The 56093-nt window shown below is 67.5% G+C and carries 50 protein-coding genes (1 of these 50 only partly in view); 15 read left to right on the forward strand and 35 right to left on the reverse strand.

Translation table 11 applies throughout. From position 1 onward, the window contains the following. Window positions 1-18: 18 nt before the first annotated feature. Window positions 19-1557: a Fic family protein gene (locus HTY53_RS25040; RefSeq protein WP_238512090.1), complete on the reverse strand. Its 1539-nt coding sequence runs from the start codon at window positions 1555-1557 to the stop codon at window positions 19-21. A gap of 587 nt (window positions 1558-2144) precedes the next feature. Between HTY53_RS25040 and HTY53_RS12965 the strand changes: the two genes are divergently transcribed. Continuing rightward, window positions 2145-3236, forward strand: coding sequence for a porin (locus HTY53_RS12965; RefSeq protein ID WP_174106934.1), 1092 nt, complete (start codon window positions 2145-2147; stop codon window positions 3234-3236). On the opposite strand, the gene HTY53_RS12970 is transcribed toward HTY53_RS12965, so the two are convergent. Continuing rightward, window positions 3227-4774, reverse strand: coding sequence for an ABC transporter permease/substrate-binding protein (locus HTY53_RS12970; protein ID WP_254599942.1), 1548 nt, complete (start codon window positions 4772-4774; stop codon window positions 3227-3229). The genes HTY53_RS12965 and HTY53_RS12970 overlap by 10 nt on opposite strands. Window positions 4775-5108: 334 nt before the next feature. Here HTY53_RS12970 and HTY53_RS12975 point away from each other — a divergent pair, with 334 nt between their 5' ends. Genes HTY53_RS12975 through HTY53_RS12985 form a run of 3 tightly spaced genes read left to right on the forward strand, consistent with a single transcriptional unit; the run spans window position 5109 to window position 8863 of the window. Beyond that, window positions 5109-6158, forward strand: coding sequence for a LysR family transcriptional regulator (locus tag HTY53_RS12975; RefSeq protein WP_174106996.1), 1050 nt, complete (start codon window positions 5109-5111; stop codon window positions 6156-6158). Between the two features lie 20 nt (window positions 6159-6178). Continuing rightward, window positions 6179-7648 carry an NAD(P)-binding domain-containing protein gene (locus HTY53_RS12980; RefSeq protein WP_174106935.1) on the forward strand — a complete coding sequence of 490 codons (1470 nt, stop codon included), beginning with the start codon at window positions 6179-6181 and terminating at the stop codon, window positions 7646-7648. 45 nt (window positions 7649-7693) lie between these two features. Then, the gene (locus tag HTY53_RS12985; RefSeq protein ID WP_174106936.1) at window positions 7694-8863 is read left to right on the forward strand and encodes a CMD domain protein; all 1170 of its coding nucleotides are present in this window, start codon (window positions 7694-7696) and stop codon (window positions 8861-8863) included. Window positions 8864-9018: 155 nt separating this feature from the next. On the opposite strand, the gene HTY53_RS12990 is transcribed toward HTY53_RS12985, so the two are convergent. The 3 genes from HTY53_RS12990 to HTY53_RS13000 all read right to left on the reverse strand — a co-directional run bounded on the left by HTY53_RS12990 (window position 9019) and on the right by HTY53_RS13000 (window position 13926). Then, window positions 9019-12180 (reverse strand): DNA translocase FtsK, encoded by a 3162-nt coding sequence (locus HTY53_RS12990; RefSeq protein WP_174106937.1) that lies wholly within the window; start codon window positions 12178-12180, stop codon window positions 9019-9021. 96 nt (window positions 12181-12276) lie between these two features. Further along, complete coding sequence (locus tag HTY53_RS12995; protein ID WP_174106938.1) at window positions 12277-12690, reverse strand: DoxX family protein; 414 nt, start codon at window positions 12688-12690, stop codon at window positions 12277-12279. A gap of 270 nt (window positions 12691-12960) precedes the next feature. Continuing rightward, window positions 12961-13926, reverse strand: coding sequence for a LysR substrate-binding domain-containing protein (locus tag HTY53_RS13000; RefSeq protein WP_174106939.1), 966 nt, complete (start codon window positions 13924-13926; stop codon window positions 12961-12963). Window positions 13927-14076: 150 nt separating this feature from the next. Between HTY53_RS13000 and HTY53_RS13005 the strand changes: the two genes are divergently transcribed. Beyond that, entirely contained in the window at window positions 14077-14700 is a 624-nt protein-coding gene (locus HTY53_RS13005) for an FMN-dependent NADH-azoreductase (RefSeq protein ID WP_174106940.1), read from the forward strand. A 223-nt stretch (window positions 14701-14923) separates the two neighbouring features. Then, entirely contained in the window at window positions 14924-16225 is a 1302-nt protein-coding gene (gene egtB / locus HTY53_RS13010; protein WP_174106941.1) for an ergothioneine biosynthesis protein EgtB, read from the forward strand. Between the two features lie 12 nt (window positions 16226-16237). Here the strand turns inward: egtB and HTY53_RS13015 are convergent, their stop codons facing one another. The 6 genes from HTY53_RS13015 to mltG form a co-directional block, all read right to left on the reverse strand. Further along, window positions 16238-16963: an ankyrin repeat domain-containing protein gene (locus HTY53_RS13015; protein WP_174106942.1), complete on the reverse strand. Its 726-nt coding sequence runs from the start codon at window positions 16961-16963 to the stop codon at window positions 16238-16240. Further along, window positions 16956-17753 (reverse strand): TatD family hydrolase, encoded by a 798-nt coding sequence (locus HTY53_RS13020; protein WP_174106943.1) that lies wholly within the window; start codon window positions 17751-17753, stop codon window positions 16956-16958. Before HTY53_RS13020 ends, HTY53_RS13015 begins: the two co-directional genes overlap by 8 nt. Before the next feature lie 14 nt (window positions 17754-17767). Continuing rightward, window positions 17768-18304: a GNAT family N-acetyltransferase gene (locus HTY53_RS13025; RefSeq protein WP_174106944.1), complete on the reverse strand. Its 537-nt coding sequence runs from the start codon at window positions 18302-18304 to the stop codon at window positions 17768-17770. A gap of 83 nt (window positions 18305-18387) precedes the next feature. Beyond that, a complete protein-coding gene (locus HTY53_RS13030) occupies window positions 18388-19425 on the reverse strand; it encodes a DNA polymerase III subunit delta' (RefSeq protein ID WP_174106997.1) in 1038 nt (345 codons plus the stop codon). A 117-nt stretch (window positions 19426-19542) separates the two neighbouring features. Then, window positions 19543-20157, reverse strand: a complete 615-nt coding sequence (tmk, locus tag HTY53_RS13035; protein ID WP_174106945.1) for a dTMP kinase — start codon at window positions 20155-20157, stop codon at window positions 19543-19545. A gap of 17 nt (window positions 20158-20174) precedes the next feature. Further along, window positions 20175-21170, reverse strand: a complete 996-nt coding sequence (gene mltG / locus HTY53_RS13040; RefSeq protein WP_174106946.1) for an endolytic transglycosylase MltG — start codon at window positions 21168-21170, stop codon at window positions 20175-20177. A 291-nt stretch (window positions 21171-21461) separates the two neighbouring features. Between mltG and ygfZ the strand changes: the two genes are divergently transcribed. From ygfZ to HTY53_RS13055, 3 genes are all read left to right on the forward strand, one after another. Beyond that, window positions 21462-22469 carry a CAF17-like 4Fe-4S cluster assembly/insertion protein YgfZ gene (ygfZ, locus tag HTY53_RS13045; protein ID WP_174106947.1) on the forward strand — a complete coding sequence of 336 codons (1008 nt, stop codon included), beginning with the start codon at window positions 21462-21464 and terminating at the stop codon, window positions 22467-22469. A 113-nt stretch (window positions 22470-22582) separates the two neighbouring features. Beyond that, complete coding sequence (locus tag HTY53_RS13050) at window positions 22583-22873, forward strand: DUF4936 family protein (RefSeq protein WP_174106948.1); 291 nt, start codon at window positions 22583-22585, stop codon at window positions 22871-22873. Window positions 22874-22921: 48 nt separating this feature from the next. After that, entirely contained in the window at window positions 22922-23764 is an 843-nt protein-coding gene (locus HTY53_RS13055) for an NRDE family protein (RefSeq protein WP_174106949.1), read from the forward strand. An 8-nt stretch (window positions 23765-23772) separates the two neighbouring features. On the opposite strand, the gene HTY53_RS13060 is transcribed toward HTY53_RS13055, so the two are convergent. The 6 genes from HTY53_RS13060 to HTY53_RS13085 all read right to left on the reverse strand — a co-directional run bounded on the left by HTY53_RS13060 (window position 23773) and on the right by HTY53_RS13085 (window position 29941). Next, window positions 23773-24885: an MFS transporter gene (locus HTY53_RS13060; protein ID WP_174106998.1), complete on the reverse strand. Its 1113-nt coding sequence runs from the start codon at window positions 24883-24885 to the stop codon at window positions 23773-23775. Window positions 24886-25182: 297 nt separating this feature from the next. Beyond that, window positions 25183-25623 (reverse strand): GNAT family N-acetyltransferase, encoded by a 441-nt coding sequence (locus HTY53_RS13065; RefSeq protein WP_174106950.1) that lies wholly within the window; start codon window positions 25621-25623, stop codon window positions 25183-25185. Between the two features lie 318 nt (window positions 25624-25941). After that, entirely contained in the window at window positions 25942-27102 is a 1161-nt protein-coding gene (locus tag HTY53_RS13070) for a hypothetical protein (RefSeq protein WP_174106951.1), read from the reverse strand. Between the two features lie 181 nt (window positions 27103-27283). Then, window positions 27284-27721, reverse strand: coding sequence for a YbgC/FadM family acyl-CoA thioesterase (locus HTY53_RS13075; RefSeq protein ID WP_174106952.1), 438 nt, complete (start codon window positions 27719-27721; stop codon window positions 27284-27286). A gap of 153 nt (window positions 27722-27874) precedes the next feature. Continuing rightward, window positions 27875-28861, reverse strand: a complete 987-nt coding sequence (locus HTY53_RS13080) for a tripartite tricarboxylate transporter substrate binding protein (RefSeq protein WP_064573510.1) — start codon at window positions 28859-28861, stop codon at window positions 27875-27877. A 102-nt stretch (window positions 28862-28963) separates the two neighbouring features. Next, entirely contained in the window at window positions 28964-29941 is a 978-nt protein-coding gene (locus HTY53_RS13085; RefSeq protein ID WP_438820953.1) for an alpha/beta hydrolase, read from the reverse strand. A 325-nt stretch (window positions 29942-30266) separates the two neighbouring features. Between HTY53_RS13085 and HTY53_RS13090 the strand changes: the two genes are divergently transcribed. Next, the gene (locus HTY53_RS13090) at window positions 30267-31415 is read left to right on the forward strand and encodes an iron-containing alcohol dehydrogenase (RefSeq protein WP_174106954.1); all 1149 of its coding nucleotides are present in this window, start codon (window positions 30267-30269) and stop codon (window positions 31413-31415) included. Between the two features lie 58 nt (window positions 31416-31473). After that, window positions 31474-32010: an O-acetyl-ADP-ribose deacetylase gene (locus HTY53_RS13095; protein ID WP_174106955.1), complete on the forward strand. Its 537-nt coding sequence runs from the start codon at window positions 31474-31476 to the stop codon at window positions 32008-32010. A gap of 49 nt (window positions 32011-32059) precedes the next feature. Here HTY53_RS13095 and HTY53_RS13100 read toward each other — a convergent pair whose 3' ends face one another. From HTY53_RS13100 to HTY53_RS13155, 12 genes are all read right to left on the reverse strand, one after another. Further along, window positions 32060-32977, reverse strand: coding sequence for an alpha/beta fold hydrolase (locus HTY53_RS13100; protein ID WP_174106956.1), 918 nt, complete (start codon window positions 32975-32977; stop codon window positions 32060-32062). A gap of 93 nt (window positions 32978-33070) precedes the next feature. Continuing rightward, complete coding sequence (locus tag HTY53_RS13105) at window positions 33071-33973, reverse strand: SDR family oxidoreductase (RefSeq protein ID WP_174106957.1); 903 nt, start codon at window positions 33971-33973, stop codon at window positions 33071-33073. A gap of 105 nt (window positions 33974-34078) precedes the next feature. Then, window positions 34079-34933, reverse strand: coding sequence for a class II aldolase/adducin family protein (locus HTY53_RS13110; protein WP_174106958.1), 855 nt, complete (start codon window positions 34931-34933; stop codon window positions 34079-34081). 64 nt (window positions 34934-34997) lie between these two features. Beyond that, complete coding sequence (locus tag HTY53_RS13115; protein ID WP_174106959.1) at window positions 34998-36008, reverse strand: NADP-dependent oxidoreductase; 1011 nt, start codon at window positions 36006-36008, stop codon at window positions 34998-35000. Window positions 36009-36102: 94 nt separating this feature from the next. Next, complete coding sequence (locus tag HTY53_RS13120) at window positions 36103-37368, reverse strand: serine hydrolase domain-containing protein (protein ID WP_254599943.1); 1266 nt, start codon at window positions 37366-37368, stop codon at window positions 36103-36105. 175 nt (window positions 37369-37543) lie between these two features. Beyond that, on the reverse strand, window positions 37544-37990 hold the full coding sequence (locus HTY53_RS13125) for a PaaI family thioesterase (protein ID WP_006577666.1): 447 nt from the start codon (window positions 37988-37990) through the stop codon (window positions 37544-37546). Window positions 37991-38247: 257 nt separating this feature from the next. Continuing rightward, entirely contained in the window at window positions 38248-39030 is a 783-nt protein-coding gene (locus HTY53_RS13130; RefSeq protein WP_174106960.1) for an SDR family oxidoreductase, read from the reverse strand. A 42-nt stretch (window positions 39031-39072) separates the two neighbouring features. Beyond that, complete coding sequence (locus HTY53_RS13135) at window positions 39073-40938, reverse strand: acyl-CoA dehydrogenase (RefSeq protein ID WP_174106961.1); 1866 nt, start codon at window positions 40936-40938, stop codon at window positions 39073-39075. 134 nt (window positions 40939-41072) lie between these two features. Beyond that, the gene (locus HTY53_RS13140; protein ID WP_338019000.1) at window positions 41073-41498 is read right to left on the reverse strand and encodes a PaaI family thioesterase; all 426 of its coding nucleotides are present in this window, start codon (window positions 41496-41498) and stop codon (window positions 41073-41075) included. A 121-nt stretch (window positions 41499-41619) separates the two neighbouring features. Then, window positions 41620-42798 (reverse strand): acetyl-CoA C-acyltransferase, encoded by a 1179-nt coding sequence (locus HTY53_RS13145; RefSeq protein WP_174106962.1) that lies wholly within the window; start codon window positions 42796-42798, stop codon window positions 41620-41622. Between the two features lie 83 nt (window positions 42799-42881). After that, a complete protein-coding gene (gene pncA / locus HTY53_RS13150; protein ID WP_174106963.1) occupies window positions 42882-43517 on the reverse strand; it encodes a bifunctional nicotinamidase/pyrazinamidase in 636 nt (211 codons plus the stop codon). 38 nt (window positions 43518-43555) lie between these two features. After that, the gene (locus tag HTY53_RS13155) at window positions 43556-45637 is read right to left on the reverse strand and encodes a 3-hydroxyacyl-CoA dehydrogenase NAD-binding domain-containing protein (protein WP_174106964.1); all 2082 of its coding nucleotides are present in this window, start codon (window positions 45635-45637) and stop codon (window positions 43556-43558) included. Between the two features lie 339 nt (window positions 45638-45976). Between HTY53_RS13155 and HTY53_RS13160 the strand changes: the two genes are divergently transcribed. Next, window positions 45977-46258 carry a type II toxin-antitoxin system Phd/YefM family antitoxin gene (locus tag HTY53_RS13160; RefSeq protein ID WP_174106965.1) on the forward strand — a complete coding sequence of 94 codons (282 nt, stop codon included), beginning with the start codon at window positions 45977-45979 and terminating at the stop codon, window positions 46256-46258. Continuing rightward, window positions 46255-46587: a type II toxin-antitoxin system RelE/ParE family toxin gene (locus tag HTY53_RS13165; RefSeq protein ID WP_174106966.1), complete on the forward strand. Its 333-nt coding sequence runs from the start codon at window positions 46255-46257 to the stop codon at window positions 46585-46587. The genes HTY53_RS13160 and HTY53_RS13165 overlap by 4 nt, the downstream gene beginning before the upstream one ends. An 18-nt stretch (window positions 46588-46605) precedes the next feature. On the opposite strand, the gene HTY53_RS13170 is transcribed toward HTY53_RS13165, so the two are convergent. The 6 genes from HTY53_RS13170 to HTY53_RS13195 all read right to left on the reverse strand — a co-directional run bounded on the left by HTY53_RS13170 (window position 46606) and on the right by HTY53_RS13195 (window position 53565). Next, window positions 46606-47319, reverse strand: coding sequence for an ABC transporter ATP-binding protein (locus HTY53_RS13170; protein WP_174106967.1), 714 nt, complete (start codon window positions 47317-47319; stop codon window positions 46606-46608). Next, on the reverse strand, window positions 47319-48098 hold the full coding sequence (locus HTY53_RS13175; RefSeq protein WP_174106968.1) for an ABC transporter ATP-binding protein: 780 nt from the start codon (window positions 48096-48098) through the stop codon (window positions 47319-47321). Before HTY53_RS13175 ends, HTY53_RS13170 begins: the two co-directional genes overlap by 1 nt. Then, a complete protein-coding gene (locus tag HTY53_RS13180; protein WP_174106969.1) occupies window positions 48095-49408 on the reverse strand; it encodes a branched-chain amino acid ABC transporter permease in 1314 nt (437 codons plus the stop codon). The genes HTY53_RS13175 and HTY53_RS13180 overlap by 4 nt, the downstream gene beginning before the upstream one ends. Before the next feature lie 4 nt (window positions 49409-49412). Then, entirely contained in the window at window positions 49413-50360 is a 948-nt protein-coding gene (locus HTY53_RS13185) for a branched-chain amino acid ABC transporter permease (protein WP_174107001.1), read from the reverse strand. Between the two features lie 168 nt (window positions 50361-50528). Then, window positions 50529-51767: a branched-chain amino acid ABC transporter substrate-binding protein gene (locus HTY53_RS13190; RefSeq protein WP_174106970.1), complete on the reverse strand. Its 1239-nt coding sequence runs from the start codon at window positions 51765-51767 to the stop codon at window positions 50529-50531. Window positions 51768-51939: 172 nt separating this feature from the next. After that, window positions 51940-53565 carry a 3-(methylthio)propionyl-CoA ligase gene (locus HTY53_RS13195; RefSeq protein WP_174106971.1) on the reverse strand — a complete coding sequence of 542 codons (1626 nt, stop codon included), beginning with the start codon at window positions 53563-53565 and terminating at the stop codon, window positions 51940-51942. A 462-nt stretch (window positions 53566-54027) separates the two neighbouring features. On the opposite strand from HTY53_RS13195, the gene HTY53_RS13200 reads away from it, so the two are divergent. Both HTY53_RS13200 and msrB read left to right on the forward strand, forming a co-directional pair. Further along, entirely contained in the window at window positions 54028-55629 is a 1602-nt protein-coding gene (locus tag HTY53_RS13200) for a protein adenylyltransferase SelO (protein WP_174106972.1), read from the forward strand. 65 nt (window positions 55630-55694) lie between these two features. Further along, a protein-coding gene (gene msrB, locus HTY53_RS13205) for a peptide-methionine (R)-S-oxide reductase MsrB (protein ID WP_174106973.1) crosses the window boundary here: on the forward strand, window positions 55695-56093 show its 5' portion. It continues 42 nt past the right edge of the window; the window shows 399 of its 441 coding nt (coding positions 1-399); it begins with the start codon at window positions 55695-55697; the stop codon falls past the right edge of the window.

Consider the following 56093-nt stretch of genomic DNA (forward strand, 5'->3'; position numbering starts at 1 on the left):
GGGAATCCCGGCGCAAGCCTATTCCTCTGCGTCCGGATTGTCTTGCAGCGTGCCCGTACCCCCAAAGTCCTTGAAGGCGTTTCTCAACGCCATCGCAAGATCTTCGACGATCTGCGGGTCCTGCAATACCGGAAATTCCTTGCGCAGCTTGTTTGACAGCACGCCACGGTTGTCACGTACCGAGCGAATGATTCGATCGATATCGGCGTCGGGCCCGTCGATGATGTCCTTGACCATGCGCCGGGCAAAGGTCCATTCGCGCAACACGTCGGCTTCCCTGCGCATCTCCCGATGGATTGTCCGGTCAATGACCCAGGCCATGTATTCCGCTTGCGCGGTCAGATCGGGGAAACGCCAGGCATGTAGCGCATCGTCATATGCATGGAATTCGAAATTCGATTCGATGCCGTCCTCGTACTTCCGACGAACATCCTTGAAGGCATACCGGTCGCTATAGCGCGCCATCAGCGGCGCGGAGAACGCTTCGAGGACTTCGTCATACCGGACCACGTTCTGTGGCTTCTCGGTAATGACAGCGGAAATCGGCAGGACGAAGGGCTTGGGCACGGCACCGTCGCGCCGTAGAACGTCATTGACCAGGAAGCGATGGATACGGCCATTGCCATCGGCCAACGGGTGGATGAACACGAAACCAAACGCTGCCGCACCCGCTCGGACGACGGGAGACTTGCCAATCGTCTTTTCCAGAAACGCGTCCACTCCCGCAAGCATGCCCGGCACCCGTTCCCAATGGGGCGCAACGTAATGAACGATCTGTTCATACTGGTGCGTTTCGCCGACGAAGACCGGCGAGCTGCGCAAGCCAAAGCGCAATAGCGTGCTCCGGTCGCTGATGATTTCCTGTTGCAGTTCAGCAAGCGTTGCGGGACTCAGCAGCTGAGGGTATTGGCCGATGCGGCGCTCCATGACCGCCGCAAAACGACGAATGCGATCCCGCTGATCCTGTTCGTGTTCGATGGCGAAGCTGGCACGGCTTTCCTTGATCGTCAGCCAGACCGCGCTGCGCATCAGCACGTCGTGGCCGAATTCGGCATTCAGTTCCTCCAGCTGGGCGGCACAGTCGTATTGCTCAGCGGCCCGGATGGTGTCGGTGCGCCGTACGAGCGGGCAAAACTCTCGGGTGCCCGGCAAGTTGTCGCGAACGCGCCAGCGTGGATTGTTGATCGGACGGGCGGCGGCGAAGTAGTCGTCCGAACCGATCGCGTCCACGTAGTTGCCTGCGGTGGCCACGCACGCATCCGGAAGCTTCCGTCCGGTCAGCCATTCGTAAAGAAATCCGGCCCGTCGTGCATACTGGCCGGTGCGTTCCTGCGCCAACCACGCAGACAGCTCTTCGACGGGCAAGACCTCGAAGAGCCGGGACAGGAATTCCAGGTGCACCCCTTCGTGCCGAAGCGCATACGAAAGTTGTCCGCGAAGGGTCAGAGGCTGAGCCGCCGTTGCCGGGTATATTTCCTGCACCCGGCCGTCCGCGACGACGGTACGCCGGGCGGGGCCAAACGCGCTGGTGATCTGGAAATGCTGGACCGGGGTCACTCCATAGTGATCCGATAGCCACTTATATCCTAATGACTGGGCTGCCACTCGCGCTCCTAGCGTTTAAACGCACCTGTTTACCGATTAAATATAGCCCACTTTTAGAAAAAGTATTTAAACATCACATTTCAATGATCCCACGGCGTTCACCGGGTCAGTTTTCGCCCGCCGACGACGCGCGTCATGCGGTCCTCAGAACGGCGTTTTTCGGGTGGGCTCGGCAAAGCAGGTAAACTACCGCCCGTTCGCCGCACCGCGGTCGACCCGGAACATGCCTTCACCGTCCGCCCTGCCATAGCGGGAACGACGCGCGAGGTGGGCGCCGGCGAACCCAGCCCCCGGGCCTTCGGGCCCACTCTCGCGGCGCCGGACCGTCCGGCACCGCACAGGCTTGCCCGGCTCCACTGCCGGCATTCGCCGCCAGCAAGGCAACGTCGCCCACTTCGACCTTCGCCCGGGACGCGCGCCACCGCGCCGATCCCGATGACGACCCGCGTGCCCGCGCGGGACTGGTACCGCAGGCCATCGGCCTGACGGATTCGCCGGCGCGCCACGCGCCGGGCGGGTCCGACCTCGGAGGACAATCCATGAAGAAGACAGCCAGCCCCTGGCTGCTGGCGGCCGGGCTGTTGCCCGTCGCCGCTTTCCCCGCCGCCGCACAAGCCGAGCCCGGCGTCACGCTGTACGGCATCGTCAGCTCGGCGGTGCGCTACACCTCGAATCTCGACGGCCATCACAACGACCAGGCCGCGCTGGTCTCCGGCGGCATGGTCGGCAGCCGCTTCGGCCTGAAGGGTGACGAAGACCTCGGCGGCGGCAACCACGCGATCTTTCAGCTCGAAGCCGGCGTCGGCAGCGACGACGGCCGCCTCGGCTACAACGCGTTCTTCGGGCGGCAAGCCTATGTCGGCCTCAAGGGCCACTGGGGCAGCCTGACCTTCGGGCGCCAGTACAACGCGCTGAACAATATCGGCTGGGCCTTCAATCCGCTCGACCAGGGCTGGGGCAATTTCTGGTCGGACCCGCTGTACCTGGGCGGCGACATCTTCATCCAGGATTACCGCATCAACAACAGCGTGGTCTACCAGCACACGATTGGCCCGCTGACCGTGCAGCTCGACTACGGAGCGGGCGAGCAGCCAGGCAGCATGGTCCGCGGCACCACGCTCGGCGGCGGCGCGCTGTACCAGCAAGGCGCGATCGCGTTCGGCGTAGCGTACGACCAGCGCAAGAATGACGATGGCACCGGCACGGTGCGCAACTACACGGTCGGCGGCTCGTATGCATTCGGCAAGGCCAAGGCGTTCGTCGGGCATATGGGCCGGCGCGAATCCGCCAACGATGCGCGCCATGCGATCGCCTTCGCGGGCCTGGGCTACCAGCTGACGCCGGCGCTGCATCTGTCGGGCGCCTACTACCGTTACTGGCAGAACGGCAACGTCGCCACGCAGTTCCAGGACGTGCCGGTGCCGCTGGGCAGCGGCAACGCCGACAGCATCGCGGTGGTCGCCGATTACGCGCTCTCGAAGCGCACCCATGTCTACGTCGAGGCCGATGCCGCGCGCGCACGCGGGGGCGCGGTCGGTCGCGAGACCGAGTACTGGGCCGGCACGCCCGCGCTCGATGTCGACAGCACCACGCGCATCGGCGTGATGGTCGGCATGCGCCATCACTTCTGAGGGCTCTGGGCGCCGCGCTGGCCGCGGAACAGCAGCCAGCGCTCGATGCCCTCGAAGACGCCCTGCGCCAGCAGGGCAAGCAAGGCCGAGGGGATCGCACCGGCCAGCAGCAGCGTGTCGTCGTTGAGCGCAAGGCCGGTGGCGATGCGTTCACCATAGCCGCCGGCGCCGACGAAGGCGGCGACGGTCGCCGTGCCTACGCTGATCACGACCGCGGTCTTGATGCCGGCCAGAATGACTGGCAGCGCCAGCGGCAATTCCACATGACGCAGGCACTGGCGGCCGGTCAGCCCCAGCGCACGGCCCGCATCGGACAGGCCGGCCGGCACCTGCTGCAGCCCCGTGCAGGTATTGCGCACGATCGGCAGCAAGGCGTAGAGAAACAGCGCGACCATCGCTGGCCACAGCCCGATGCGGCCAAGCAGCGGAATCAGCCCCGCCAGCAGCGCGAGCGACGGCACCGTCTGCAGCATGCCGGCGACGGCCAGCACCGCCTGCCCCAGCCGTCGACGGCGCGCCGCGACGACGCCCAGCGGCACGCCGACCACCACCGCGGCGCCGACCGCGCCGGCCACCAGCGCCAGATGCTGGCGCGTCAGCCGCCAGGTATCCGGCCCCAGCAAGGCCCCGAGCAGCCCCGCCCGCTTGTCGGCCGAGTCGTCCGCGGCGGCGCCATCGCCCGCCAGAAAGCGCCGCGCCACCGAGGCAAAGCTGGCACCGTCCAGTTCCGCCTGCGCGTTCATCGCAATCATCCGCTCGCCGTCGATGCGGCCCTCGAGGCCGGCGATCGCGCGCCATGCTGCCGGATGGCGCCGGGGCACATCGAGCCGGTACAGCACGATGGCGTCGTAGCGCGGAAACACCTGGCGATCGTCTTCCAGCACGCGCAGCCGATAGGCGCGGATCTTGGCGTCGGTCGAATAGATGTCGATCGCATCGACCTGTCCGGCCGCCAGGGCTTCGTAGGCGATGCCGTGGTCGAGTCCGACCGGCTGCTGCGGCAAACCGTACCGGCTGGCCAGCGTGGGCCAGCCGTCGGCGCGGCCGAGAAATTCATGCGACAGGCCCAGCCGCAGCGCTGGCGCCTGCGCCAGGTCGGACAGCGTGCGCAAATTGGCAGGCGCCGCGGTGGCTTGCGGCCCCTTGCCGCTCTCGCCGCGCACCGCAATCGCATAGGCGTTCTGGAACCCCAACGGCACCGCTGCGCCCAGGCCCAGCGGCGCCAGCGCGGCGTGGATCTGCGCCAGCGTGGCGGTGGCCGGCAGCCGGAGCAGCTCGGCGGCGACCGTGCCGGTGTAGTCGGGATACAGGTCGATGCTGCCGGCACGCAGCGCGGCGAAGACGATCGCGGTATTGCCCAGGCCGGCGAGATGCCGGGCGGGACCGGCCGTCGCCGCGGTCTGCATCAAAACCTCGCCGAGGATGTAGGACTCGGTGAAACGCTTCGAGCCGATCTTCAACGGGGTGTTGCCCGCCGACGGATCGCCCTGCGCCCAGCCAAGGGGCGGCACGCCGCAGATCAGCAGCAGCGCCGCCATCAAGCCCCACAGCGGCCCCGACCTCAGACCCGACCTCAGACCCGACCTCAGACCCGACAGGCGGCCGAACAGCGGGCCGAAGAACCGGCCGCATGACTCCCTCATCCCTTCTCTCCAGGCGCACGATCGGCCCATGATAGCGACCCGCCGCCCGCGCGCGCCCTCGGGCAAGCCATGTATCCAGGCGCGGGCGTAGAAGCGTATGCCGAAATAGTATTTGCCTTTGGCATCATAAGCGCGCAAGAATGCGATATATGCATAGTCCCCGGGCAGCCCGTCCGCGCCCTTGCAGCTCGACCGCCACTGGATGGCCATCCGATCCTTCATCAAGCCCATGGAAATCCGCCAGCTCGAAGCCTTCGCCGCAGTAATGTCGACCGGCAGCATGACTGCCGCCGGCCGTCTGCTCGGCCGTTCGCAGCCGGCGATCACGCGCGCGATTCAGGAACTGGAAAGCGAACTCGGCTTTGCGCTGTTCGCCCGTAGCGGACCGCGCGTCAGTCCGACCGAGCGCGGTTTTCTGCTGTACGAGGAAGTCGAACCGGTGCTGCTCGGCATGCAGCAGATCCGCGCCAGCGCCGCGGTCATCGGCCGCGAAGGTAGCCGCTCGCTCAATGTGGTAGCGACGCCGGCCTTGGCCGCCGGGCTCGTGCCGGCCGCGCTGGCCGCCGATCCGGCGCTGCCGGCGCAGATTCATCTGCACAGCGCCTCGCCGGAGAAGGTCGTGCACGCGGTATTGACGGGCGCGGCCGAAGTGGGCGTCACCAGTCTGCCGCTGGAGCATCGCGGCGTGGCGGTGCACTGGATCGGCGAGGTGCAATGCGTGGCGGCGCTGGCGGCCGACGATCCGCTGGCGGCCGCCGATACCGTGCCGCTGGCCGCCTGCGCCGAGCGGCCACTGGTCACGATGCAGAACCCCTACCGGCTGCGCCAGCTGCTAGACCGCGCGCTCGAGCGCGCCGGCATCACCGTGCCGCGCCGGATCGATACCAACACCTCGCTGAACGCGCTGGCGCTGGTGCGCGCCGGGCTCGGGCTCGCCGTGCTGGAACCAGTCACGGCCTATGGCTTCCCGGTCGACGGCGTGGCCGTGCGGACGATCGACGTGCCGATCCCTTTCCACTTCTGCGTGATCACGCCGCAGGGACGGCCGCCGACGCCGGCGGTGCAGAGCCTGACCGAACAACTGGCGCTGGCCGCGGCGCGCCTGCTGCCCGGCTTCACGCGGCGCGACGCGCGCGATGGCGACACCTTGGCGATGCAGTACCAGGCGGGCCCTGACAGCGGCCACGACAGTCACCACGACCGTCGCGTCCCGTCCGAATCCGGCGCCCAGGGTGCACGCGCGCGCCGGCAGCCCGCCCTGTCCCGACAGAACGATTGAATTCTCTAGACGTGCCATCGATGTCCACGACCCAATCCGCCCTTCCCCCTGCTCCCCCCGGCCTGCCCGCGCTGGAAGCCCGTCTGCGCCAGGACCTCGTCTGGCTGGACCTGCCCGCCAAGCCGTGGGTACCGCCGCGCGAGTTCGACGGTGCGGCAGTGCTCGACGTCGCCATCATCGGCGGCGGCATGGCCGGCCTCGCCGCCAGCGCGACGCTAAAGCATCTCGGTATCCGCGCCCGCATCTTCGACCGTGCGCCAGCGGGTTTCGAAGGCCCTTGGGCCACCACCGCGCGCATGGAAACGCTGCGCTCGCCCAAGCAGCTGACCGGCCCCGCGCTGGGCCTGCCGGCGCTGACCTTCCGCGCCTGGTACGAGGCGCAGTTCGGCACGGCGGCATGGGACGCGCTCGACAAGATTCCGCGGCTGCAATGGATGGACTATCTGCGCTGGTATCGGCAGGTGCTCGGCCTCGACGTGGCCAACGAGCACACCGTCGACACCGTGCTGCCGCGCACGGACGGCCTGGTCGAACTGCAGATGACGACGCCCGCCGGTCCGCAGCGCGTGATGGCACGGCGCGTGGTGCTGGCCACCGGCCGCGACGGGCTCGGCGGCGCGCAGGTGCCCGCCTTCGCGCAACACCTGCCGCGTCATCTGTGGGCGCATTCGTCCGATCCGATGGATTACCGCGTGCTGCGCGGCAAGCGCGTCGGCGTGGTCGGTGCCGGCGCGTCGGCGATGGACAGCGCGGCCACCGCGCTCGAAGCGGGCGCGTCCAGCGTCGACCTGCTGATCCGCCGCGCCGAGATCCCGCGCATCAACAAGAGCAAGGGTTCGGGCAATCCCGGGCTGACGCACGGCCACTACGGCCTGCCCGACCAGTGGAAATGGCGGCTGCGCCATTACATCAACAGAGAACAGGTGCCGCCGCCGCGCGGCAGCACGCTGCGCGTCTCGCGCCACGACAATGCGCGCTTCCATGTCGGCTGCCCGATCGAGGCCATCGAAGTTCGCGACGACACGCTGCGCGTGCGCACCGCCAAGGGCGTGTTCGAGCTCGACTTCCTGCTGCTGTCGACGGGCTTCCGCGTCGATTTCGGCGCGCGGCCGGAGTTCTCCGCGATTGCCTCTCACATCCGGCTGTGGCGCGACCGCTTCCAGCCGCCCGCCGGCCAGGACGACCAGGAACTGAGCGATTCGCCCGACCTGGGCCCGGCATTCGAATTCCAGGAGAAGACGCCCGGCGCCTGCCCCGGCCTGTCGCGCGTGCATTGCTTCTGCTATCCCGCCGCGCTGTCGCACGGCACGATCTCCGGCGATATCCCGGCCATCAGCGACGGCGCCCGCCGGCTCGGCCAGGGCATCGCCGCGCTGCTGTACCAGGAAGACGTCGAGACGCATTTTGCCGCGCTTCAGGCCTATGCCGAGCCGGAGCTCTACGGCGACGAATGGACGCCCGCGCCGCCCCCTTCGCAGCCGAGCGAATGAACGCCGCTTTCTTCCGCTGACCGCTTACCTTTCCAGCCTGACACCATGACTGCTTCTTCGACTCAAGCCAACGCCACCGCCGAACTGGACCTGATCGACCGCCTCGCCGGCCTTGCCGCCGGCAGCGACACGCATGCGCTGCGCCATCGGCGCGACAAGGTCGCCGTCGCCACCGAGGGCAGCTATCGGGCGCTGTTCGATCCGGCCTTGCCGGGTCTGACGCTGACCGAACGGCTCGCGGTTGCGCTGTACGCATCGCGCCTGACGCCGTCGGCCGAACTGGCTGCGCACTATCTGGATCGTCTGCAGCAGGCCGGCGCCGATGCGGCGACGGTAGCCGCGCTCGACGGTACCCGTCTCGATGGCGTCGCCAATGCGCGGCTGCGCGCGATGCTCGCCTTCACGCAGAAGCTGATCGAGAAACCGGTCGAGGGCGATCGCGCCGCGCTGCTGAGCCTGCCGGCCGCCGGCCTGTCGACGCCAGAGGTGGTGACGCTGGCGCAGCTGATCGCCTTCCTGTCGTATCAGGCGCGGCTGGTAGCGGGCCTGCGCGCGTTGAGCGGCGCCTCGCAAGGGCTGGCACTGCCCAGCGACCAGGCGCCCGCCGCAGCGGCCACGACCAGGCCCGGCGACACCATCCGCATCAACGGCTTCACCAACGAAGTGCTGGACTGGAAGGCGTGGCTCGACGTGGTGCCGGTCGATCGCGCGACGCCCGAGCAGATCGCGGTGCTGGAGGAAAGCCATCCGAAGGCGAAGGTGTCGGACTATTACCTGTTCCTGGTGCACCAGCCGGAAATCCTGCGGCAGCGTTCGGCGGCGTTCAACGCGATCATGTACGCGCCCGGCGGCATGGCGCGCGCCGAGCGCGAACTGGCGAGCACCGTGGTGTCGTGCGTCAATGGCTGCGTCTACTGTGCGTCGGTCCATGCGCAGCGCTTCGAACAGCTGGCCAAGCGCAACGACGCGATCGCCCAGGTCTTCGACAATCCGCGCACGGCGGGCACCTCTGCACGCGAACGGGCGATCGCGCGCTTCTCGGTGGCGCTGACCGAGCACCCGGACCGCGTCGGCGCGGCCTCGCTGGCGGCACTGCGCGAGGCGGGCCTGAGCGACGCCGAGATCCTCGACGGCATTCACGCCATCGCGATCTTCGCGTGGGCGAACCGGTTGATGCTCAATCTGGGCGAGCCGGTGGTGGCAGTGCAGGCGTAAGGGGTCGCTGGGCAACTCCTGCCCTCTCCCCGACCCTCTCCCGCAAGCGGGAGAGGGAGAAGACCGACGGTACTTTTTTGCTCCCGTCGCCCGCTTGCGGGAGAGGGGCCGGGGGAGAGGGCAAGCGGCGCCTGCCGACCTCCACCGCCAGCGCCCTACTCCTGCCCCCCAGGCGCCAGCACGTCGCGTGCGCCATTGCGCCCCATCGGCGAAACCAGTCCCGCGACTTCCATCTGTTCGATCAAACGCGCCGCGCGGTTGTAGCCGATGCGCAGATGGCGCTGCACCGCCGAGATCGACGCGCGGCGCGACGTCAGCACGAAGGCCGCAGCCTCGTCGTACAGCGGGTCCGCCTCGGCATCGCCGCCGGGTCCGTCGCCGAACAGATCGCCGCCACCGGCCTCGGCCGGATCGGGCGCCAGAATCGCATCGTCGTAATCGGGCTCGCCGAACTGCTTCCAGTGCTCCACCACCCGGTGCACTTCGTCGTCGCCGGCGAAGGCGCCGTGCACCCGTTGCGGATAACCCGTGCCCGGCGGCAGGAACAGCATGTCGCCCTGCCCCAGCAGGCTCTCGGCGCCCATCTGGTCCAGGATCGTGCGCGAGTCGATCTTCGACGAGACCTGGAACGCAACGCGCGTCGGGATATTGGCCTTGATCAGGCCGGTGATCACGTCGACCGACGGCCGCTGCGTGGCCAGAATCAGATGGATGCCAGCCGCGCGCGCCTTCTGCGCCAGCCGCGCGATCAGTTCCTCGATCTTCTTGCCGGCCACCATCATCAGGTCGGCCAGCTCGTCGATGACCACCACGATCAGCGGCAGCGTCGACAACGGCTCGGGCGCATCCGGCGTCAGCGAGAAGGGATTGCGGACCTTGTCGCCGGCCGCCTCGGCGGCGCGGATCTTCTGGTTGTAGCCGGCCAGATTCCGCACGCCGAGCGCCGACATCAGGCGATAGCGTTTCTCCATCTCGCCGACGCACCAGTTCAGCGCGTGCGCGGCCTGCTTCATGTCGGTGACCACCGGCGCCAGCAGATGCGGAATGCCCTCGTAGACGGATAGCTCCAGCATCTTCGGGTCGATCATGATCAGCCGCACATCGTCCGGCGTGGCCTTGTACAGCATCGACAGGATCATCGCGTTGATCGCCACGGACTTGCCCGAGCCGGTGGTGCCGGCCACCAGCAGGTGGGGCGCGCGCGCCAGATCGGTGACCACCGGATTGCCGGTAATGTCCTTGCCCATCGCCAGCACCAGCCGCGAGGCATGGGCCTGGAACGACGAGGCGGCGACGATCTCGGACAGGCGGATCATCTCGCGGCGGGCATTGGGCAACTCCAGCCCCATGCAGGTCTTGCCGGGAATCGTCTCCACCACGCGGATCGAGCTGACGCCGAGCGCGCGCGCCAGATCCTTCATCAGGCCGACCACCTGCGCGCCGCGCACGCCCATCGCCGGCTCGACCTCGAAGCGCGTGATCACCGGACCGGCCGACGCGCCGACGACCGACACCGGCACCTTGAACTCGGCCAGGCGCTGCGCGATCAATTCGCCGGTTTCGGCCAGATGCTGCTCGGAGACCTGCTCGGCGTGTTCGACCGCCGGCTCCAAAAGGTCGATGCCCGGCAAACGGTAGTCGACGATGCGCGGCGGCGGCGGTGGGGCAATCGGGGGAGCCGTGACGACGACTGCGGCGGGTTTCGCCGCGGCATTGGCGGCGGCGGACTGTGCGGGGACTTCGATCGGCACGGCGCGGCCGACCACGGCCGGCACCACGATCCGGGGCTTTTGCGCCGGCGCCGGCGCCGGGGCCGGCTCGGGTTCGGGTTCGGATTCCGGTTTGGGTTCCGGCTCCGGTTCGGGTTCGGGCTCCGGTTCGGATTCGGGTTCGGCATCATGCCGGGCCGCGGGCTCCGGCAGCGGATCGTCCGCCGGCACGTCGATGGCGTGCGGCACGGCCTCGACCTCGACCTCGACCTGGGCCTCAGCCTCAGCCTCAGCCTCAGCCTCAGCCTCAGCCTCAGCCTCAGCCTCAGCCTCAGCCTCAGCCTCAGCGTCGGCGTCGGCGTCGGCGTCCCGATTCGGTTGCGCGATACTCGCCGCCTCTTCCACCCCGCCCAGCGCGCGCAATTCCGCGAGCAAGGCCTGCGCCTCGGCGCGGATCGCCTCGTACGCGGCGGCTTGTTGCGCGTCGTCGGCCGCATTGCTTTGTTGCAGGTCGACCGGCGCGGCCAGGTGTTCCGTTTCGACCGTGACATCGGACAGCGCAGCAACGCCCTGCTCCGCGACCGGCGCGGGTGCGGAAGATTCGGCAGACGCGGCAGCCGCTGCCACGCCGCTGCGATTCATCGGCGCAGCGGTTGTCGCCGTTGGTTGCGATTGCGGTTGCGGCTGAGGTTGAGGTTGAGGCTGAGGTTGGGATTGAGGCCGGGGCTGTGCCGCTGGCAGCGTCGTGATCGCATTGCGCAACCCCAATTGCGGCTGATGGAAAGGGCTCGCAACGACGGTGGCGCGCAATTGCCCGCGCGAGGAAGCAGAGGCGGCAGCGGACGCGGTCGACGCGGAGGCAGCCGTCGGGACAACGCCTGTCGGTCGCGAGACCGTCGACGCAGCCTCCCTGACCGACGCGGGCTTCTGCCCGTGCGGTGCTGGCGCAGAAGCAGGCCCGGACGGCGCCGGTTTGAGCGTACGGGCGGGCTGCGTGGCATGCAGCCAGATTTCGCCCGGCTGGGGCGGCGATACGCGCGTGCGCGGCGGCGGTTGCCACGCCGGAGCGCGCCGTGCCGACACTGCCTCGATGCCCTTGTGCCGCGCGGCGGGTCGCCGCGCGCTGTCATCGCCGACCGGCGTCCAGCGCGTTGCCGCCGGGGCGGGCATGGAGGCCTCGCGCACCGGCCGCGCGGCAGCGGGCACCGCGTCATCGGCGGCATCCGCCGCCGCGGCATGGCGCCGCGGCTTGCGCGCAAACAGGCTAGGCCAGGTTTCGCCGAACACCATTGGCGCGGCCAGCGCCAGCACACCGAGCATCAGCAGCAGCGCGCCGGTCCAGCCGAACAGGTCGGCCGCGATGCCGGCCACCCCTGCCCCGGCGGCTCCCCCTGAGGACGTCGTGGGCTCGCCGTCAGGCGAAGCCGACGAATGCGAGGTCAGCGCTTCGAGCGCCGCGCTCGCGCACAGCGTCAGCGCACTGCCAAGCCAGACGCGCAGCGTGCCGGGCCCGGAAAACACCGGCTGTCCCGCCAGCATGCGCGCCACCATGCGCCACGCCAGCGGCAATAGCCAGAAGGTCGACAATCCGAACCAGCCCAAACCCATATCGCTACGCCATCGAAAAAACCACGGGCAGCGATTGTAGCGGTTATGCAGCCGGTGCCGGCCCTGCAACAGCCAAAAAACGCCGCACGCGGCGTATCAATTCAGCGGGCCGCCCGCTCCGCCGACGCTGAAGCGGCCCGCGCCGAGCAGCATCACCGCGACAGCTGCACCGAGGAACATGCCCTGCAGCTCCAGTTCCCAGCCGCCGCTCTTGTTCAGCATGCCAAGCTGGTGCATATGGACCAGGCCGATCGCGAACAGCATGTTGATGACGATCACCAGCGCCGCGGCGCGCGTCCACAGACCGATGATCAGCAGCACGGGCGCCAGCACTTCGCCGATGTAGACCCCATAGGCCAGCACCGACGGCAGCCCCGCCTGGTCGACCATCTGCGCGATGTTGCCTGGGCCACTGATGACCTTGGCGATGCCGTGCAGCAGGATCAGTATGCCCAGCACGATGCGAAGCACCGCCTTGCCAAGATCCTGCGAACCATGAGTAGCAGCCATCGATGTCACTCCTTCGGTGTTGTCGCGAGCGGATCGGGAAGATCGGTCCCGCGGTTTCGCCCCGGGTTGAAAGCGCGCCGGCCGTGTCTCCCGGCGCGCAGTTTGTTGTAGGCGCCTTGCGCAGCACGCGCAACGCCCCTGTACCTTAGCTCCGGTTCGCGTGGAGGTAAAGCCGCAAATGCGTCCCGAGCCCTTGCTGTGCGCGGGGTGTGGCGCCGATGGCAAACAGGGTGGCAAACCGGATGGCAAACCCGGCGGCAAAGCCCGCGCTCAACCCGGCGCGTTCGGCGGCAGCGGCTGATGCATGCCCGGCGGCATGATCGGCTGCATGCCTGCCTGGCGCACGTTCTCGGGCAGGATCTCGGTCAGGAAATCCAGGAAGCGCCGCACCGCCGGCGGCATGCCGGTCCGCGACGGGAATACTGCGTGCAGGGTACCGACCGGCATCCGCCATTGCGGCAGCAGGACCTCCAATTCGCCGCGCTCGATCGCTTCGCGGCAATACATGCGCGGCAGCATCGCGACGCCGATGCCTTCGACCGCCGCCGACAGCAGCACGGCGAATTCATCGCAGACCAGCCGGGGATCGTAGGGAATCTGCGTGGGCGGCTCGTCGCCGATGCTCAGGTTCCAGACGTGGCGCCCGTCGTGCGGCTTCTGCCCGACGCCCGGCACGCCCGCCAGCGCCTTGGGCGTGCGCGGGCGCCCGATCGCGTCCAGCAGGCCGGGGCTGGCCACCAGCGTCAGTGGGCTGGAGCCGAAGGTGCGGATCGCCAGCGACGAATCGTCGAGCACCTCGCGCACACGCAGCGCCAGATCGTAGCCCTCCCCGATCACGTCGACGCGCCGGTTGGTGGCGTCGATCTCGACCCGCACGCCCGGGTTCTCGCGCATGAAGCGCCCGATCGACGGCGCCAGCAGGTTCTGTGCGATACCGACCGCGCAGGCCACGCGCAGATGTCCGCCCGGCTGGGCGCGCGCCTGCTCGATGACCTCGCGCGCGGCCTGCGCCTCCGACAGCATCGCCTTGCAACGCTCGTAGAAGGCCTCGCCCAGCGGGGTCACCCGTACCTGCCGGGTGGTTCGCCGCAGCAGCTGCACGCCGAGCTCCTTTTCCAGCTGGGCGATGCGCCGGCTCAGGCGCGACTTGGGCACACCGGTGGCGCGGCTGGCGGCCGAGAAGCTGCCGTGCTGAACCACCTGGGCATAGAGATAGAGATCGTTGAGGTCTTGCATGGTCGCCATCGTAAGGGCTGAACGGCCGGTCATGCCGGCGCAATGCGTTCTACGAGTAGAACAATAATTTCCATTATGGGTCACTACCGACATCAATCGCCAGCCTTTATCTTTCCTCACATCCAAACCAATTCCGATGTGGAGAGCGTGATGAAGATTCTGCAAATCGATTCGAGCGTACTGGGCGACAACTCGGTATCCCGCAGCCTGACGGCGCAAGTGGTGGCGGATCTGCGCGCCCGCCATCCGGAAGCGACCCTGACCGTGCGCGACCTGGACAAGGAAGCGGCGCCGCATCTGTCCGGCCATCTGCTGCCGGTGCTGGGCGGCCCGAAGGACGGTCTGGACCCGGTACAGCAAGCCGAGCTGGAACGCACCGAAACCTGGCTGAAGGAATTCCTCGAGGCCGACGTGCTGGTGCTGGGCGTGCCGCAGTACAACTTCGGCATCCCGAGCCAGCTCAAGGGCTGGATCGACCGGATCGCGCAGGCCGGCCGCACCTTCCGCTATACCGAAAACGGTCCGGTGGGCCTGGCCGGCGGCAAGAAGACGATCGTGGTGTCCTCGCGCGGCGGCGTGCGTCAGGACCCGAACGGCCTGGACCTGCACGAGGTCACGATCGATACGGTGCTGCGCTTCCTCGGCATCACGGACATCACCTATGTCCGCGCGCACGGCCTGGCGATGGGCCCGGAATATCGGACCGCCGGCCTCGATGCCGCCAAGCGCGAACTGGCTGCCCTCAACGACGGAGAAGGCCGCCTGGCCGCCTGATCGCCCGCCTCAGCGAGACCGCTGACGGCGCCCCGCCGTCAGCGGCTGTCCGACTCCCCGCAGCAAACGATCGCGTCTATGATGGAGCGGTTCGTACCTGCGGTTTCGGCGTACGCCCACTCGGGGGAGCAGGCGCTGCCGCGCGCGATGCGCGGGCTGGTCGGAACCGGCCACGGCGACGGTGCCAGGCAGGCACCGCTGCGCCATCGACTCCGGAGCCCGCATGCCCTCTTCCTTGTTGCCCGCCAGCGTCGTCCACCCTCCCCAGGAACCGGCGCTGTTGTCCCGGTATCGCCATATCCGCGCCGCCACCGAAGCGATGGTGGCCGATATCAGCGACGCCGACGCGACGGTGCAATCGATGGACGATGCCAGCCCGGCCAAATGGCACCTGGCCCATACCACCTGGTTCTTCGAGGAATTCGTGCTGACCGCGCGCATCCCCGACTACGAGCCGGTCGATGCGCGCTACCGCTATCTGTTCAATTCGTATTACGAGGCGGTCGGCGCGCGCCATCCACGCCCGCGCCGCGGCCTGCTGAGCCGGCCCACGCTGGACGAGGTGCTGGCCTACCGCGAAGCGGTCGACGAGGCGATGTTCGATCTGCTGATGCGCGCGCAGACCGACGAGGAGGCGGCGCTGATCGAGCTGGGCCTCAATCACGAGCAGCAGCATCAGGAGCTGTTGCTGACCGACATCCTGCATCTGTTCGCACAGAACCCGCTCAAGCCCGCCTTCGCACCCGAACTGGTGGCGCCGGTGATCGCCGACCCGCGGCCGGCGCCGGAATGGCTGACCTTTCCCGGCGGCGTGGTGGCGATCGGCCACGAGATGGGGCAGGACCGCGAGGGATTTGCGTTCGACTGCGAGGGGCCGCGGCATCAGGTGCTGCTGCGCCCCTACCAGCTCAGTTCACACCCGGTGACCAACCGGCAGTGGTTCGAATTCATCGAGGATGGCGGCTATCGCACCGCCGGGCTGTGGCTGTCGGATGGCTGGCACTGGGTCTGCGGGCAAGGCATCGAGGCCCCGCTGTACTGGGAGGAGCGCGACGGCACCTGGTGGCAGATGACGCTGCGCGGCATGCACCCGGTAGATCCGGAGAGCCCGGTCACCCATATCAGCTACTACGAGGCCGATGCCTTTGCGCGCTGGGCCGAGCGCCGGCTGCCGACCGAGGCCGAATGGGAGCACGCCGCGCGCAATCTGCCGGCCACCGGCAATTTTCTCGAGGGCCGCGCGCTGCGGCCGCTGCCGGACCGGCAGAACACCGCCGGCGCGCTGCGGCAGATGTACGGCGACGTCTGGGAATGGACTGCCAGCGCCTTCCTGCCTTACCCGGGCTTCCGCCCGAGCCCCGGCGCGGTCGGCGAGTACAACGGCAAGTTCATGAGCAATCAGATGGTGCTGCGCGGCGGCTCGTGCGTGACACCGGAATCCCACATCCGCGCGACCTACCGCAATTTCTTCTATCCGCACCAGCGCTGGCAGTTCACGGGCGTGCGGTTGGCGGACGATGCCTGAGCGGAGCGAACCCTACCAACCGGCCTTGCCCTTCCCCTGGCCGCCCTTGCCGCCGTCCATCGGCGTGTCGGGGAACTGCTTCTGCCAGCGCGAGCGCAGCCCCTGGGCGATCTCGGGCTGGTTGTAGCGGTCGGCGAAATCGATTGCCGTCATGCCCTGCTGGTTGCGGATCCGGATATCGGCGCCCTCGTCCAGCAGCAGTTTGACCGTCTCGATATGGCCGCCGCGCGTGGCCATCATCAGCGGCGTGGTGCCGTTCGGGCTCTCCGCGTCGACATAGGCCGAATGATCGAGCAGATAGTGGACGATCTCGCGGTGACCGTTGGTGGCCGCGTAGTGCAGCGGCGTCCAGCCGGTCTTGTTGATCTCGACCTGGCGCTGCTCGACCATCAGCTTGACCATGTCGAGCTGGCCTTGCAGCGCGGCCATCATCAGCGCGGTCTCGCCGGCGGCGTTCGGCTTGTCGAAATCGAGGTTCTTCGCCTGGATCAACGCCTCGGCCGCCTTCAGCGATTTCTCGCGCAGCGCCGCCACCAGCAGCGGATCGCCGCGGCGGTCCGTCAGGTTCGGATCGACGCCGCGCGACAGCAGTTTCCGGACCTCATAGCCATTGTCCAGTTCGACCGCCAGCCGCAGGTCGTCGGCCGGCGCCGCCAGCACCGGCAGCGCGCCGCCGGCCAGCGCCGCGGCCAGCACGGTAACCAGCAAGGGCCTGCGCAGCGACTTGATATCAAGCATTAGCAGTCCTTTCTATGTGCTTGAACAGATTGAAGAAGTTGTCCGTCGTATGCTGCGCCACCTGTTCCACCGGCAGCCCGCGCAGCGTGGCGATGAACTCGCCGACATGCCGCACCCAGGCCGGCTCGTTGGTCTTGCCGCGGTACGGCACCGGCGCCAGATACGGCGAGTCGGTTTCGATCAGCATCCGGTCCAGCGGCACCTTGCGTGCGGTCTCCTGCAGATCGACCGCGTTCTTGAAGGTGACGATGCCCGAGAAGGAGATATGGAAGCCCAGGTCCAGCGCCTGCCGGGCGACATCCCAGGTCTCGGTGAAGCAGTGCAGCACGCCCCCGACCGCGCCGGCATCCTCTTCCCGCATCAGCCGCAGCGTGTCCTCGGCCGACGAGCGCGTATGGATGATCAGCGGCTTGCCGGTCTGGCGCGCGGCGCGGATATGGGTGCGGAAACGCTCACGCTGCCATTCCATCTCGTCGACGCTGCGGCCGTTGAGCCGGTAGTAATCCAGCCCCGTCTCGCCGGTACCGACCACGCGCGGATGGTTCGACAGCGAAACCAGCCGCTCGACCGTCGGCTCCTCGGCGCCGTCCTCGTAGTCCGGATGCACGCCCACCGAGGCGTACAGGTTCGCGTGCTGCTCGGCCAGCGCCAGCACGCGCGGGAAGTCCTCCAGCGTCACCGAGATGCACAGCGCATGGGTGACCTGGTTCTCCTGCATATGCGCCAGCAGTTCGGGCAGCCGCGCGGACAGATCGGGGAAATCGAGATGGCAGTGGGAATCGACGAACATGGCAGATCGGATAATCAGGCGGATCGGGAGGCTTGGGCGCCCTGGTCGACGCGCCGCCCCATGATGATCAGGTCGCGCTCGATGCCATCGAGCACCGCGACGCGCGGCAGTTCCCCCCAGCGGGCAAAGCCGAGCCGCTCGAACAGCGCCAGGCTGGGCGCGTTGTGGCCGAAGATGAAACCGAGCAAGGTGTTGACGCCGATCGCCGGCGCGTGGGCCATCGCCCGTTCCAGCAGCAGCCGGCCCAGGCCCTGGCCGCGATAGCGGCCGTCCAGGTAGATCGACACTTCGCTGGTGGCGCCATAGGCCGGACGGCCGTAGAAATCCGAGTAGCTGAGCCAGCCGGCCAGCTGACCGCCGGCGTCCTCGACCACCCACAGCGGCCGGCGCTCGGGCCCGTGGGCGTCGAACCAGGGCTGGCGCGAGGCGACGCTGACCGGCTCGGTGTCGGCGGTGACCATGCGCGAGGCAACCGTGCTGTTGTAGATCGCGACGATGCCAGGCAGGTCCTGGCGCTGTGCGTCACGCACGGTGAAACCGCTTGCTTCCATGTTTCTCTTCTTTTAAATCAAATCGTTATCGTTTGAACTTCAAGTGTTGCTTAAGGTTGCGCAGCGGTCTGCACGGGCCGCGGTCACGCCGGTTGCCGCTGGAACAGCTGCCGGTAGTCCATCAGCACCGCCTCCATCACCAGCCGCGCCGCGAGCGGATGCTGCTCGTGGCGGCGGTGCTGGACCAGCCGAGCGGCAAAGGCCTGCAGCCGATGCGCGTCGGTCACCGCGACACAGCGCTGCAGCGCAGCGGTCTCGCCGGGGAAGTAGCGCGCGCCGCCCCCGCCGCCCAGGCATAGCGCCAGCAGGTCGTAGGTCCAGCGCTGCAGGATGCCCAGCACCGACGGCACGGGCAGCTTCTGCAGCTGTTCGGCGGCGGCCAGCGCGTCGAGGCTCGGGCCGGCGGCGAGCTGGTCGACCAGCCAGCGCTGCAGGGGCAGCTCCTCGGCTTCGGCCGCATGCAGTGCGGTCAATGGCGCGCCGCCAGCCTGGGCCAGCTGGGCGGGTGCGTCGGCGACGCCTTGCGCTCTCAGCCATTCCAGTGCCGCCGGCTGGCTTGGGCGGCGCAGCGCGACCTGGCGGCAGCGTGACAGGATCGTTGGCAGGATCCGGTCGATGCGGTCGGTGACCAGCAGGAATACCGTCGCCGGCGGCGGTTCTTCCAACGTCTTCAGCAGCGCGTTGGCGCCCTCGTGCTGCAGCGCATCCAGTGGGTAAATCACCACCGGCCGCAGGCCCGACCGGTGCGTGCCGATGCCGACCGCCTCGATCAGCGCCCGCACCTGCTCCATCCGGATGATCTTGCTGGGCGCCTTTTTCTTGCCGCTGCTGCCGCCGTCGTCGGCCTTGCCCTCGGCGTCGGACTCGGCGCCTTCCATCGCCTCCGGCCGCACCACGGTGAAATCGGGGTGATTGCCTTGGCTGAACCAGTGGCAGGCGGCGCAGGCGCCGCAGGGCTGGCCGTCGGCGAGCGGCGTGTCGCACAGCAACGCCTGGGCGAAATGCAGGGCCAGGTCGCGCTTGCCGATGCCTTGCTGCCCATGCAGCAGCAACGCGTGCGGCAGCCGGTCGCGCAGCGCCATCAGTTGCTGCCAGTCTTCGGTTTGCCAGGGATAGAGCATGGAAATCAACGAGTTATCGGCAGAAGTTGATGTAGCTTGAGAGGAATTGACGTCGTTGCCGATTTCGCAATGGCGTGACTCTGCCTCATATCACCGCGTCTTGATAGTGTTTCAGATTCAAAGACTTGCGATAATCTGCTCGAGCGTTTTCTGAATCTCGGCGATCGGTCGCGTGCTGTCGATCAGGCGGAAGCGCGCCGGCGACTCTTCGGCCCGGCGCAGGTATTCGGTCCGGGTCCGGGCAAAAAATGCAGCCGATTCGGCCTCGAACTTGTCCGGCTCGCGCGCACCGGCCAGACGCGCGCTGGCCACCTCGAGCGGCACGTCAAACAGCAACGTCAGGTCCGGCTGCAGATCCCCCTGCACCCAGCGCTCCAGCGCCTCCAGACGCTGCCGGGCCAGGCCACGGCCGCCGCCCTGGTAGGCGAACGTCGCATCGGTAAAGCGGTCGGAAATGACCCAATCGCCGCGTGCCAGCGCCGGCTCGATGACTTCGGCCAGATGCTCCCTGCGGGCGGCGAACATCAGCAGCGCCTCGGTTTCCAGATGCATCTTGCGGTGCAGCAACAGCTGGCGCAGGTCCTCGCCGAGCGCGGTGCCGCCAGGCTCGCGCGTGGTGACGACGCGCCTGCCCTGCCCCAGCCGCGCCTGCAACTGCTCGGCGAACCACGCCAGGTGGGTGCTCTTGCCGGCGCCGTCGATGCCTTCGAAGGTAATGAATGTTCCGCGCATGTCGATCGTGTTCGTGATTATTTGCCGCGCTGGTATTGATCGACCGCGCGATTGTGTTCCGGAAGTGTGTTGGAGAACTGGCTGGTGCCGTCGCCGCGCGCGACGAAATACAGCGCGTCGGTCGGGGCCGGCGTGGTCGCCGCCGCCAGCGAGGCCACGCCCGGCAAGGCGATCGGCGTCGGCGGCAGGCCGGTGCGGGTGTAAGTATTGTACGGAGTGTCGGCCTGCAGATCGCGCTTGCGCAGGTTGCCGTCGAACAGCTCGCCGATGCCGTAGATCACGGTCGGATCGGTCTGCAGCATCATGTTCTTGCGCAGCCGGTTGATGAAGACGGCGGCGATCATCGGCCGCTCGGCCGGCTGGCCGGTTTCCTTTTCGACGATCGACGCCATGATCAACGCCTCGTAGGGCGTCTTGTACGGCAGGTCCGGCGAGCGGGCATTCCAGGCGTCGTTCAGACGCCGCTGCATCGCGCGGTAGGCGTGCTTGTACAGCTCGACATCGCTGCTGCCGCGCGCAAACAGATAGGTGTCGGGGAAGAACAGGCCCTCGGCCGAGGTCTCGGTGGCGCCGATTGCCTTGAGCAGCTCCGCCTCGCTCATGCCCCTGGTGTCGTGGCGCATCGCCGGATGGGCGTCCACCGCGGCGCGCATCCGGCGAAATTCCCAGCCCTCGATCACGGTCAGCACATGGTGGTTGACCTCGCCTCGCGCGATGCGGCCGATCACCTGCAGCGGCGTGACGCCGCTCTCGAACTGGTAGCCGCCGGCCTTCAGGCTGGCGTGGTTGCCGGTTGCCCGGGCCAGCAGCACGAACAGCCGGGCATCGATCGGCACGCCGCCGCGGGCGACCTGACGGGCGACGCTCGGCACGCTGGAATTGGGTTTGATGATGACTTCGAGCGGCGAGGTGCGCAGCGTCAACGGCCGGTTGGCCCACCAGGCGAAGGCGCCGGCGGCGGCCAGCGCGAAGGCCACGGCGGCCAGAACCAGCCGGGAAAGAAAACGTTTCATCGACAAGCTTGGAAAGGTACGGGTCTGCGTGAATCAAGGCCGCCGGGCGGCTGGAAAACGGGCAATGCGGCCAAAGTGGCGAGCAACAGGACGACGCGGCCGTCGCAGCGGTTGATCGGAAGGCGGCCGCTTCGGCTTTGCCGGGCGCCGGCCGCGATGACGGCAGACCCATATAATACCGGGAGCCTTGTCAGGAGCCCCGGTATCCCGCGTCACAAGTTGTGACAGGCTCCGCACAAGCCATCCGCCAACCGTGCCGGTCTCGCGCCGGCCTCGAATCGAAGTCACTCCATGCACGCCCCCAATCCCGCCCGCGCCGCCCAGTTCGCCGCCCTGCGCCAGGACGGCGTCGTTTGCCGCCCCGCCAATCTGGGGCTGATCCGCGTGGCCGGCGATGACGCCGCCGCCTTCCTGCACAGCCAGCTGACCAATGCCGTCGAGGACCTCGCGCCGGGGCAGGCCCGGCTGGCCGGCTATTGTTCCGCCAAGGGCCGTCTGCTGGCGACGCTGCTGATCTGGCGCGATGCCCAGGGCATCGCCATGCAGCTGTCGGCCGATCTGCAGCCGGCGATCCAGAAGCGGCTGTCGATGTTCGTGCTGCGCGCCAAGGCCAGGCTGTCCGACCTGGGCGCTGAGTCGAGCATCATCGGCGTTGCCGGCGCCAAGGGCGGCAGCGCGCTCGGCGCCGCCGGTCTGCCGGCTCCGTCCGAGCCCTGGACCACCGCCAGCGCCGGCGAGGCTACCGTGATCCGCCTGCCCGACGCCGACGGCGTGCCGCGCTGGCAGGTCGTGACGCCCGCTGCCCAGGCCGATGCCCTGCAGCAAACGCTCGGCACCACGCTGCTGCCGGCCGATGCCGAGCTGTGGGACTGGCTCGAGATCCGCGCCGGCATCCCACGCATCGTGATCGCGACGCAGGAACAGTTCGTGCCGCAGATGATCAATTTCGAGCTGATCGGCGGCGTCAATTTCCGCAAGGGCTGCTATCCGGGCCAGGAAGTCGTCGCGCGCAGCCAGTATCGCGGCACGCTCAAGCGGCGCATGTGGCTGGTCAGCGGCGAAGGCGAAACACCGGACGAAGGCGCGGAAATCTATCGTGCCGACGATCCCGGCCAGCCTAGCGGCATGATCGTCAACGCCGCGCCCAAGCCCGATGGCGGCGGCTGGGATGCGCTGGCCGAGCTGAAGATCGATGCGGCCGGCGCCAGCCTGCACCTGGGCCATGCCGAGGGGCTGGCGGTCACCGTGGGCGAGCTGCCCTACCCGGTGCCGCTGCTGGCCACCGATCCGGCCGCCTGAGACCGTGCAGGGCGCAGGGGTCCAAAAAGGTCCAAGAAAGGTCCATCAGATCCAACAGATCCACAGATCCAATAGATCCATAGAGTTCGCAGGATCCGCACGGAGAAGCCGCAATGAGCGAGCACCTGTTCGTCTACTTCCGCGTACGCGAGCCCGAGGCCGCCGAGGCGCTGCCGCACTGGCACCGCTGGATGGCGACGGTGGCCGAGGCCACCGGGATCGGTGGTACGCTGATGCGCAGACCCGAAACCCGCACCGGCCTGCAGACCTGGATGGAGGCCTATGCCGACGTGCCGCCGGCCTTCGATGCGACGCTCGACGGTCTCTGGCGGCAAAGCGGTTTGCAGCACTGGCTCGAAGGCGAGCGCCAGGTCGAACGATTCGTCGACCTGGACCTGTTGTAGCGCGGCGCCGCCTGCACTGATGCAGCGGCCCGCAACAAGGAAAGGCTTATGTGTTTGATCCTCGTCGCCTGGCAGGCCCACCCCGACTATGCCCTGGTGGTCGCCGCCAATCGCGATGAATTCTATGTCCGCCCGGCGGCGCCGGCGCACTGGTGGGACGATGCGCCCGAGGTGCTGGCCGGCCGCGACCAGGCGGACGTGATCGGCGAAGCCGGCACCTGGATGGGCGTGACCGCCGGCGGGCGCTTTGCCGCGCTGACCAACTACCGCGCGCCGTCCGAGAAGCGCACCGATGCGCGCTCGCGCGGCGAACTGGTGGCGGGCTTTCTGCGCGGCGAGGCGTCTCCCGAGCAATATGTCGGCGATCTGGCGCGCGGCGCCGGCATCCGCAGCCCCGGCGCCTACAACGGCTTCAACCTGCTCGCGGGCGATCTCGATGCACTGTGGTGGTACAGCAACCGCTCGCCCGACGGTGCCCCGCAGCGGCTCAAGCCCGGGCTGTACGGGCTGTCCAACGCGCTGCTCGACACGCCGTGGCCGAAGGTGCGCAGCCGGGTCGGCGCGCTGGCCGAGACGCTGGCCGCCGATACCGGCGCACCCAATGCCAGCGTCGAGCCCTATCTGGCGCTGCTGGCCGATACGCGGCAGGCCTGCGATTTCGAACTGCCGCAGACCGGCGTCGCGCCCGAGTGGGAAAAGCTGCTGTCGTCGGCCTTTATCCGCTCGCCGTCGTACGGCACCCGCGCCAGCACGGTGCTGCGGGTGCGCCACGATGGCCGCTTCGACCTGAGCGAGCGCAGCTTCGATGCGGCAGGGCCGATCGGCGAGGTCTCCTACCGCGGCCAGATGAACGTTGCCAGCCGCGCGGGTACGATTCCCGCGCCACGCTGATCACATCGTCAGTTCGACAGATAACGCCGCACCGTGCGCGCCCCCGCCACCGCAATCCAGCCCATCGTCAGCGCCACCAGGCCGAGCCCATAGCGCAGATCGCTGGCGTGGGCGACGCCGCCGATCATCACCGGCCCCAGCATCAGCCCGATATAGCCGAAGCGCGCCACGCGCGAGATGCCCTCGGCCGCCGGCACCCCAGGCAGCCGCGACGCGGCCACGAAGAAGATCGGCACCATATTGGCCGCGCCCAGGCCCATCATCGCAAAGCCCAGCAGGCTCGCCCACGGCGCGGGCCACAGCAGCGCCAGGCTGATGCCGACGAAAGCCAGCCAGGCGCTCGCCGTCAGCGTGCCGGCATCGCTCCAGCGCGCCCGCGCGAGGTCGCCAGTAAAGCGGCCGAACGCCATGCCGCCGGAGAACGCCGCGTACCCGAAGCTGATCCAGCCGGTCGGCGCCTGCGCGATCTCGCGCATATAGACGCTGGTCCAGTCGTACATCGCGCCCTCGCCCACCAACCCGAGAAACGCCATCAGTCCGAGCAGCCACAGTGCGCGGCCAGCATGATCGTGGCCCTTGTCGGCGTGCGGTGCGGTCGGATGATCGGGCAGCAGCCAGCGCTTCGAGGCCAGCCCGACGCCGGCGGTCAGCAGCGCCATGCCGATCGCGTGCGCCAGCGGCGAAACCTGCAGCGACAGCAGCAGCCCGCCCACGGCCGCGCCGACCATGCCGCCGAGGCTGAACATGCCGTGCAGCGCCGACATGATGGGCTTGTGGCGATTCGATTCGACCGTGGCGGCCTGGGCGTTCATCGCGACGTCGAACACGGCGCTGGCCATGCCGAAGGCGATCAGCGCCGGCACCAGCGCGTAGAAATGCGGCATCGCCAGGATCGCGATCGTCGCCAGGCCGTACGCCACGCCGCCCGACATGCAGGCGCGCGTGCTGCCGACCCGCCCGATCCAGCGTCCCACCGGGCCCATCGCGATGATGGCGCCGAAGGCCACCGCCAGCATGGCCATCGACAGCACCGCGTCGGACAGGTCGAAGCGCGCCTTGATGGTCGGAATATGGACGCCCCACGTGGCGAAGGTCGCGCCATTGACGAAGAACAGCGCCATCGTGGCCCAGGTGGCGGGGCCGGTGCGCAGCGGCGGAGGGGACGGGTTCGGAGTGCCGAGCTCAGGCGCCGACGGGGATGTCGCCGGTCGGGGCAGTTCGGTGGAGAGGTCGTTCATGCAATACGGCTCGATACGGCTCGATACGGCGCAAGACATGCAAAGGCGCTGGCGGGACCTTGCATGGTCTCATACCGTCGGCCAGCCGGCCGTCGGCCGATGGCTGACGCGCTGGGGACGCGCGCCCCGCAGCGATGTCGAGGCGCCGGACGCGCTGCAGGCTGCCGAGGTCTGCGACGCTCAGCCCTGCGCGCCGCCCCCCAGACGCTTGCGCATCTCGATATGGGGAATGCCCGCTTCCTCGAACGGCTCGCCGACCTGCTGGAAGCCGACGCGGGCGTAGAACGGCGCCGCATGCGATTGCGCGTTGAGCACCAGCTCGGGATAGCCGAGCTCCTCCGCCTTGGCCATCAGCGCATCGAGCACGCGCGCGCCGATGCCGGTGCCGCGCGCGCTGGCCAGTACCGCCATGCGGCCGATATGGCCATCGGGCAGCAGCCGGCCGGTGGCCACCGCGACGCCGTGCGCGTCATAGGCGATCGCATGCCAGCTGGGCTCGTCCCATTCGTCCCACTCGAGTTCGACCGGCACGCCCTGCTCTTCGACGAACACGGCATAGCGGATCGCGCGCGCGGTCTCGCGCGCTTCGGACCAAGGCAGCAGGCGAACGGTGAGGGTCATGGTGAGAGAGATGACGCGTCGGTTGGCGAGGATCGGCATGATACTCGCGTCGGGCCGATCTTTCAGCGGACCTTCTTGGGACCGGCAATATGGCCACAATACAGGCCGCCCATCGCCCTGCAAGAAACGACTTCATACGGACAATCCGGAGCCCCAGCATGCCGGATTCGCATGGCTGCCGCGCTGGCGTGAAGGCGGCGAACCGCTCGCCTTCATCGGGTCCGCCATGCCTTCATGGCCGACTCCCTTGCCAGCGTCAGCGGGTCGGGCTCGGGGTCACGCTGCAGCGGCACGGCCGGCGTCACGCCGAGCAGCGGTTTACCGCGTTCGCGCGCGAATAACGCCAGGCAGGCGATGGTCTTCCGATCCGAGCGCACGCGCGTGTCGCGTTCGGCGGATATCGCGGACGATCGTTTCGACCGACGCGCTCGACGACGGATCGTCGAGCACCGTAGCGACGATGACCATTGCACTTCGGCCAGCACCGCTATTGCAATGGACAATGGGCAGCAAACTGGCCGACCAGCGCGCCGCCCGGATGCGGGCGCCGAGCCAGGCCAACTCCGCCGACGACATGATGCCGTTCTTGCCCGTTTGGCGCAGATGCACGACCTCGACATCGTGGCTGCGCGACTCCAGCTCGCGCGTTGGATTGGCCGAGCCTTCCTTCACCCGGATCACACCGGTGCTGATGCTGTCCAGGCCGGACTCCGTCAAGGGCGACATCGGCTCGATGGCCTGGATCTCGATCAGCCAGGACTCCCGGCAATACATGCCGCCGTGGGCCAGATACGAGCCAAGCAGGCCCGGCTCGTCCGCGGGCAGCATGTGCCGGACTTCTGGCGGGATGTAGCGCAGATCCGCGCGTGCCGCGCTGGGCCGGAAATAATCGGGCATCCGTTCCTGGGGATTGGCGATTTCCGCGTCCGAGCCCAGCACCACGATCAACGGCGGATGATCGCACAGCAACTGCTTCAGAAATGCGATCAGACTCTCGCCGGGCAAAGGGTGCTGGGTTGCGACGGCGATCGGCTTGCCTTGCACGCTGACCGTATTGCCGTTGAGCCAGGTACCTTGATACCAGTGCTGCTGTCGCGGCCATGCCGTGCGCGATTCGGGCTGCAACCCGTTGTAGCGGTCGCCCGGGCGCGAAGCGAGATAGCTCGCTTGTTGCTCGATTTGCGCGGTGTGCTGAGCGAGCCGGGACATCAGTTGCCTGAAGTCCTCGCAACCCTTGATCGCCTGCAGCGGGGTTCTTGGAGCGGGATCTACGGCGGCGGCCGGCGGCGTGAACACCTCTCGGGCCAGATCGGCAGCCTGCGTCAATGGCTCTGGCGTCTGCACCAGCACCACGAGCGAGCCATCGTGCAGATGACCTTGCCGTTGCGCGGCATCGTCGTTGGTGGGCGTCGTGTCGGCCGGCGCCGTGGCGCTCGATGTCGAGGACGTGCCGGATGCGATGGTGTGATGACCGAGCATGGTTGTACCCTCCAGGAAAGAAGGGCTGAGCCTGCCAGATCGGAAGGCGGGCTTCTTGCGCTTTTCGCGCGGCTCAGGGCGATCTGGGGAGGCAATCGCGCATGCGGCCCTACCGCACTACCGCACGAGCTCCTGTCGCCTGTCGCCTGTCGCCTGTCGGTCGATGCCGCCCACTGTCGCCCTACTGCTCCGGCGCCACCTGCTCATACCCGATGATCGCCTCGCGCACCGCCGCCGGCACGGGCGCCGAGCGCTGCGTCGCCGGATCGGCGCAGACGTAGACGATCTCGCCGGTGATCAGGTGTTCGTCGCCGCGATACATCTCGACGCGGAACAGCATGCTGGAGCGGCCGATGCGCGCGATGCGGCCGCGGATGTCGAGCATGTCGTCGAAGCGCGCCGAGCCGTGGTATTCCAGCGTGGATTTGACGACGTACATGTCGACGCCATGCGCGTGCAGCACGTCCTCGGGATAGCGGATGCCGACCGCGCGCCAGTACTCGGTCACGCAGATATCGCAATAGGTCAGGTAATGCGCGTTGAAGACGATCGACTGTGGATCGACTTCGGCCCAGCGCACGCGCAGGGGCATGCTGTGGCGAAACTCTTCCTTGGCCATGCGGGGTCCTCGGGAAAGACAGCGTCGGCAGAACATCGTCGCCCCCGCGAAGGCGGGGGCCCAGCGGCTTTTGCACGTGGCAAGGCAAGCCACTGGGTCCCCGCCTTCGCGGGGACGACGGATCAAAGGCCCTCGGCGAGGGCGCGCATCGCCTTACTGCGGCCGCGCCAGCCCCAGCTTCTCGATGATGGCCTTTTCCTTCTTGACCGTGTCGGCGGCGAACTTCGCGTACTGCTCGCTGTTCATGTAGAACGGCTCCATGTCGAACTTGGCCAGCGACTCGCGGTAGTTCGGCATTTCCATCGCCTGCTTGAAGGCGTCATGCAGCTTCTTGACGATCTTCGGGTCGGTGCCCTTGGGCGCGGCCAGGCCGAACGGCGAGGTCTGCACGATGCCCAGGCCCAGCTCCTTGAGCGTCGGCACATTGGGGAAGCGCGGCGAGCGCTTGTCGCCCCATACCGACAGCAGGCGCAGACGGCCCTGCTCGACGTACGGCGCCCACGCCGGCGTGTCGGCCACCGACATCACGTGGCCGCCCAGCAGCGCCTGCATCGACTCGGAATTGCCCTTGAACGGGATGTGCGAGAACTGGACGTTCTGCTTCATCGCCAGCTCTTCCATCGTCAGATGCAGCGTCGTCATCGAGCCGGGCGTGCCGTAGGTCAGCTTGCCCGGGTTCGCCTTGGCGTAGGCGATGTACTCCTGCATGGTCTTGATCGGCGAATCGGCCGGTACCACCAGGCCGAAGGCATAGCCCGCCAGGTTGATCACATAGGTCAGGTCCTTGACCGGGTCCCAGTTGATCTTGGTGGTGTACGGCAGGCGGAACACCGGCAGCGGGATCTGCGCCAGCGTGTAGCCGTCGGGCGGCGTGGCCTGCATCATCTGTGCCGGCAGCACGCCGCCGGCACCGGGCTTGTTCTCGACGATCACCGGCTGGCCGAGGATCTTCGAAGCGTTCTCTGCCAGCACGCGGAACGGGATATCGGTGGAACCGCCCGCCGTGTAGCCGATGATGAGGCGGATCGGCTTCTGCGGGAAATTGTCCGCCTGCGCATGAGCCGCGGGCGTGGCTGCCAGGCCGGTTACCGCTGCAGCGGCGATGGCGCCCGCACGGGCGAGGAAGTGGCGGCGTTGCATCTGTAGTCGTCTCCTATTGCTACAAGGTACTGCTCGGGTACTCGTTACTGCCTGAAAAACCGGGGTTTCTGCGACCGCCTTGGCTTGGCTTCGAGTGCCGCCCTAGCCGGGCGGCGCGGTGCCGAAGGCCGTTCGCAACGCGCGCACGGCATCGTCGTGCGCGCGCGCCACCGCCGGGACGAAGCGTCCCAGCTTGAAGAAATCATGGATCATGCCGGGGTAGTCCGCCACTTCTGCCGGCACGCCGGCCGCGCGCAGCTTGTCGGCATACGCCACCCCTTCGTCGTGCAGCGGGTCGTAGCCGGCCACCGCGATCCAGGCCGGACAGCAGCCCTTGACGTCGGCGCCGGTGCCGCCGCCGTCCAGCGGGGCGAAGCGCCAGTCGTCGCGGCTCGCCTCGCGGTCCAGATATTGCGCGAAGAACCACTGGATCATCGACGCGGTCAGCAGATAACCGTCGGCCAGCGCCCGCTGCGACGGCGTGTCCTGGCGCGCACTGGTGCCCGGATACAGCAGCATCTGCAGCACCGGCGCAAGGCCACGGTTGCGCGCTTCCACCGCGCAGGCCGCGGCGAGCGTACCGCCGGCGCTGTCGCCGCCGAGCGCGATGCGGCCCGGATCGGCGCCCAGCCGCGACGCCTGTTCGAAGACCCAGTGCAGCACGTCGAAGGCGTCGTCGACCGCCGTGGGGAATTTCCATTGCGGCCCCAGCCGGTAGTCGACCGACAGCACCATCGCATCGGCGCGCGCGCACAGCAGCCGGCACAGCGGCTCGTGCGTGGCGATGCTGCCCACCGTGAAGCCGCCACCATGGAAGTACAGCAGCAGCGGCAAGGGCTCGGCCCAGCTCGCCTCGCGCGGCGCATAGAGCCGCACCGGAATCGGATGGCCGTCGCGGGCCGTCACCGTCATGTCCTCGATGCTGTGCACCGGTTCGGGCGCCACGTCCAGGATCAGCGCGCTCTTCTCGTAGGCGACCTTGGCGTCGGCCGGCTCGAGATGATGCAGCGGCGGCCGCTTGGCGCGCGCCACCATGTCCAGCAGCTGCGCGATCTGCGGATCGAGCGGCTGCGCCGGCATGCCTGGCATGCTGGGCGGGAGCGCGGGCGCGGGGTACGCGGACGGGACGGCTGACATGAATGGCGTGGCGATGGCGCGGCCGGGATTCCGGTGAAGTTCGAATTGTGAACGAGCGTTCGATTTTAGTATGATGCCAGCGCTTTGTGGGAATCCCGGTGCGGAAAATGTCGCAACGCGACACCGCGTTTGCCCCCTCCCCGCCCGACGGAAAACGCTGCGACAATCGTCCGGGCCTGGATATGCAACGCCCCGCCGGCATGGCAGCGCAGCACGATGCCGCCACCCGCTCGCCCTCGCCGACATAACAATCACGGAGACAAGCACGATGGCCTTTATCTATTACCTGACCCATATCCATCTGGATTTCGGCGCGGTCAAGCTGCTGAAGTCCGAATGCGAGCGCATCGGCATCCGCCGGCCGCTGCTCGTCACCGACAAGGGCGTGGTCGCCGCCGGCATCGCGCAGCGCGCCATCGATGCGCTGCAAGGGCTGCCGGTGGCCGTGTTCGACGACACCCCGTCCAATCCGACCGAGGCGATGGTGCGGCAGGCGGCCGCGCAATACCGCAGCGAAGGCTGCGACGGCCTGATCGCGGTGGGCGGCGGCTCCTCGATCGACCTGGCCAAGGGCATTGCGATCCTCGCCACGCACGAGGGCGAGCTGACGACCTACGCCACCATCGAGGGCGGCAGCGGCAAGATCACCGAGCGCGCCGCGCCCCTGATCGCGGTGCCGACCACCTCCGGCACCGGCAGCGAGGTCGCGCGCGGCGCGATCATCATCCTCGACGACGGGCGCAAGCTCGGTTTCCACTCCTGGCATCTGCTGCCCAAATCGGCGATCTGCGATCCCGAGCTGACGCTGGGCCTGCCGCCCGGACTGACCGCGGCCACGGGCATGGACGCGATCGCGCATTGCATCGAGACCTTTCTTGCCCCGGCCTTCAATCCGCCGGCCGACGGCATCGCGCTGGACGGACTCGAGCGTGCCTGGGCCCATATCGAACGCGCGACGCGCGACGGCAGCGACCGCGAGGCACGCCTGAACATGATGAGCGCGTCGATGCAGGGCGCGATGGCGTTCCAGAAGGGCCTGGGCTGCGTGCACTCGCTGTCCCACCCGCTCGGCGGCCTGAAGATCGACGGCCGCACCGGCCTGCATCACGGCACGCTGAACGCGGTGGTGATGCCCGCGGTGCTGCGCTTTAACGCCGACGCGCCGAGCATCGTGCGCGAGGACCGCTATGGACGGCTGCGCCGCGCCATGCATCTGCCGGCCGACGCCGATGTCGCGCAGGCGGTATACGACATGACCGCGCGCCTGGGCCTGCCGACCGGGCTGGCGGCGATGGGGGTCACCGAGGCGATGTTCGACAAGGTCGTGACCGGCGCGCTGGCCGACCATTGCCACAAGACCAATCCGAAGGAAGCGAGCGCCGAGGACTATCGGCGTATGCTGGCGGAATCGATGTAAGGCTCATTCGATGTAAGGCTCAATCGGTACCAGGCGCATCGGGCGCAAGGAGGCGGGCATGGCTGGCGAACACTTGCAGGTGGTGCACGGCGATATCACGCGGATGGAGGTCGATGCCATCGTCAACGCGGCCAACAGCGGCCTGCTCGGAGGCGGCGGCGTCGATGGCGCGATCCACGGCGCGGGTGGCCCGGCCATCATGGCGGCCTGCCGCGAGATCCGCGAGCGAGAGGGCGGCTGCCCGACCGGCCAGGCGGTGATCACCACCGGCGGCCTGCTGCCGGCTCCGTACGTGATCCACGCGGTCGGCCCGGTCTGGCGCGGCGGCAACGAGAACGAGGACGCGTTGCTGGCCAGCGCCTATCGCAACAGCATCAAGCTCGCTGCCGAGCATCGCCTGCGCACGCTGGCCTTCCCGAACATCAGCACCGGGGTCTACGGCTTCCCGCGCGAACGCGCGGCCGATATCGCGATCGCGGCCGTGCGCGAAGCGCTGGCGGAAGCGGAGACCATCGAACAGGTGACCTTTGTTTGTTTTGACGACGAGAACTACCGGCTGTATCGCGAACGGCTGGGCGCGTTTGGCGGGCTTTGACGGTGGGGGGATAGCGGGCGCTGGTTGCGCTCGCCTCCCCTCTTGCCCGCTAACCCAACGCACCCCGAATCAACCGATTGATCCGCTCCGGCTGCTCGTGCACGACCCAGTGCGTGCCTTCGGGAATCCGCTCCAGCCGCAGCTGCGGTACGAAGCGGTCGAGCCCGTCGACCAGCGACTTCGGCAACGCCCGATCGTTCTCCCCCCAGATCACCAGCGTTGGCACGCGCACGACGAAGGACTCCGGGTCGAGCCGCGACAGATCGGGCGGCGGTTCGCCCGGCGCCGGCGGATGCAGCGGCGAGGCGCGATAGTAGTTGACGCTGCCGGTCAGCGGATGGGACCCGGCCTCGCCCGGCTGCGACCACGCGGCCAGGTACTTGTCGCGGGTCTCGCCGGTGAACCAGTCGGGCGGCGCGTCGCCCCCGGACAGCAACGCTGCGAGCCGGCCGTAGTTGTCGGCCGCCAGCACCTCCTCGCAGCCCGGCTTGCGCAGCCAGTTCATATAAGCCGACGCCGCCTGCTGCTGCGGATCCTCCGCCAGCGCGCGGGCGAACAGATACGGGTGCGGCGCGTTGACGATGACAAGCTGCTGCACCAGCGCCGGAAACTGGATCGCCAGGTTCCAGCAGACCGCCCCGCCCCAGTCGTGCGCCACCACCACGCAGCGGTCGTAGCCCAGCGCCGCGACGAACTGCACCAGATCCTCGACCAGATGGCGCGGCTTGTAGGCCTCGACCGCGGCCGGCTTGCTCGACAGATTGAAGCCGCGCAGATCCGGCGCGACCGCAAAGTGGGTCTGGCCGAATTCCGCGAGCTGCGCTTCCCACGCGTACCAGAATTCCGGAAAGCCATGGACGAACAGCATCAGCGGCTTGCCGCGCTGTCCCGCGCTGGCGTAGTGCAGCCGCATACCGTTCGGCAGCGAGGCGTACTGCAGATGATGGATCACGGCCGGTGTGCTCATGGTCTCCTCTCTGTGATGTTTGTCCGGTCGTCCCCTTGATGGCGGAGACGACGGTTGCGATGCATGCTCCGTGCCTACGCCATCAGTCCTTGCTCAGTCCCGCAGCGCCGCCACCAGCTCATCCCGCACCTGCGGCTTGCCCGCAAAGGGATCGCCGGGGTTGCGCTGGCCGACGATGTCCTCGAAGCGCTGCTGCACCGGCGCCAACGCGTGCGGATGCGAATAGATATAGAAGCGCTGCTCTCGGATCGCATCGAAGGTCATGCGCGCCACGTCCTCGGCGCTGACCTTGCCCGACGTGACCGCCTTGTCCGACAGCGCCTGCGCGACCAGTTGGGAGCGCGTCGGCGGCGCCTCGTTGCTCAGGTCGGCCGGACGATTGCGGTGCGACTGGTGGATGCCCGTCGGCACGAAATACGGGCACAGCAGCGAGCAATGCACCTGTTCGGTCACCAGCGCCAGGTCCTGGTACAGCGACTCGGACAGCGACACCACCGCATGCTTGGAGACGTTGTAGATCCCCATCGCCGGCGGATTCAGCAGCCCCGCCATCGACGCGGTATTGACGATATGGCCTTCGTACGAGGCATCGCGCGCGGCGGCCTCGAGCATCAGCGGCGTGAAGATGCGCACGCCGTGGATCACGCCGTGCAGGTTGACGCCGAGCACCCAGTCCCAGTCCTTCTGCGAGTTCTCCCAGACCAGCCCGCCGGCGCCGACGCCGGCATTGTTGAACAGCAGATTGACCTCGCCGAACGCCTCGATCGCGGCATCGGCCAGCGCCTGCACCTGCTCGGCCTTCGATACATCGACGCGCAGCCCGATCACGCGGGCGCCCTGGGTGCGCAGTTCGGCCACCGTGGTGTCCAGCGCGTCCTGCTGGACATCGGCCAGCACCAGCCGCATGCCCAGCGCCGCGCCGAGGCGCGCGAATTCCTTGCCGAATCCCGACGCGCCGCCGGTGATCACGGCCACTCTTTCCTGGAACTGCTTCATCGTGGTCTCCTTCTCGATGCCGGCGCGGTCCGGTTTCCCGGTGGCTCGCTCTGCTGGCGGCCTCGTCCGCGCCGGTTGCTCCCCGGACCTTCGCTGCCCCCTGCGTCAATCGAGCAGGTCGGGCTGCTCCTTGACGATGCGCGCGTACAGCGGCTGGAACTGGAACCAGCCGGCCTGCGCGGTGCCGACGATCGAATAGGCCTGGCGCGCCGCGGCGTCCGAAATCGTCTTCGGCGCGCCGCCGGTGCGCGCCGCGGCCGCCTCGGCCAGCAGCTGCACCTGGCACGAGCGCTCCATCGTGATGAACCACCAGGCCGCCTCGTCGACCGTGCGGCCCACGGTCAGCAGCCCGTGGTTCTGCAGGATCACGGCCTTGTTGGACCCCAGCGCGTTGGCGATGCGCTGGCCCTCGTCGAGTTCGACCACTACGCCGCCGAAGTCGTCGTAAACCGCGTGGTCCTGGTAGAACGCGCAGACGTCCTGCGTCAGCGGATCGAGCGGCCGGCCCAGCGTCGACCAGGCGCGCCCATAGGTGCTGTGCGAATGCGCGGCCGCTACCGCGTCCTCGCGGGTCTGATGCACCCGCGAGTGAATTGCGAAGGCGGCCGCATTGACCGGATGATCGCCCTCGACCACGTTGCCGTGGTGATCGCAGCGGATCAGGTTCGACACCTTGACCTGGCTGAAATGCACGCCGAACGGATTGACCCAGAAGGTGTCGGGAAACTCAGGGTCGCGCGCGGTGATATGGCCGGCCACGCCCTCGTCGAAGCCGAACTTCGAGAACAGCCGGAAGGCCGCCGCCAGACGCTGCTTGCGGTGCAGGCGCTCCTCGGCATGGGTCTCGAAGCGCGGCGGACGCGGCAGCACGCGGTACTTTGCCTTGATTTCCTCGGGCAGATCGGCGCCGATCTCGTCGGCGCGGCTGGCACGCGGCGGTGCCTGGATGGGAGCGTTCATCGCGGTCTCCTGCGGGTAACGAACGGATAACGAACGGGTAGCGAGCGGGTAGCGAGCCGGCGGGTCAGATCAGCTTGACCAGCTGCTTGCCGAAGTTCTTGCCCTTGAGCAGGCCCATGAAGGCCTCGGGCGCGCTCTCCAGCCCCTGCGCGACGCTCTCGCGGAACTTGAGCTTCCCCTGCGCCACCGCGCCACCGAGCTCGGACAGCGCCTGCGGCCACACGTCCATGTGCTCGGAGACGATGAAACCCTCGATCTTCAGCCGCGACACCAGGATCAGCTGCGGATTCTTCATCGGCAGCGGCTCGCCGTCATAGCCGGCGATCATGCCGCACACCGCGATGCGGCCGAACGGATTCATCCGCGACAGCACGGCATCGAGGATCTCGCCGCCGACGTTCTCGAAGTAGCCGTCGACGCCTTGCGGCGTGGCTTCCTTGAGCATCGTGTACAGCGCCTTGGGATCGGACGCCGCCTTGTAGTCGACGCAGGCATCGAAGCCCAGCTCGTTGACCACGTAGTCGCACTTCTCCTTGCCGCCGGCGATGCCGACCGCGCGGCAGCCAGCCATCTTGGCGAGCTGCCCGACCACGCTGCCCACCGCGCCCGAGGCCGCGCTGACCACCACGGTCTCGCCTGCCTTCGGCGCGATGATGCGGTTCAGGCCGTACCAGGCGGTGACGCCGGGCATGCCGACTGCCCCCAGATAGGCCGACAGCGGGATCCTGCTGGTATCGACCTTCTGCATGCCGCTGCCGTCGCTGACGCCCATCTCCTGCCAGCCGAACATGCCCAGCACCTTGTCGCCGACCGCGTACCTGGGATTGCGCGAGGCCACCACCTCGCCGACGGTGCCGCCGATCATCACCTCGTTCAGCGGCTGGGGCGTCGCGTACGACTTGCCTTCGTTCATGCGGCCGCGCATATACGGGTCGAGCGACAGATAGTGGTTGCGGACCAGCACCTGGCCGTCGGCCAGCTCGGGTACCGGCACTTCCTCGAGCCGGAAGTTGTCCGGCGAGACGGCGCCGCTGGGACGGGAGGCGAGGACGATGCGCTTGTAGGTATCGGACATGGGCGTTCCTTTGTCGGGTAGTCGTGGAAGTTGGCGTGCAGCGTTTGGCGTTTTGGCGTTTCGGCGTTTCGGTATTTGAACGTTGGCGCCGACGCTATCGTTGCATCAGCGCGAGCGCCAGCGCGCGGTAGGCACGCAGCGTGATCGGGTCGTTGGCAGCATTGCCGGCGATCGGATGCGAGGCGTAGCGCACGATGGTCATCTCGGCCTTCGGATCGATATGAATGCGCTGGCCGAAGATGCCGCGCGCCTCGAACACGCCGTGATCGTCGTGCGAGACCCACCACATATCGCGATAGCTCCAGCCAGGCAGATGAGCATAGACCGATTTGGCGAACTTCGCGCGGTCGCCGCCGCCGCGCACCTCGGCGACCACCGCGGCGGGAATCACCTGGCGGCCGTTGAAGCGGCCGTTGTTGCGCATCGCTTCGCCGAAGCGGGCCAGGTCGCGCAGCGTGGTGCTGATCGCCCCGCCGCCGCCCGGCGTGCCGATGCTGTCGACGGTGAAGTAGGCGTCCTCCTCGGCGCCGAGCGGCTGCCACAGCTTGTCGGACATCAGCTTCGGCAGCGGCACGCCCGAGGCGCGCTGGACAATCCACGCCAGCACCTCGGCATTGACCGTCTTGTAGGCGAAGGCGCGGTCGTGCTCGCCCTCCTTGCGCAACGTGGTCAGGAACTCGTAGAAGCTGCGCGGGCCCGCGTAGTCCGGCGCGCGCGGGATCATGCCGCCGGCGCGCGCATAGTCGTTGACCTCGGCCTTCGGATCGGCGTAGTCCTCGGAGAATTTGACGCCGATGGTCATGTCCATGACCTGGCGCACGGTGGCATCGCCATAGGCGGTGTCGGCGAGCTCGGGCACGTAGCGCGTGACCGGCGCGTTCGGGTCCAGCTTGCCCTCGACCGCCAGCATCGCCGCCAGCGTGCCGACGAAGCTCTTGGTGATCGAGAACGCCGCATGTGGCAGCTGCGGCTGCAGCGCGCCGAAGTATTTTTCGTAGACGACCTTGCCCTTGTGCATCACCAGGATGCCGTCGGTATAGGTCAGCGCCAGCATGTCGGCAAAGGTTCGGCGGGTGCCGTCGGCATCGACGAAGGGCACGGCACCGATATCGTGCTCGGCGCGCGGCAGCGCGGAGACGGGGCCGGGCCCGCGCCAGACCGACACGGTCGGCACCAGCTCGCGCACGTGCGAGAACGTCCAGCGGTGCCGCGGGAAGCCATTGCTCTTGCCGCTGAAGCTGATGACCTTGTCCGGCGCCGGCGGAAAGCCCTGCATCCATCCGAGCGCGATCGGATCGGTGGCGGCGGCATCGGCATAGGTGCGCGCCGGCGGCGTCTGTGCTTGCGTGGGAATCGTCATGGCGGTCAGCAGCACGGCCGCGACGGACAGCGGCGAGGGAACGATACCGCGAACGATACGACGAACGACCTGGCGAAGGCGCGTACGCCCGCGTCGAGTTGCCTGCATGGTGTCTCCATTTGTTTTTTCTCTTTGGGTTCGGTTGGTACCGCCATACCCTGGGCGCCGCGCAGGGTCAGCCGTCGGCGCCGGTATCCGCCGCGGTGTCGGCGCGCTGCGGCGGCGAGCGGCGGACGTACTTGAAGGTGCCGGAGCTGCGCGCCACCAGCTTGCCGTCCGCGTCGACGATCTCGGCCTCGCAGAACGCCATCGAGGTGGTGCGATGCACGCAGTCGCCGCGCGCGATCAGCGTGCCGCGGCCCGGCGCCATGAAGCTGGTCTTCATCTCGATGGTCACCACGCCACGGCCGTCCTCGGTATCGGCCGAGCGACAGGCCACCGCCATCGCGACATCGAGCAGTGTCATCAGCACGCCGCCGTGCGCCATCTCCCAGCCGTTGTGATGGCGTTGCTCGATGTCCAGCTCGAGCTCGCTGACGCCGCCCCCCATATGGGTGCAGCGCAAGCCGAGGTTGTCGACGAAGGGGATCGGGATCGGGAAGCCTTTGCGGGGCTCGGTCATGGTGTGATGGTCCTTGGCGTGGTGGCGATGGCTAGGGTGTCGGTCGGGTTGCGCTGCTTGCCCTCTCCCTCGGTCCCTCTCCCGCAAGCGGGAGAGGGATGAAAACCGGTGGCGTATTCAAAGGCCAGTGGCGTTCTCCCTCTCCCTCGAACCTTCTCCTGCAGGCGGGAGAGAGATGAAAACCGGAGGCGCATTCTGGCGAGCCGGCGGTGTTCTCCCTCTCCCCTCATGGGGAGAGGGCTGGGGAGAGGGGTGGTTCAAACCGCGCTGACGCCCCCATCCACCGCCAGAATCTGTCCGGTGATGTGCTTGCCTGCCTCGGTCGCGAACAGCAGTGCCGCGCCCTTCAGGTCCTCGTCGTCGCCGAGGCGATGCAGCGGCACGCCCTCGCACATCTTGTCGACGCCCAGGCGCGCCAGCGAGCCCTGCGTCATCTTCGACGGGAAGAACCCCGGCGCCAGCGCGTTGACGGTGATGTTGTGCTCGCCCCATTCGGCCGCCAGCGTGCGCGTGAAATTGACCACCGCGCCCTTGGACGTGTTGTAGGCGATCGTCTCCATCGTGCCCGGCGGATTGCCGGCCAGCCCGGCGATCGAGGCCACGTTGATGATGCGGCCATAGCGGCGCGGAATCATCGACTGCTTGCCGATGCGCTGGGTCAGCAGGAACAGACCGCGCACATTCAGGTTCATCACCTTGTCCCAGGCCTCGACCGGATGATCTTCGGCCGGGGCGCCCCAGGTCGCGCCGGCGTTGTTGACGAGGATGTCGACGTGCCCTAGCCGTGCCAGCGTCTCGTCGGCCAGGCGGGCGATTTCATCATCGCGCGAGCCGTCGGCGGCGATCCAGTCGGCCTCGATGCCGCGCGCCTTCAGATGTTCCTGCGCGGCCTTCAGCTCGTCGGCCTTGCGCGCCGACAGCATCAGGCGCGCGCCCTGCTCGCCCAGCGCCTCGGCGATCTGCAGGCCGAGCCCGCGCGAGCCGCCGGTGATCAGCGCGGTGCGCCCTTTCAAGTCGAACAATTCAGCGATCGTCTTCATGGTGTCTCCTCGTTATTCGTTGCTGCCGTGCGGGCGCGCCGGCTAGAACCAGGCATCCTGCATGTCGAGCGTGGTGCGGTCCAGCGTCGCCAGCAGATCCAGCTGCGGACCGACTTTCGGCAATTCCCAGCGGAAGAAGTAGTCCGCCGCCGCGAGCTTGCCGCGATAGAAGTCCGCGTCCGCATGGCCTGACGGCAGCGCCGCGAGCGCGGTATGCGCCAGCATCGCCTGCTCAAGCCAGATCCACGCGACCACCACGTGGCCGAACGCCTCCAGATAGACCGAGGCATTGGCCAGCGTCACCGCCGGATCGCCGGCCGCCCACAGTTGGGCCGTGACGTCGGACAGCCGCGCAACGCGTGCGGTCAGCGCCCTGGCATGCGTGACGAGGCCATCGTCGCCGCTCGCCAGCGCGCGTTCGATGCTCGCCTGCACCACCTGCCCCAACGCCTTGAAGGCGGCGCCGTCCTTCATCACGACCTTGCGCCCCAGCAGGTCCAGGCCCTGGATGCCGTGCGTGCCTTCGTGGATCGGATTGAGGCGGTTGTCGCGGTAAAACTGCTCGACGTTGTACTCGCGCGTATAGCCGTAGCCGCCGTGCACCTGAATCGCCAGGCTGTTGGCCTCCAGGCACCACTGCGACGGCCAGCTCTTGGCGATCGGGGTCAGGATGTCCAGCAGCAAGGCCAGCCGCTGATGCTCCGCTGCATCGCCCGCCGTGGCGGCGGCGCGCTCCTCGTCGACCAGCCGCGCGCAATACAGGTTCAGCGCCAGCCCACCTTCGACATAGCTCTTCTGTGCCAGCAGCATGCGGCGCACGTCGGCATGCTCGACCAGCTTGACCTGCGGGCTCGACGGGTCCTTGCCGCCGGGGCCGACCGGCCTGCCCTGCGGCCGGTTGCGCGCGTAGTCGAGTGCGTGCAGATAGCCGGTGTAGCCGAGCATCACCGCGCCGAGACCGACGCCGATGCGGGCCTCGTTCATCATGTGGAACATGCAGGCCAGGCCCTGATGCGGCTGTCCGACCAGATAGCCGATCGCGCCCGCCTTGCCGCCCGGCTGGTAGCGCATGCCCTCGCCGAAGTTCAGCAGGCAGTTGGTGGTGCCGCGATATCCCATCTTGTGGTTCAGGCCGGCCAGCACGACATCGTTGCGCTCGCCCAGCGAGCCGTCCGGGTTGACCAGGAACTTCGGCACGATGAACAGCGAGATGCCCTTGACGCCCGGAATCAGCTTGCCGTCCGGGCCGGGGATCTTGGCCAGCACCAGGTGCACGATGTTGTCGGACAGCTCGTGCTCGCCGGCCGAGATCCACATCTTGTTGCCGCGCAGCCGGTATTGCGCGCCAAGCGGCGATTCGCCCTCGTATTCGGCGCGCGTGGTGATGTCCGACAGCGACGAGCCGGCCTGCGGCTCGGACAGGCACATGGTGCCGAAGAAGCGCCCTTCCAGTTCCGGCTTGACGAAGGTCTCGATCTGCGCCGGCGTGCCGTGCGTCAGCAGCAGATTGGCGTTGCCGATGGTCAGGAAGGGGTAGGAGCTGGTGCCGACGTTGGCACCCTTGAAATACGCGAAGCCGGCTTTCTCGACCACCACCGGCAGCTGCATGCCGCCCAGCTCGTAGTCCTGCCCGGCCGCCATCAGGCCGGCGTCGCAGAACGCCTTCAGCGCGGTCTTGACTTCGGGAATGATGGTGACGGTCTCGCCGTCGAAATGCGGTTCCTGCTGGTCGTTCTTCTTGTTGTGCGGCGCGAACAGATCGGTGGCGATCTTCTCGCAGGTATCGAGCGCGGCGTCGAAGGTCTCGCGCGAGTGGTCGGCATAGCGCGGAATGCGCGTCAGCGTTTCGACATCGAGCCACTCGTAGAGAAGAAAATCGAGGTCGCGGCGGGAAAGGATCAACGACATGGCGATTGCCGCTCCTTGGGATGGGAATGGATAGCGGGATGGGGGCGTGGGTTGCCCTCTCCCCAGCCCTCTCCCGCAAGCGGGAGAGGGGCCGGGGGAGAGGGCAACCCGCCCCATCCCAACAAAAGTACCGCTCAGCCCGCCTCGCCCATTCGCGCGATGGTGCCCTGCGCGACCGCGCACAGCTTCTCCACGCCGTCCTGGACGGCGAAGACATCGCAACGGACCACGGCCTGCTGACGCCCGCGGCTGACGCACTCGGCACGCGCGATCAAGCGTTCGCCCAGCGCGGGTCGCACGTAATTGATCTTGTATTCCGAGGTCACCACCGGCGCCGCCATCGCGGCGCCGCCGGCATAGGTCAGCGCGTTGTCGGCCAGATAGCTGACCACCCCGCCGTGGGCAAAGCCATGCTGCTGCTTCAACGGCTGGCGCAGCGGCAGCTGCAGCTCGGCATGCTGTGGCGTCAGCGCGGTCAGTTCCGCGCCGAGCAGCACCGAGAACGGCTGTTCGGCGAGGATCGCGCGGCCGTGGGCCAGCAGGTCGCCCGGCTGGCCCAGGTCGCGCGACTGGCCGCGCTCGCCGGTCTCATTGGCCGAGCCCGTGGCACCGATGGGCCCGGTGGGCCCAGCCGACCCGGCGGACGGTGTGGCGGTAGGTGCGGACACCGGCGGCCTCGGCTTACAGCACCTCGAACAGGCCGGCCGCGCCCTGGCCGCCACCGATACACATGGTGACGACCACGTACTTGACGCCGCGGCGCTTGCCCTCGATCAGCGCATGGCCGACCAGACGCGCACCCGACACGCCGTAGGGGTGCCCCACCGCGATGGCGCCGCCATTGACGTTCAGGCGGTCCATCGGGATGCCCAGCTTGTCGGCGCAGTACAGCACCTGCACGGCGAACGCCTCGTTGAGCTCCCACAGACCGATGTCCTCGACCTTCAGGCCAGTCTTCTTCAGCAGCTTGGGCACCGCGAACACGGGGCCGATGCCCATTTCATCGGGCTCGCAACCGGCCACCGCGAAGCCGCGGAACGCGCCCAGCGGCTTCAGGCCGCGCTGCTCGGCCAGCCTGGCATTCATCACCACCGCGGCCGAGGCGCCGTCGGAGAACTGCGAGGCGTTGCCGGCCGCGATCACGCCGCCGGGCATCGCCGTGCGGATCTTGGACACGCCTTCGTAGGTGGTATCGGGGCGGATGCCCTCGTCGGCCGATACCGTGACCTCGCGCGTCACCAGTTGCCCGGTGGCCTTGTCGGCGACGCCGGCCAGCACCGTCAGCGGCACGATCTCGTCGTTGAACTTGCCGGCCTCCTGCGCCGCCGCGGCACGCAGCTGGCTCTGCACGCCGTACTCGTCCTGGCGCTCGCGCGGGATGTTGTAGCGCTTGGCGACGTTCTCGGCGGTCTGCAGCATGCTCCAGTAGATCTCCGGCTTGTTCTTGACCAGCCAGCCTTCCTGGATCATGTGGCGGTTCATTTCCTGCTGCACGCACGAGATGCTCTCGACGCCGCCGGCAACGAAGATATCGCCCTCGTCGGCAATCACGCGCTGCGCGGCCATCGCGATGGTCTGCAGGCCCGACGAACAGAAGCGGTTCACCGTGGCACCCGGCACGGTGACCGGGCAGCCAGCGCGCAGCGCGATCTGACGCGCGATGTTGGCGCCGGTCGCGCCTTCGGGGTTGGCGCAGCCCATCAGCACGTCCTCGACCTCGCCCGGCTCGATGTTGGCGCGCGCGATCGCGTGCTGGACCACATGGCCGCCGAGGGTGGCGCCGTGCGTCATGTTGAAGCCGCCCTTCCAGCTCTTGGCCAGACCGGTCCGTGCGGTCGATACGATCACTGCCTCGTTCATTTGTTGCTCCTCAGTATTCTCGGTGTCTGGTGTATCTCGATGTCTCGATGTCTCGGTGGCCGCGCGCGATCGCGCAGGCCATGTCAGCCAAGCAGCTCGGCGGCGCGCACCCTGCCGACGCCGGCCTCGGCCAGACTGGCCCAGGCGGCGTCGAGCGAACCGTTCAGGTCGATCGCCCGGCAGGCGTCCTCGACCACCACCGCGTCGAAGCCTGCGGCGCGCGCGTCCAGCGCGCTCCAGGCCACGCAGTAGTCGGTCGCCAGTCCGACGCAGATCACCCGGCGCACGCCATGCTCGCGCAGATAGCCGGCCAGCCCCGTCGGGGTCGTGCGATCCGCTTCGACAAAGGCGGAATAGCTGTCGACCTCGCGCTGATGGCCCTTGCGGATCACCAGCCGCGCGTGCGGCACCGCCAATGCCGGATGCAGCTCGGCGCCGGCTTGCCCCTGCACGCAGTGCGCGGGCCACAGCACCTGCTCGCCATACGGCAGCGTGGTGGTCTGGAACGGCGCCGCGCCGGCATGGTTGACCGCGAACGACACATGGTCGGCCGGATGCCAGTCCTGCGTCAGCACCACATGCGTGAACGCCTCGGCCAGCCGGTTGATCACCGGCACGACCTGGTCGCCTTCGGGCACGGCGAGCGCGCCGCCGGGCATGAAGTCGTTCTGCACATCGATCACCAGCAGGCAATCGCTGTTGCCGAAGCGTCTTTGCATGGTCGCGTCCATCGCGTGGGTGCCGTGCCGTTCGCCGCTCAGCCGTTGAAGCCCTTGCCCTCGGCCGCCAGCTTCTTGAGCAGCGGCGCCGGCTCCCACGCTTCGCCGTGGTAGCCCTTGGCATAGCGCTGCATCGACAGCAGCACGTTGTACAGGCCGACCTGGTCCGCATACAGCATCGGGCCGCCGCGGTGCAGCGGGAAGCCGTAGCCGGTCAGGTAGACCATGTCGATGTCGGAGGCCTTCGAGGCAATGCCTTCTTCGAGGATCTTCGCGCCCTCATTGACCAGCGCGTACACCAGACGCTCGACGATCTCCTCGTCCGAGATCTTGCGGCGGGTAATGCCCAGATCCTTGGAATGCTGGACGATCATCTCGTTGACCTGCTGGTTCGGATACGGCTTGCGGTCGCCCGGCTTGTAGTCGTACCAGCCCGCGCCGGTCTTCTGGCCGAAGCGGCCCATCTCGCACAGCAGATCGGCGGTCTTCGAATACTGGATGTCCGGCTTCTCGACCGCGCGGCGCTTCCGGATCGCCCAGCCGATGTCGTTGCCGGCCAGGTCGCCCATGCGGAACGGACCCATGGCGAAGCCGAACTTCTCGATGGCCTTGTCGACCTGCTCGGGCAGCGCGCCCTCGTCCAGCAGATAGCCGGCCTGGCGGCTGTACTGCTCGATCATGCGGTTGCCGATGAAGCCGTCGCAGACGCCCGACACCACCGCGGTCTTCTTGATCTTCTTGGCGACCTGCATGACCGTGGCCAGCACGTCCTTGCCGGTCTTCTCGCCACGCACCACTTCCAGCAGCTTCATCACGTTGGCCGGGCTGAAGAAGTGCATGCCGACCACGTCCTGCGGACGCTTGGTGAACGAGGCGATCTTGTTGACGTCGAGCGTCGAGGTGTTCGAGGCGAGGATCGCGCCGGGCTTGGCGACTTCGTCCAGCTTCTTGAACACGGTCTCCTTGACGCCCATTTCCTCGAACACCGCCTCGATGATCAGGTCCGCGTCCTTGATGTCGTCATAGGACAGCGTGGTCGACAGCAGGCCCATGCGCTGCTCGACCTTCTCCTGCGTCAGCTTGCCCTTCTTGGCGCTGTTCTCGTAGTTGCGGCGGATCGTCGCCACGCCGCGGTCCAGCGCTTCCTGCTTGGTCTCCAGAACGGTGACGGGGATGCCCGCGTTCAGGAAGTTCATCGAGATGCCGCCGCCCATCGTGCCGGCGCCGATCACGGCAACCTTCTCGATCTTGCGGGTCGGGGTGTCCGACGGCACGTCGGGGATCTTGCTGGCAGCGCGCTCGCCGAAGAAGGCATGGCGCAGCGCGCGCGATTCCGGCGTGTTCACCAGGTACATGAAGCCTTCGCGCTCGATGCGCAGGCCCTCGTCGAACGGCTTGAGCGAAGCGGCCACGGCCTCGACGCACTTGCCTGGCGCCGGGAAGTTCTTCGCGACGGCGGCGACGGTGTTCTTCGCGAAGGCGAGGAAGCCCTCGGCGTTTTCATGGCGCACCTTCAGGTCGCGCACCTTGGGGTGCGGGCCCGAGGCTGCCGCGACATTGCGCGCGAACGCGATGGCCGCCGGCAGCACGTCGCCATCCACGATCTCGTCGAACAGCTTGGTGCCGCCGAACTTCTCCGACAGCACCGGGTTGCCGGTGACGATCATGTTCAGCGCGGCTTCCAGGCCGATCACGCGCGGCAGGCGCTGCGTGCCGCCGGCGCCCGGCAGGATGCCCAGCTTGACTTCGGGCAGCGCGATCTGCGCGCCCTTCGAAGCGACGCGGTAGTTGCAACCCAGCGCCAGCTCCAGACCGCCGCCCATCGCCACCGAATGCACCGCGGCGACGACCGGCTTGGTCGAATTCTCGATCACCTTGATCACCGAATGCAGCGTCGGCTCCTGCGTCGCCTTCGGCGTATTGAACTCGCGGATATCGGCGCCGCCCGAGAACGCCTTGCCGGCGCCGGTGATGACGACCGCCTTGACCGCGGCATCGTCCAGCGCACGGGTCATGCCTTCGACGATGCCAAGCCGGGTGCTGTGACCCAGGCCGTTGACAGGGGGATTGTCGAGCGTGATGACGGCGATGCCGTCCTGAACCTGATACTGCGCTGTCATGCTGGTTCCTTTGGTGTCTTGGTTGTCTCGGGATTCGAATTCTCGAATATTGTTTTACTTCGGCTGCGCCATCGGTATCCCGGTGCGCCTTGGGAATAGTAGGCGCGAGCCGGCTGCCCGGGGAGGCGAGCGAAACAAGCATACACAAAATAGAACGGTCGTTCAATTTCTATTTTGACCGTTATGGAAGCGGGTTTTGAGGCAATTCTTAGCTTCATGAGGCGCGTGCATAGGGCACTATCGCGGCGTGCATGCCGAAGCCGGGCGCAAGCGAGAATGCAGCCCATCAGTCTGAATTTGGACTAGAATCAGTCCACCCCAACACCTCTGAGGCGGATGATGAAGTACTCCACCCAGGTCAAGCCCATCTCCTATTTGAAGAGTCACACGGCAGAGATTGTGAATACGCTCACTGAGACGCGTGAGCCTTTGCTGATTACACAGAACGGTGAAGCGAAATTGGTGGTGATGGACGTGAAATCGTACGAGCAGCAAGAACAGACCATCGCCCTGCTGCAATTGCTGGCTCAGGGGCGACGCCATATCGAGGAAGGACGCGTCGTGTCCGCCGAGGACGTCTTCGCCGAAATCGAAGCCCTGGATAAAGCGGACGAAGAATGAAACACAGGGTCGTCTTCCTGCAAACGGCTGTTGACGATCTGAAGGAAATCCGCCGCTACGTCCGCAAGCACTTTTCGCAGGCCGTGTGGCTCGACTCATACGGCAAGATCAAAAAAGCCATACTGGGGCTGGAACGGACACCGTACCGCGGCCACACGCCCGACGAACTTCCAGCCACACACTTTCTCGAGATCATCGCAGTGAAGAACCGCGTCATCTACGAAGTGCTCGGCGACACGGTCTACATTCATCTGATCTGCGACTGTCGCCAGGACTTCCAGACGAAGCTGGCACGTCGGCCCATCCGCGCCCTGTTCCCGCCGGAGTAGCGGTCACGATCACCCGAATCAGACCTCCAACCACTCCTTGCGCACCTGCGCATTCCCCTTGAGCTCGGCCGGCGTCCCTTCGAAAACGATGTGCCCGTGGCCCATCACATAGACGCGCTGCGAGATGTCCAGCGCGATCGCCAGCTTCTGCTCGATCAGCAGCACCGAGACGCCGCGCTCCTTCAGCACCTTCAGGTAATCGGCGACCTGGGCGACGATCATCGGCGCCAGCCCTTCGGTCGGCTCGTCGATCAGCACCAGGTCGGGGTCGCCCATCAGCGTGCGGCACAGCGTCAGCATCTGCTGCTCGCCGCCTGACAGCACGCCCGCCGGCGTGTTCTCGCGCTCCTTCAGGCGCGGGAACAGCGCGAACATGTCGTCGGTGCTCCAGCGCGGGCGGCTTTGCCTGGGGTTCGGCTTCTCGCCGAGCAGCATGTTCTGCCGCACGGTCAACGTGGGGAAGATGTCCCGATTCTCCGGCACATAGCCAACGCCAAGATGGGCAATCTCGAAGGTGCGCCGCCCCAGGATCTCGTCGCCGCGAAAGCGCACCGAGCCTTCGGCCTTGACCATGCCGAGAATGGCCTTGGCCATTGTCGACCGCCCCACCCCGTTGCGCCCCAGCAGCGCGACGATCTCGCCCTCGTCGATATGCAGATCGACGCCATGCAGGATATGGCTCTTGCCGTAGTAGGCGTGCAGCCCCTGCACTTCCAGCATGCGCTTGCCCATCAGTGCACTCCCTCGCCCTCGTCCAGCGTCGTGCCCAGATAGGCCTCCTTGACGCGGCGATCATTGCGGATGGACTCGGGCGTGCCGGTGGCGATCACCTCGCCGTAGACCAGCACCGAAATGCGGTCGGCCAGCCCGAACACCACGCTCATATCGTGCTCGACCATCACCAGCGTCTTGCCCACGGTGACCTTGCGAATCAGCTCGACCGCATGGTCCGACTCCGAACGGCTCATGCCCGCGGTCGGCTCGTCCAGCAGGATCACGTCCGCGCCGCCCGCGATGGTGATGCCGATCTCCAGCGCGCGCTGCTCGGCGTACGTCAGCAGGCCCGACTGCGTATGGCGCCGATGCTGCAGGCCGATCAGTTCCAGCACCTCCTCGGCCCGCTCGCGCGCATCGCGCAGCTCGGACAGCCGGTGCCAGAACGAGTACTTGTAGCCCAGCGACCACAGCACTGCGCAGCGCAGGTTCTCGAACACCGTCAGCCGATGAAAGATGTTGGTGATCTGGAAGCTGCGCGACAGGCCCTTGCGATTGATCACGAACGGCTGCAGGCCGCCGATCTCCTCGCCATTGAGCCGAACCGAGCCCGAGGTTGGCGCGAACCGGCCCGAGATAAGATTGAAGGTCGTCGACTTGCCCGCGCCGTTGGGGCCGATCAGCGCATGGCGCTCTCCGCGCGTGATGTTCAGCGTCACGCCGCGGATGATTTCGGTCTGGCCAAAGCGCTTGCGCACATCGGTCAGCTCCAGCGCCGCCGTGGTATCCCGCCTCATGCCGCTCCTCCCGCGATTTCCGCCTGCACCTTGTCCCAGCGCGCGCGCGCCAGGCTCACCGTGAACCGCCATGCCGCCAGGCCGGCCAGCCACAGCGCGGCGGCAACACCCCACGGCGCCAGCGTGCCGGCATCGAAGCCGATACCGAACAGCGTCATTGCGGTGCCGTTGGCGCTGTCGACCTGCACCTTGTAGACCAGCTCCACCGTCAGGATGATCGCCGCCAGCAGCACCACCCCGGCCAGCGCGCACAGCCCGTAGGACGGCAGCATCTGACGGAACTTGCCGCGCGCCACCAGCGGCAACTGCATCATCAGCAGGCTCGCCAGCCCGCCCGGCACGAACATCACCATCAGCACGAAGAACAGGCCCAGGTAGAGCAGCCAGGCCTTGGTCAGATCCGACAGCGCGACCGCGAACAGCACGAACACCACCGCGCCGATCACCGGTCCGAAGAAGAAGCCGGCGCCGCCGATGAAGGCGGCCAGCAGCACGCCGCCGGAGCGTACCGCGCTGACGTTCTCCGCCGACACGATCTCGAAGTTGATCGCCGCCAGCGCGCCCGATATGCCGGCAAAGAACGCCGACAGGATCAGCACCAGATAGCGCACGCGCTGCGTGTTGTAGCCGATGAATTCGGCCCGCTCGGGGTTGTCGCGCACCGCATTGGCGATGCGGCCCAGCGGCGTCTGCGTCCACGCATACATCGCCGCCATCGACAGCAGGCACCAGATCGCGATCAGGTAGTAGACCTGGCGGCCCGGGCCGAAGGTGATGCCCAGGAAAGGCTCGCCCACCACGCGATTGGTCGAGATGCCGCCCTCGCCGCCGAAGAACTCCGGGAACATCAGCGAGCTGGCGAACACCATCTCGCCGATGCCCAGCGTGATCATCGCGAAGGTGGTGCCGGACTTCTTGGTGGTCACGTAGCCGAAGATGACGCCGAAGAACGCGCCCGCCAGCCCCCCGACCAGCGGCAGCAGCGACACCGGCAGCCACACCGTGCCGGCACCCACCATGTTCAGCACATGCACCGCGATAAAGGCGCCCAGCCCCGAGTAGACCGCGTGGCCGAACGACAGCATGCCGGTCTGCCCGAGCAGCATGTTGTACGACAGCGCGAACACGATCATGATGCCCATCTGCGACATCAGCGTGATGGCAAACCCGCCGGTGAAGATCAGCGGCAGCACCAGCATCAGCAACGCCGTGGCGCCCCAGATCAGCCAGCGGCCCAGGTTCAACGGCCGATAGCGCATCGTGCGGCCGTTCATCGCAGTGTCTTGCGTGCGTTGCATCGTCGATTCCATCGCCTCAGCTCTCCCGGGTTCCCATCAGGCCGCGCGGGCGGAAGATCAGCATCACGACCAGCAGCAGATACGGCAGCACCGGCGCGACCTGCGCCACCGTCAGCCGCCACAGCGAATAGAACGGCGTCTCGCTGGTCACGTTCAGCCCCAGCGAGTTGAACATGCCCGCCAGCGACGCGTCGATGGTCACCGCGAAGGTCTGCAGCAGCCCGATCAGGATCGATGCGATGAACGCCCCGACCAGCGAGCCCATGCCGCCGACCACCGCCACCACGAACACGATCGAGCCGACCGCGGCCGCCATCGACGGCTCCGTGACGAAGGCATTGCCGCCGATCACCCCGGCAAGACCCGCCAGCGCAGCGCCGCCGCCGAACACCAGCATGAAGACGCGCGGCACGTTGTGGCCCAGCGCCTCGACCATCTCGGGATGGGTCAGCGCGGCCTGGATCACCAGCCCGATACGCGTGCGCGTCAGCACCAGGTAGATCGCCACCAGCATCGCCAGCGACACCAGCATCATGAAGGCGCGGTACTTGGGAAAGGCAGAGGTGAAGACAGTGAACAGCGGACCGTCGAGCTCGGCCGGAATCCGGTACGGCACCGCCGCCAGCCCCCAGACCAGCTTGACGCCCTCCTCGATCAGGTAGGCCAGACCGAAGGTGAACAGCAGCTCGGCGACGTGGCCGTACTTGTGCACCGCGCGCAGGCCGAAGCGCTCGACCACCGCGCCGGCAACCGCGACCAATAATGGCGCGACGATCAGCGCCGGCCAGAAGCCGATCTTGGTCGAAATCGAATAGGCGAAATAGGCGCCGAGCATGTAGAAGCTCGCATGCGCGAAGTTCAACACGCCCATCATGCTGAAGATCAGCGTCAGGCCCGACGACAGCATGAACAGCAGCAGCCCGTAGCTGAGGCCGTTCAACAGCGAGATGATGAAGAATTCCACAGCCAGTCCTTCCATCTGGCGCCGGTCGGGCGGCGTGCGCCGCCGACCGGCGAAGGCGAAGCGAGGGCGGGCGCAGCGGCCGGTGGTGTGCCCCCAGGGGCCGGCAGCATACCACCGGCACTGGGGGGCATGGGCCGCTCGAGCGCGCCGCGTGTGGCGCGTCCCGAATCAGCCTGGACGCTTCATCTGGCAGGAGGTGGGTTGGGCGGCGACATGCGCGTCCAGCACCGCATTGGTCTTCCAGCCGTAGCCGGTGTTTTCCTGGTCGTACTTGACTTCCTTGCCGTCGACCTTGGTCCAGGTGGCGATGGTCAGCGGCTGCTGGGCCTGGTGGTCGCTCGCGCGCATCTCGACGGTGCCGTTCATGCTCTCGACCTTCATGCCCTCGAGCGCCTTGGCCACCTTGACCGGATCGGTCGACTTGGTGTCCTTGAACGCCTTGCTGAGCATCGCGATGCCGGTGTACGAGGCCATCACGTAGAAGTCGTCGTTGTACTTCTTCTCGTAGCCTTCGATCACCTCCGAGCCGCGGAAGCCCTTGTTGTTCGGGTTGTAGTACCCGACATAGCGCACGCGTTCGGCGCCGGCCGCCCCCATCGCGGTCGGCACCCCGGTGGTGGCCGCGTAGTAGGTATAGAAGTTGGCGTTCAGCCCGGCGTCCTTGGCCGCCTTGATCAGCAGCGCCAGGTCGCTGCCCCAGTTGCCGGTGATCACGGTATCGGCGCCGGCGGCCTTGATCTTGGCGATATACGGCGAGAAATCCTTGACCTGCGCGAGCGGATGCAGATCTTCGCCGACCACCTGGATGTCGGGTCGCTTGCGCTTCAGATATTCCTTGGCGGCGCGCGCGACCTGGTGGCCGAACGAGTAGTTCTGGTTGATCAGATAGACCTTCTTGACGTTCTGGTCCTGCGCCAGATAGGTGGTCAGCGCCTCCATCTTCATGTCGGAGTTGGCGTCCAGCCGGAAATGCCAGTAGTTGCATTTCGAGTTGGTCATGTCCGGATCGACCGCGGCATAGTTCAGATAGATGATTTCCTTGCCGGGGTTGCGCTCGTTGTGCTTGGCCACCGCGTCCTGCAGCGCCAGGCCCACCGACGAGCCGTTGCCCTGCACCACGTAGCGGATGCCCTGGTCCACGGCCTGCTTCAGGATCGTCAGGCTCTCCTGCGGCGAGAGCTTGTTGTCGAAGCCCACGACCTCGAACTTGTGCCCGCCGGCCCAGTTCTTCTGATTGGCCAGTTCGGCGACGTATTGCCAGCTCTTGAGCTGGTTCTGGCCAACCGGCGCCATCAGCCCCGACAGCGGATCGATGAACGCGATCTTCACCGTATCCGCCGCGGCGGCCCCCGGACCCAGCGCGGCGAGCAATGCCACGCCGGCGACGAGCGGACGCAATCTGATCATGGTTTGTCTCCTTCTCTCTTTCTCTCGTTGGCTATCGTGTTGAGCGAGCGGCCGGGGCTGCCGCTGTGTTGCACGTTGCCATGCGCGCGGCTTGCCCGACCGGCCCGTTTTGCTTCCCCGGCGGCACCGGGCCGGCGCCGCCGTTGCTGCACGTGCTCTGCGACGGCCCTGCTCAGGCCGTCGGCAGCCGATAGTCCTTGAACTGCTCGCGCAGCTTCAGCTTCTGCATCTTGCCGGTGGCCGTCAGCGGGATCTCGTCGACGAAGGCGACATCGTCGGGGATCCACCATTTGGCGACCTTGCCCTCGAAGAAGGCCAGCAATTCCTCGCGCGTCAGCTCGGTGCCGGGCTTCTTCATCACCACCAGCAGCGGCCGCTCGTCCCACTTCGGATGGTGGACCGAGATGCAGGCGGCCATATGGACCGCCGGATGCGCCGCGGCGACATTCTCCACGTCGATTGACGAAATCCATTCGCCGCCGGACTTGATCACGTCCTTGCTGCGATCGGTGATCTGCATGTAGCCGTCGGCGTCGATGGTGGCGACGTCGCCGGTCGGGAACCAGCCGTCGACCAGCGGCGAGCTGTCGCTGCGGTAGTAGCGATCGATGATCCAGGGGCCGCGCACCATCAGGTCGCCGAAGGCCTTGCCGTCCCACGGCAGCTCGCGCCCCTCGCCGTCGACGATCTTCATGTCGACGCCGTAGATGACCCGGCCCTGCTTCTCCAGGATGGCCTGCTGTTGCTCAGGCGGCAGCGACAGATGCTTGTTCAGCAGCTTGCAGGTGGTGCCCAGCGGCGACATCTCGGTCATGCCCCAGGCATGGATCACCTCGACGTCGAGGGCGTTCAGCGCCTTGATCATCGCCGGCGGCGCGGCGGAGCCGCCGATCACCGTGCGCTTGAAGCTGGAGAAGCGCAGCTGGTTGGCCTGCACATGCTGCAGCAGGCCAAGCCAGACCGTCGGCACGCCGGCCGAGAAGGTGACCTGCTCCTGCTCGAACAGCTCGTACAGCGAGGCGCCGTCGAGCTTGGCGCCCGGAAACACCAGCTTGGCGCCGACCAGCGGCACCGAGTACGGCAGGCCCCAGGCGTTGACGTGGAACATCGGCACGACCGGCAGAATCACGTCCTTGGCCGAGCAGCCCAGCGCATCGGGCAAGGCCGACGCATACGAGTGCAGCACCGTCGAGCGATGCGAGTAGAGCGCGCCCTTGGGGTTGCCGGTGGTGCCGGAGGTGTAGCACAGGCTGGACGCGGTGTTCTCGTCGAAGCTCGGCCAGCTGTAGTTGCCATCCTGCGTCTCGAGCAGATCCTCGTAGCACAGCAGCGGCAGCTTCGATTCGGCCGGCAGATGCGCGCGGTCGCTCATCAGCACCCAGCCCTTGACCTGCGGGCAATGCGGCGCGAGGCCCTCGACCAGCGGCAGGAAGGTCAGGTCGAAGAACACATAGCGGTCTTCGGCGTGATTGACGATATAGGCCAGTTGCTCGGGGAACAGCCGCGGGTTGATGGTGTGGCAGACCGAACCCATCCCCGATACGGCGTAATAGATCTCGAGATGGCGGTAGCCGTTCCACGCCAGCGTGCCGACCCGCTCGCCGGGCTGCACGCCGAGCTTGATCAGCGCCTGCGCCAGCTTGCGGGCACGCAGCTCGCAATCGCGGTAGGTATAGCGGTGGAGATCCCCTTCGGTGCGCCGCGAAACGATTTCGGTGCTGCCGTAATGGCGGGCGGCGTGGGTGATGATGGAGGAAATGAGCAACGGCGCGCCCATCATTTGTCCCATCAATGCCATGGGAATGGTCTCCTGTATCGGTTGCGATGTCCGTCGCGGCGAGGCCGAGAAGCGAACAATCGTTCTTTTTTTAGGCCGACAAAAACCTTCCAGCGGAAGGCGTCGGCAAACACGCTCGCACTGCCCGCCGATGCACTACACCGGTGCACTACCCCGGTGCACTGGGCGTGCAAGCGGGTGTCATGACGGGGAAGACTGCCGGTGATGGCCCCGCCGCGACGGGAACAAGCGGGAACCAGCGGGAACACCGGCGGCGGCGCCGCGGTCAGACCAGGGACAATGCGGCGTGCAAGTACAATACTGCCAGCCATGTTGCACCTCAACATGTCGTTTTCCCTAGCCTGCAAGCGCACTTCCAGGCAGGCCACCGATTGCAGGCTGTTGCACCGCGCCGGTCCCCAGCCCACGTTCGCCCATCCGCGAGCCTCCACGCCCGGCGCGTGATGCCAAGGCCCTGACCTCATGTCCTCTTTGCCCTCTTCCGCTTCGCCCGCCTCGTCGGCCCCCTCGAGCGCCAGTCCGGTCGATCCGCCGTTCTCCGTGGCGCCCGGTTTCGCCGAGCTCGGCGAGCGCTTCTTCACGCGGCTGCCGCCCACGCCGCTGCCCGCCCCTTATCTGGTCGCGGTGGCACCGGCCGCTGCCGAACTGCTTGGTTGGCAATCGGCCGCCGCCGACCAGGCGCCGCCGCTGCGGGACTTCGCCGAGGTCTTCATCGGCAACCGCGTGCCCGACTGGGCCGATCCGCTGGCGACCGTCTACTCGGGCCATCAGTTCGGCGTCTGGGCCGGCCAGCTCGGCGACGGGCGTGCGATCCGGCTGGCCGAGGCACAGACCGCCAACGGCCCCTGGGAGATCCAGCTCAAAGGATCGGGCAAGACGCCGTATTCCCGCATGGGCGATGGCCGCGCCGTGCTGCGCTCGTCGATCCGCGAATATCTGTGCTCGGAGGCCATGGCCGCGTTGGGCATCCCGACCACTCGCGCGCTGTGCATCGTCGGCTCCGACGCGCCGGTGCGCCGCGAGACGATCGAGACCGCCGCGGTGGTGACGCGCCTTTCGCCCACCTTCATCCGCTTCGGCCATTTCGAGCATTTCGCCGCGCACGACGACGTGGCCGCGCTGCGCCAGCTGGCCGACTTCGTGATCGACCGCTTCATGCCGGAATGCCGCGACAGCGTCGGCGGCGAGACCGTCAGCCCCTACCAGGCGCTGCTGCGCGAGGTGTCGCTGCGCACCGCCGACCTGATGGCCCAGTGGCAGGCCGTGGGGTTCTGCCACGGCGTGATGAACACCGACAACATGTCGATCCTCGGCCTGACCATCGACTACGGCCCGTTCGGCTTTCTCGACGCCTTCGACGCCAACCACATCTGCAACCACTCGGACAACCAGGGCCGCTATGCCTACAGCCAGCAGCCGCAGGTGGGCTTCTGGAACCTGCATTGCCTGGCGCAGGCGCTGCTGCCGCTGTGGCTCGCGCGCGAGGATGGGCAGGCGCCGACCGAGGCCGCCAAGGAGGCCGCGATCGAGGCCGCCCATGCCGCGCTCGATCCCTTCCGCGACCGCTACGCGCTGCGCTTTTTCCAGCTGTACCGCGCCAAGCTGGGCCTGGCCAGCGCCGACATCGACCACGCCGCCGACGAGGCGCTGCTGACCGACCTGTTCCGCCTGCTGCATACGCAGCGGGTCGACTACACCTTGTTCTGGCGCAATCTCGCCCGCATCTCGTCGGCGGACGGCAGCCGCGATGCACCGGTGCGCGACCTGTTCATGGATCGCGCCGGCTGGGACGCGTGGGCCGAGCGCTACCGCGCCCGGCTGCGGGCCGAGAGTTCGGACGATGCGGCCCGCGCGGTGTCGATGCTGGCCGTCAATCCGAAGTACGTGCTGCGCAACCATCTGGCCGAGGTGGCGATCCAGCGCGCCAAGGAAAAGGACTTCAGCGAGGTGCAGCGGCTGCTGGCGGTGCTGTCGCGGCCCTTCGACGAGCAGCCCGAGGCCGAGTCGTATGCCGCGCTGCCGCCCGACTGGGCATCCGGTATCGAGGTAAGCTGTTCGTCCTGATTTCGATCCCGCTATCGAACGCAATTTCGAACCCAATATCGACCGTCTCCACGAGGATCCGCATCATGCCCGTCAACAAGACCGAAGCCGAATGGCGCGCGCAACTGTCCGACATCGAATACCGGGTCACGCGCGAGGCCGCCACCGAACGCGCCTTCACCGGCCGCTACTGGGACCACTGGGAGCCCGGCATCTACCGCTGCGTGGGCTGCGGCACGCCGCTGTTCGAGTCCACCACCAAGTTCGACGCCGGCTGCGGCTGGCCGAGCTATTTCCGGCCCATCAACGGTGAGGTGATCGACGAGCAGGTGGACCGCAGCCATGGCATGGTCCGCATCGAGGTGCGTTGCAAGGAATGCGGCAGCCATCTGGGCCATGTCTTCGAGGATGGCCCAGCTCCGACCGGGCTGCGTTATTGCATCAACTCGGCTGCGCTAAAATTCGACGATCGCGAGCGCGAGCCG

It is taken from the genome of Cupriavidus gilardii (assembly GCF_013314895.1).
Classification (GTDB): domain Bacteria; phylum Pseudomonadota; class Gammaproteobacteria; order Burkholderiales; family Burkholderiaceae; genus Cupriavidus; species Cupriavidus gilardii_C.

Bases quoted from the DNA above. Each gene is read 5' to 3' on its own strand.
- HTY53_RS12965 (WP_174106934.1), top strand. From the start codon at position 2,145: ATGAAGAAGACAGCCAGCCCCTGGCTGCTGGCGGCCGGGCTGTTGCCC.
- HTY53_RS12970 (WP_254599942.1), bottom strand. From the start codon at position 4,774: ATGGCGGCGCTGCTGCTGATCTGCGGCGTGCCGCCCCTTGGCTGGGCG.
- HTY53_RS12975 (WP_174106996.1), top strand. From the start codon at position 5,109: ATGGAAATCCGCCAGCTCGAAGCCTTCGCCGCAGTAATGTCGACCGGC.
- HTY53_RS12980 (WP_174106935.1), top strand. From the start codon at position 6,179: ATGTCCACGACCCAATCCGCCCTTCCCCCTGCTCCCCCCGGCCTGCCC.
- HTY53_RS12985 (WP_174106936.1), top strand. From the start codon at position 7,694: ATGACTGCTTCTTCGACTCAAGCCAACGCCACCGCCGAACTGGACCTG.
- HTY53_RS12990 (WP_174106937.1), bottom strand. From the start codon at position 12,180: ATGGGTTTGGGCTGGTTCGGATTGTCGACCTTCTGGCTATTGCCGCTG.
- HTY53_RS12995 (WP_174106938.1), bottom strand. From the start codon at position 12,690: ATGGCTGCTACTCATGGTTCGCAGGATCTTGGCAAGGCGGTGCTTCGC.
- HTY53_RS13000 (WP_174106939.1), bottom strand. From the start codon at position 13,926: ATGCAAGACCTCAACGATCTCTATCTCTATGCCCAGGTGGTTCAGCAC.
- HTY53_RS13005 (WP_174106940.1), top strand. From the start codon at position 14,077: ATGAAGATTCTGCAAATCGATTCGAGCGTACTGGGCGACAACTCGGTA.
- egtB (WP_174106941.1), top strand. From the start codon at position 14,924: ATGCCCTCTTCCTTGTTGCCCGCCAGCGTCGTCCACCCTCCCCAGGAA.
- HTY53_RS13015 (WP_174106942.1), bottom strand. From the start codon at position 16,963: ATGCTTGATATCAAGTCGCTGCGCAGGCCCTTGCTGGTTACCGTGCTG.
- HTY53_RS13020 (WP_174106943.1), bottom strand. From the start codon at position 17,753: ATGTTCGTCGATTCCCACTGCCATCTCGATTTCCCCGATCTGTCCGCG.
- HTY53_RS13025 (WP_174106944.1), bottom strand. From the start codon at position 18,304: ATGGAAGCAAGCGGTTTCACCGTGCGTGACGCACAGCGCCAGGACCTG.
- HTY53_RS13030 (WP_174106997.1), bottom strand. From the start codon at position 19,425: ATGCTCTATCCCTGGCAAACCGAAGACTGGCAGCAACTGATGGCGCTG.
- tmk (WP_174106945.1), bottom strand. From the start codon at position 20,157: ATGCGCGGAACATTCATTACCTTCGAAGGCATCGACGGCGCCGGCAAG.
- mltG (WP_174106946.1), bottom strand. From the start codon at position 21,170: ATGAAACGTTTTCTTTCCCGGCTGGTTCTGGCCGCCGTGGCCTTCGCG.
- ygfZ (WP_174106947.1), top strand. From the start codon at position 21,462: ATGCACGCCCCCAATCCCGCCCGCGCCGCCCAGTTCGCCGCCCTGCGC.
- HTY53_RS13050 (WP_174106948.1), top strand. From the start codon at position 22,583: ATGAGCGAGCACCTGTTCGTCTACTTCCGCGTACGCGAGCCCGAGGCC.
- HTY53_RS13055 (WP_174106949.1), top strand. From the start codon at position 22,922: ATGTGTTTGATCCTCGTCGCCTGGCAGGCCCACCCCGACTATGCCCTG.
- HTY53_RS13060 (WP_174106998.1), bottom strand. From the start codon at position 24,885: ATGGCGCTGTTCTTCGTCAATGGCGCGACCTTCGCCACGTGGGGCGTC.
- HTY53_RS13065 (WP_174106950.1), bottom strand. From the start codon at position 25,623: ATGACCCTCACCGTTCGCCTGCTGCCTTGGTCCGAAGCGCGCGAGACC.
- HTY53_RS13070 (WP_174106951.1), bottom strand. From the start codon at position 27,102: ATGCTCGGTCATCACACCATCGCATCCGGCACGTCCTCGACATCGAGC.
- HTY53_RS13075 (WP_174106952.1), bottom strand. From the start codon at position 27,721: ATGGCCAAGGAAGAGTTTCGCCACAGCATGCCCCTGCGCGTGCGCTGG.
- HTY53_RS13080 (WP_064573510.1), bottom strand. From the start codon at position 28,861: ATGCAACGCCGCCACTTCCTCGCCCGTGCGGGCGCCATCGCCGCTGCA.
- HTY53_RS13085 (WP_438820953.1), bottom strand. From the start codon at position 29,941: ATGCCGGCGCAGCCGCTCGATCCGCAGATCGCGCAGCTGCTGGACATG.
- HTY53_RS13090 (WP_174106954.1), top strand. From the start codon at position 30,267: ATGGCCTTTATCTATTACCTGACCCATATCCATCTGGATTTCGGCGCG.
- HTY53_RS13095 (WP_174106955.1), top strand. From the start codon at position 31,474: ATGGCTGGCGAACACTTGCAGGTGGTGCACGGCGATATCACGCGGATG.
- HTY53_RS13100 (WP_174106956.1), bottom strand. From the start codon at position 32,977: ATGAGCACACCGGCCGTGATCCATCATCTGCAGTACGCCTCGCTGCCG.
- HTY53_RS13105 (WP_174106957.1), bottom strand. From the start codon at position 33,973: ATGAAGCAGTTCCAGGAAAGAGTGGCCGTGATCACCGGCGGCGCGTCG.
- HTY53_RS13110 (WP_174106958.1), bottom strand. From the start codon at position 34,933: ATGAACGCTCCCATCCAGGCACCGCCGCGTGCCAGCCGCGCCGACGAG.
- HTY53_RS13115 (WP_174106959.1), bottom strand. From the start codon at position 36,008: ATGTCCGATACCTACAAGCGCATCGTCCTCGCCTCCCGTCCCAGCGGC.
- HTY53_RS13120 (WP_254599943.1), bottom strand. From the start codon at position 37,368: ATGACGATTCCCACGCAAGCACAGACGCCGCCGGCGCGCACCTATGCC.
- HTY53_RS13125 (WP_006577666.1), bottom strand. From the start codon at position 37,990: ATGACCGAGCCCCGCAAAGGCTTCCCGATCCCGATCCCCTTCGTCGAC.
- HTY53_RS13130 (WP_174106960.1), bottom strand. From the start codon at position 39,030: ATGAAGACGATCGCTGAATTGTTCGACTTGAAAGGGCGCACCGCGCTG.
- HTY53_RS13135 (WP_174106961.1), bottom strand. From the start codon at position 40,938: ATGTCGTTGATCCTTTCCCGCCGCGACCTCGATTTTCTTCTCTACGAG.
- HTY53_RS13145 (WP_174106962.1), bottom strand. From the start codon at position 42,798: ATGAACGAGGCAGTGATCGTATCGACCGCACGGACCGGTCTGGCCAAG.
- pncA (WP_174106963.1), bottom strand. From the start codon at position 43,517: ATGCAAAGACGCTTCGGCAACAGCGATTGCCTGCTGGTGATCGATGTG.
- HTY53_RS13155 (WP_174106964.1), bottom strand. From the start codon at position 45,637: ATGACAGCGCAGTATCAGGTTCAGGACGGCATCGCCGTCATCACGCTC.
- HTY53_RS13160 (WP_174106965.1), top strand. From the start codon at position 45,977: ATGAAGTACTCCACCCAGGTCAAGCCCATCTCCTATTTGAAGAGTCAC.
- HTY53_RS13165 (WP_174106966.1), top strand. From the start codon at position 46,255: ATGAAACACAGGGTCGTCTTCCTGCAAACGGCTGTTGACGATCTGAAG.
- HTY53_RS13170 (WP_174106967.1), bottom strand. From the start codon at position 47,319: ATGGGCAAGCGCATGCTGGAAGTGCAGGGGCTGCACGCCTACTACGGC.
- HTY53_RS13175 (WP_174106968.1), bottom strand. From the start codon at position 48,098: ATGAGGCGGGATACCACGGCGGCGCTGGAGCTGACCGATGTGCGCAAG.
- HTY53_RS13180 (WP_174106969.1), bottom strand. From the start codon at position 49,408: ATGGAATCGACGATGCAACGCACGCAAGACACTGCGATGAACGGCCGC.
- HTY53_RS13190 (WP_174106970.1), bottom strand. From the start codon at position 51,767: ATGATCAGATTGCGTCCGCTCGTCGCCGGCGTGGCATTGCTCGCCGCG.
- HTY53_RS13195 (WP_174106971.1), bottom strand. From the start codon at position 53,565: ATGGCATTGATGGGACAAATGATGGGCGCGCCGTTGCTCATTTCCTCC.
- HTY53_RS13200 (WP_174106972.1), top strand. From the start codon at position 54,028: ATGTCCTCTTTGCCCTCTTCCGCTTCGCCCGCCTCGTCGGCCCCCTCG.